This window comes from Shewanella sp. 4_MG-2023, assembly GCF_030548015.1.
GTDB lineage: Bacteria > Pseudomonadota > Gammaproteobacteria > Enterobacterales > Shewanellaceae > Shewanella.
Genome location: NZ_JAUORL010000026.1, coordinates 1 through 57671, shown reverse-complemented (window position 1 = coordinate 57671; position 57671 = coordinate 1). Strand labels below are relative to the sequence as shown.

General features: G+C 41.9%; 41 protein-coding genes (1 of these 41 running past the window's edge). 20 read left to right on the top strand and 21 right to left on the bottom strand.

The features are described 5' to 3' along the window. The 5 genes from eno to rlmD form a co-directional block, all read right to left on the bottom strand. Window positions 1-826 carry the 5' portion of a phosphopyruvate hydratase gene (gene eno, locus Q4546_RS14335; protein ID WP_102438072.1) on the bottom strand. The gene continues 476 nt to the left of window position 1, outside the view, so 826 of the gene's 1302 nt are visible here — the first part of the coding sequence; the start codon lies at window positions 824-826; its stop codon lies off the left edge, out of view. Window positions 827-1078: 252 nt separating this feature from the next. Next, complete coding sequence (locus tag Q4546_RS14330; protein ID WP_102438070.1) at window positions 1079-2716, bottom strand: CTP synthase; 1638 nt, start codon at window positions 2714-2716, stop codon at window positions 1079-1081. A 206-nt stretch (window positions 2717-2922) separates the two neighbouring features. Next, complete coding sequence (mazG, locus tag Q4546_RS14325; RefSeq protein WP_102438068.1) at window positions 2923-3771, bottom strand: nucleoside triphosphate pyrophosphohydrolase; 849 nt, start codon at window positions 3769-3771, stop codon at window positions 2923-2925. A 115-nt stretch (window positions 3772-3886) separates the two neighbouring features. Then, window positions 3887-6094, bottom strand: a complete 2208-nt coding sequence (relA, locus tag Q4546_RS14320) for a GTP diphosphokinase (protein WP_102438066.1) — start codon at window positions 6092-6094, stop codon at window positions 3887-3889. A 215-nt stretch (window positions 6095-6309) separates the two neighbouring features. Continuing rightward, window positions 6310-7653 (bottom strand): 23S rRNA (uracil(1939)-C(5))-methyltransferase RlmD, encoded by a 1344-nt coding sequence (rlmD, locus tag Q4546_RS14315; RefSeq protein ID WP_303446477.1) that lies wholly within the window; start codon window positions 7651-7653, stop codon window positions 6310-6312. A 102-nt stretch (window positions 7654-7755) separates the two neighbouring features. Here rlmD and barA point away from each other — a divergent pair, with 102 nt between their 5' ends. The 4 genes from barA (at window position 7756) to recN (ending at window position 14255) form a co-directional block, all read left to right on the top strand. After that, window positions 7756-10587: a two-component sensor histidine kinase BarA gene (gene barA / locus Q4546_RS14310; RefSeq protein WP_303412208.1), complete on the top strand. Its 2832-nt coding sequence runs from the start codon at window positions 7756-7758 to the stop codon at window positions 10585-10587. After that, the gene (locus Q4546_RS14305) at window positions 10577-11191 is read left to right on the top strand and encodes a YjaG family protein (protein ID WP_076543013.1); all 615 of its coding nucleotides are present in this window, start codon (window positions 10577-10579) and stop codon (window positions 11189-11191) included. The genes barA and Q4546_RS14305 overlap by 11 nt, the downstream gene beginning before the upstream one ends. 325 nt (window positions 11192-11516) lie before the next feature. Then, on the top strand, window positions 11517-12482 hold the full coding sequence (locus Q4546_RS14300; RefSeq protein WP_303446476.1) for an AEC family transporter: 966 nt from the start codon (window positions 11517-11519) through the stop codon (window positions 12480-12482). A gap of 114 nt (window positions 12483-12596) precedes the next feature. Continuing rightward, on the top strand, window positions 12597-14255 hold the full coding sequence (gene recN, locus Q4546_RS14295; RefSeq protein WP_303446475.1) for a DNA repair protein RecN: 1659 nt from the start codon (window positions 12597-12599) through the stop codon (window positions 14253-14255). A gap of 109 nt (window positions 14256-14364) precedes the next feature. On the opposite strand, the gene Q4546_RS14290 is transcribed toward recN, so the two are convergent. The 9 genes from Q4546_RS14290 to glyA form a co-directional block, all read right to left on the bottom strand. After that, window positions 14365-14856, bottom strand: a complete 492-nt coding sequence (locus Q4546_RS14290; RefSeq protein WP_102438056.1) for a phosphatidylglycerophosphatase A — start codon at window positions 14854-14856, stop codon at window positions 14365-14367. Continuing rightward, window positions 14856-15812, bottom strand: a complete 957-nt coding sequence (gene thiL, locus Q4546_RS14285; protein WP_102438054.1) for a thiamine-phosphate kinase — start codon at window positions 15810-15812, stop codon at window positions 14856-14858. The genes Q4546_RS14290 and thiL overlap by 1 nt, the downstream gene beginning before the upstream one ends. A gap of 93 nt (window positions 15813-15905) precedes the next feature. Beyond that, a complete protein-coding gene (gene nusB, locus Q4546_RS14280) occupies window positions 15906-16310 on the bottom strand; it encodes a transcription antitermination factor NusB (protein WP_076543020.1) in 405 nt (134 codons plus the stop codon). Window positions 16311-16324: 14 nt separating this feature from the next. Beyond that, a complete protein-coding gene (gene ribE / locus Q4546_RS14275; protein WP_102438136.1) occupies window positions 16325-16804 on the bottom strand; it encodes a 6,7-dimethyl-8-ribityllumazine synthase in 480 nt (159 codons plus the stop codon). A 121-nt stretch (window positions 16805-16925) separates the two neighbouring features. Further along, window positions 16926-18029 (bottom strand): bifunctional 3,4-dihydroxy-2-butanone-4-phosphate synthase/GTP cyclohydrolase II, encoded by a 1104-nt coding sequence (gene ribBA / locus Q4546_RS14270; protein WP_102477182.1) that lies wholly within the window; start codon window positions 18027-18029, stop codon window positions 16926-16928. 84 nt (window positions 18030-18113) lie between these two features. Then, window positions 18114-18770, bottom strand: a complete 657-nt coding sequence (locus Q4546_RS14265) for a riboflavin synthase (protein ID WP_102438052.1) — start codon at window positions 18768-18770, stop codon at window positions 18114-18116. A gap of 63 nt (window positions 18771-18833) precedes the next feature. Beyond that, window positions 18834-19988, bottom strand: coding sequence for a bifunctional diaminohydroxyphosphoribosylaminopyrimidine deaminase/5-amino-6-(5-phosphoribosylamino)uracil reductase RibD (ribD, locus tag Q4546_RS14260; RefSeq protein ID WP_303446474.1), 1155 nt, complete (start codon window positions 19986-19988; stop codon window positions 18834-18836). Between the two features lie 141 nt (window positions 19989-20129). Next, window positions 20130-20579, bottom strand: a complete 450-nt coding sequence (gene nrdR / locus Q4546_RS14255) for a transcriptional regulator NrdR (RefSeq protein ID WP_076543024.1) — start codon at window positions 20577-20579, stop codon at window positions 20130-20132. 156 nt (window positions 20580-20735) lie between these two features. Next, complete coding sequence (gene glyA, locus Q4546_RS14250; protein ID WP_102438048.1) at window positions 20736-21992, bottom strand: serine hydroxymethyltransferase; 1257 nt, start codon at window positions 21990-21992, stop codon at window positions 20736-20738. A gap of 563 nt (window positions 21993-22555) precedes the next feature. Between glyA and ettA the strand changes: the two genes are divergently transcribed. The 7 genes from ettA (at window position 22556) to Q4546_RS14215 (ending at window position 35653) form a co-directional block, all read left to right on the top strand. After that, window positions 22556-24223, top strand: coding sequence for an energy-dependent translational throttle protein EttA (gene ettA / locus Q4546_RS14245; protein ID WP_102532034.1), 1668 nt, complete (start codon window positions 22556-22558; stop codon window positions 24221-24223). Window positions 24224-24764: 541 nt separating this feature from the next. Further along, the gene (locus Q4546_RS14240; protein WP_102520088.1) at window positions 24765-25919 is read left to right on the top strand and encodes a hypothetical protein; all 1155 of its coding nucleotides are present in this window, start codon (window positions 24765-24767) and stop codon (window positions 25917-25919) included. 379 nt (window positions 25920-26298) lie between these two features. Beyond that, window positions 26299-27423 (top strand): efflux RND transporter periplasmic adaptor subunit, encoded by a 1125-nt coding sequence (locus Q4546_RS14235; RefSeq protein WP_102438040.1) that lies wholly within the window; start codon window positions 26299-26301, stop codon window positions 27421-27423. Then, entirely contained in the window at window positions 27423-30524 is a 3102-nt protein-coding gene (locus Q4546_RS14230) for a multidrug efflux RND transporter permease subunit (protein ID WP_303446473.1), read from the top strand. Before Q4546_RS14235 ends, Q4546_RS14230 begins: the two co-directional genes overlap by 1 nt. A 27-nt stretch (window positions 30525-30551) precedes the next feature. Further along, window positions 30552-31025 carry an NYN domain-containing protein gene (locus Q4546_RS14225; RefSeq protein ID WP_303446472.1) on the top strand — a complete coding sequence of 158 codons (474 nt, stop codon included), beginning with the start codon at window positions 30552-30554 and terminating at the stop codon, window positions 31023-31025. A 231-nt stretch (window positions 31026-31256) separates the two neighbouring features. After that, a complete protein-coding gene (locus Q4546_RS14220; RefSeq protein WP_102477177.1) occupies window positions 31257-35039 on the top strand; it encodes an EAL domain-containing protein in 3783 nt (1260 codons plus the stop codon). Between the two features lie 179 nt (window positions 35040-35218). Beyond that, window positions 35219-35653: a thioesterase family protein gene (locus tag Q4546_RS14215; protein WP_102438032.1), complete on the top strand. Its 435-nt coding sequence runs from the start codon at window positions 35219-35221 to the stop codon at window positions 35651-35653. 15 nt (window positions 35654-35668) lie between these two features. Here the strand turns inward: Q4546_RS14215 and Q4546_RS14210 are convergent, their stop codons facing one another. Further along, window positions 35669-37162: a bifunctional diguanylate cyclase/phosphodiesterase gene (locus tag Q4546_RS14210; protein WP_303412182.1), complete on the bottom strand. Its 1494-nt coding sequence runs from the start codon at window positions 37160-37162 to the stop codon at window positions 35669-35671. A gap of 82 nt (window positions 37163-37244) precedes the next feature. Beyond that, a complete protein-coding gene (locus Q4546_RS14205) occupies window positions 37245-38087 on the bottom strand; it encodes an HDOD domain-containing protein (protein ID WP_102438028.1) in 843 nt (280 codons plus the stop codon). A 226-nt stretch (window positions 38088-38313) separates the two neighbouring features. Between Q4546_RS14205 and yegQ the strand changes: the two genes are divergently transcribed. The 4 genes from yegQ (at window position 38314) to Q4546_RS14185 (ending at window position 44897) form a co-directional block, all read left to right on the top strand. Beyond that, window positions 38314-39714 (top strand): tRNA 5-hydroxyuridine modification protein YegQ, encoded by a 1401-nt coding sequence (gene yegQ / locus Q4546_RS14200; protein WP_102438026.1) that lies wholly within the window; start codon window positions 38314-38316, stop codon window positions 39712-39714. A gap of 673 nt (window positions 39715-40387) precedes the next feature. Beyond that, complete coding sequence (locus Q4546_RS14195; RefSeq protein WP_055023742.1) at window positions 40388-42061, top strand: amidohydrolase family protein; 1674 nt, start codon at window positions 40388-40390, stop codon at window positions 42059-42061. Between the two features lie 77 nt (window positions 42062-42138). Then, window positions 42139-43122 (top strand): GTP-binding protein, encoded by a 984-nt coding sequence (locus Q4546_RS14190; RefSeq protein WP_102436176.1) that lies wholly within the window; start codon window positions 42139-42141, stop codon window positions 43120-43122. Between the two features lie 113 nt (window positions 43123-43235). Beyond that, window positions 43236-44897: an amidohydrolase family protein gene (locus Q4546_RS14185; RefSeq protein WP_198590497.1), complete on the top strand. Its 1662-nt coding sequence runs from the start codon at window positions 43236-43238 to the stop codon at window positions 44895-44897. A gap of 92 nt (window positions 44898-44989) precedes the next feature. Here Q4546_RS14185 and Q4546_RS14180 read toward each other — a convergent pair whose 3' ends face one another. Next, a complete protein-coding gene (locus tag Q4546_RS14180; RefSeq protein ID WP_303446471.1) occupies window positions 44990-46168 on the bottom strand; it encodes a threonine/serine exporter family protein in 1179 nt (392 codons plus the stop codon). A 467-nt stretch (window positions 46169-46635) separates the two neighbouring features. Here Q4546_RS14180 and Q4546_RS14175 point away from each other — a divergent pair, with 467 nt between their 5' ends. Further along, the gene (locus tag Q4546_RS14175; RefSeq protein WP_055023738.1) at window positions 46636-46887 is read left to right on the top strand and encodes a YfhL family 4Fe-4S dicluster ferredoxin; all 252 of its coding nucleotides are present in this window, start codon (window positions 46636-46638) and stop codon (window positions 46885-46887) included. A gap of 102 nt (window positions 46888-46989) precedes the next feature. Here the strand turns inward: Q4546_RS14175 and Q4546_RS14170 are convergent, their stop codons facing one another. Then, complete coding sequence (locus Q4546_RS14170; protein ID WP_102477172.1) at window positions 46990-47511, bottom strand: SCP2 domain-containing protein; 522 nt, start codon at window positions 47509-47511, stop codon at window positions 46990-46992. Window positions 47512-47647: 136 nt separating this feature from the next. On the opposite strand from Q4546_RS14170, the gene Q4546_RS14165 reads away from it, so the two are divergent. Continuing rightward, window positions 47648-48649 (top strand): peptidase U32 family protein, encoded by a 1002-nt coding sequence (locus Q4546_RS14165; RefSeq protein WP_303446470.1) that lies wholly within the window; start codon window positions 47648-47650, stop codon window positions 48647-48649. A gap of 8 nt (window positions 48650-48657) precedes the next feature. Beyond that, window positions 48658-49554 (top strand): U32 family peptidase, encoded by an 897-nt coding sequence (locus tag Q4546_RS14160; protein ID WP_303446479.1) that lies wholly within the window; start codon window positions 48658-48660, stop codon window positions 49552-49554. Between the two features lie 158 nt (window positions 49555-49712). On the opposite strand, the gene Q4546_RS14155 is transcribed toward Q4546_RS14160, so the two are convergent. Next, on the bottom strand, window positions 49713-50474 hold the full coding sequence (locus Q4546_RS14155; protein ID WP_303446469.1) for a hypothetical protein: 762 nt from the start codon (window positions 50472-50474) through the stop codon (window positions 49713-49715). A 467-nt stretch (window positions 50475-50941) separates the two neighbouring features. On the opposite strand from Q4546_RS14155, the gene Q4546_RS14150 reads away from it, so the two are divergent. Continuing rightward, window positions 50942-52219, top strand: a complete 1278-nt coding sequence (locus Q4546_RS14150) for a YjiH family protein (protein WP_102477222.1) — start codon at window positions 50942-50944, stop codon at window positions 52217-52219. A 96-nt stretch (window positions 52220-52315) separates the two neighbouring features. Here the strand turns inward: Q4546_RS14150 and radA are convergent, their stop codons facing one another. Then, window positions 52316-53689 carry a DNA repair protein RadA gene (radA, locus tag Q4546_RS14145; protein ID WP_303446468.1) on the bottom strand — a complete coding sequence of 458 codons (1374 nt, stop codon included), beginning with the start codon at window positions 53687-53689 and terminating at the stop codon, window positions 52316-52318. A 226-nt stretch (window positions 53690-53915) separates the two neighbouring features. Here radA and Q4546_RS14140 point away from each other — a divergent pair, with 226 nt between their 5' ends. Next, complete coding sequence (locus Q4546_RS14140) at window positions 53916-56297, top strand: PilZ domain-containing protein (protein WP_303446467.1); 2382 nt, start codon at window positions 53916-53918, stop codon at window positions 56295-56297. 206 nt (window positions 56298-56503) lie between these two features. On the opposite strand, the gene Q4546_RS14135 is transcribed toward Q4546_RS14140, so the two are convergent. Further along, window positions 56504-57400, bottom strand: coding sequence for an alpha/beta fold hydrolase (locus Q4546_RS14135; protein WP_303446466.1), 897 nt, complete (start codon window positions 57398-57400; stop codon window positions 56504-56506). Window positions 57401-57671 lie beyond the last annotated feature (271 nt).

Here is a 57671-nt window from a genome sequence, read left to right as displayed (position 1 = left end):
AGTTAAACTCTTCAGAGGTGAATTTCTTGCCTTCACCTTTAAGATCGTAGATGTTGGCTTCTTTATCAAAGAACTCAGATGCAGCACAATCCATCGCTAAGGTAATGTCTTTACCTAGCTCGTAACCTGCGTTTGCAACAGCCACTTTGATTGCAGCAAGTGCAGCTTCGTTAGACTCAAGGTTTGGCGCGAAACCACCTTCATCACCAACAGCAGTCGAGTGGCCACCAGCTTTAAGAACTTTAGCAAGGCTATGGAATACTTCAGCGCCCATACGAAGGCCTTCACGGAAGTTAGCTGCGCCAACAGGCTGGATCATGAATTCTTGAATGTCTACTGAGTTATCAGCGTGCTCACCACCATTGATGATGTTCATCATTGGAAGAGGCATAGAGTAAACACCAGAAGTACCGTTTAGATCAGCAATGTGAGCGTATAAAGGTACTTTCTTAGAAACAGCAGCCGCTTTAGCAGCAGCAAGAGAAACAGCTAGGATAGCGTTTGCGCCAAACTTAGCTTTATTTTCTGTGCCATCTAAGTCAATCATGATTTGATCAAGCTCAGCTTGTGCTAGTGCATCTTTACCCTTTAACGCTTCAGCGATTGGGCCATTTACAGCTTCAACAGCTTTAAGAACACCTTTACCTAAGTAACGTGCTTTGTCGCCATCACGTAATTCAAGTGCTTCACGAGAACCTGTTGATGCACCCGATGGTGCAGCAGCCATACCGATAGAACCGTCAGCAAGGTGAACCTCAGCTTCTACCGTTGGGTTACCGCGTGAATCCATGATTTCACGACCAATGACGTTAATAATGTTAGCCATAATTCCCTCAATATATGTAAGTTAAATATTAAAATAGAAAATCAATACCAATAAACACCGACAATTTATTAATAATTGCGCAATTATTGGTATTTCACTTTCAGTTTGGTAATAAAAGGTCAACTGAAGCCATAGCATAGACCGATTATCGTTAAGCGGCAACTACCTAGGTCACATCTATTAATTAGCAGATAAAAAATTGACCAGATAAAAAAAAGCCACTGATATGATTATCAGTGGCTTTATTTTTAATTACTCAGCTTCACCTTTTTGATGAATCGCAGCAGCAGCAACAAAACCTTCAAATAATGGATGACCATCACGAGGTGTTGAAGTGAATTCAGGGTGGAATTGACCTGCTACAAACCAAGGGTGATTAGGAAGCTCAATCATTTCCACTAATTTGCGATCTGATGACAAACCACTAAATACCAGGCCAGCTTTTTCTAAGCGCTCAACATAGTTGTTGTTCACTTCAAAACGGTGACGATGACGTTCAACACAAGTAGTAGAGTTATATGCTGCAGCGGCTTTAGAACCTTCAGCTAAATGACATAACTGTGCGCCTAAACGCATAGTGCCACCTAAATCTGACGCTTCATGGCGCAGCTCAACATTACCTTCTTCATTGATCCATTCTGTGATCAGACCAATGACTGGATGTTCTGTTTCTGGTTTAAACTCAGTTGAATGAGCCCCTTCAAGCTTAGCAACGTGTCGAGCAAACTCGATCAATGCCACTTGCATACCTAAACAAATACCAAAGTATGGAATGTTATTTTCACGGGCATATTGCGCCGCAAAGATTTTACCTTCAACACCACGCTCACCGAAGCCACCAGGAACCAAAATACCGTCTAAACCTTCTAGTACTTCAGCGCCTTTAGCTTCTACTGTTTGTGAATCAACATACTGAATATTCACTGTTAGGCGGTTTTTAAGGCCTGCATGCTTAAGTGCTTCATTCACAGACTTATAAGCATCTGGTAGTTCGATGTATTTACCCACCATACCAATGGTAATTTCACCATTTGGATTAGCTTCTTGATAAATAACATTTTCCCACTCAGACAAATCAGCATCATTACAATCGATACCAAAACGTTTAACCACTAACTCATCAAGACCTTGAGAGCGCAATAACGCTGGGATCTTATAAATACTGTCGACATCTTTTAATGAGATAACGGCTTTTTCTTCTACATTACAAAATAGCGAGATTTTCGCTTTTTCATTAGCAGGAATAGCACGGTCGCCACGACAAACTAATACGTCTGGCGCGATACCAATTGAACGCAATTCTTTAACAGAGTGTTGTGTTGGCTTAGTTTTAATTTCACCTGCAGCACCTAAGAACGGCACTAAGGTTAAATGCATGAATAATGTGCGATCACGTCCTAGCTCAGCACCTAATTGACGAATTGACTCTAAGAAAGGCAATGACTCGATATCGCCTACTGTGCCGCCAATTTCTACGATAGCAACATCGTGACCTTCGCCGCCTTCAAGTACTTTTTCTTTAATTGCATTAGTGATGTGCGGGATCACCTGAATGGTGGCACCTAAATAATCACCACGACGCTCTTTACGTAGCACTTGCTCGTAGATACGACCGGTAGTGAAGTTATTACGACGGTTCATCTTGGTTCGAATGAAACGCTCGTAATGACCTAAGTCTAAATCGGTTTCAGCACCATCTTCAGTAACAAATACTTCACCATGCTGAGTCGGGCTCATGGTGCCAGGGTCAACGTTAATGTATGGGTCAAGTTTCATAATGGTTACATTGAGGCCACGCGCCTCTAAAATTGCTGCTAATGAAGCTGCTGCAATGCCTTTACCTAGTGATGAAACAACGCCACCAGTAACGAAGATATACCTTGTAGTCATGCTGAACCTGAGAATGTGAGATTGAAAATAACGTGCTTGTAAGAAAGCACTAGGACGGGGCGACATTCTACCAAAATAGCGCGCTAACAACAAACAATAAACGCATAAAATTGATATTAAGCCAAAGTTAAATCATGGTCATAATTTAACCCTAATTTTCATAGCGTTGAATTCAATATCATCCTAATGTTTGCCAAGTGCGCAGATTAATCTTTACTAAGCTGCTGACTTTTCTCTGCCATTTTAACTTGATCCCAATAGCTATCGAGCTCTTCAAGTGAGTGCTGTTCAAACGCCTTGCCACTTTGTGCAGCATATTGCTCTACCCCTTTAAAGCGACGTTCAAACTTCTGATTAGCAAGCCTTAATGCCTGCTCTGGCTCAACCCCTAAGTGTCTTGCCATATTGGCAACAGCAAATAATAAGTCGCCCATTTCATCAACCACCTTGGGGTAATATTCGTCTTTATTGGCTTCTAAGTGCTGCGCCTCTGCCATGACCTCATCGATTTCTTCATGAACCTTTGCCACCACAGGGGCTAAATCAGCCCAATCAAAGCCCACCTTTGCAACCCGCTTTTGAATTTTTATCGCTCGGTTCAGTGCTGGCATTGCTACTGGAATGTCATCAAGTATCGAGTGTTGGCTTTTCGCGAGCCTTTCTTGCTGCTTAATTTCATCCCAAACAAGTTTGACTTGTTCAGCGCTAGTGCCAAGGTTGTCGCCGCTAAACACATGGGGATGTCTTCTGGTTAATTTGTCGCAAATTTTATTCACCACAGTGGCAAAATCAAATAAGCCTTGTTCTTTACCGAGCTGACAGTAAAACACCACCTGAAACAACAAATCACCCAGCTCATCTGGCAGCGAATCTAAATCAGCTTGCTCGATGGCATCGGCAACCTCATAAGCTTCTTCAAGGGTAAAAGGAACAATAGTCTCGAAGCTTTGCTGTTTATCCCAAGGGCAACCCGTTTCAGGATCCCGCAGTTTTTCCATAATTGTTAATAAAGGCTGCATAATATCGTTAGCTTGCTTTAGGGTATTTGCTGACATGGTCTATTTCTCAATGATATGGCCTAAACTGGCTGATAAGTTAAAATAAAGGTGACAAACCTTTCGATTTATCACCTTATCTTTTGACACTAAAGTGCGCCGTTGGGATTTAATACTATAATCGTCTGGCTTCGGTCACACCTTCAACTTGGCCTAATTTTGATAATATCCGTGACAAGCCATCGAGGTTATACAGTTCAAGTTCTAGCTCAACGGTAGCGGTTTGGTTTTTTTCATCAGAGGTTGAACTCATTGCCATCACATTGGACTTTTCAGCCGCCAGTACTGTGGTGACATCTCGCAGTAAACCACTGCGATCATGAGCTATCACCCGTACTTTAATCCGATAACCGCCAGAATAGTTTTCTCCCCACACCACTTCGACACTGCGCTCTGGATGGGCGCGCATTAGCTCTTTAACCTGTGAGCAGTCACTGCGGTGCACTGACACGCCGCGGCCCATGGTGATATAACCAAAAATTTCATCACCCGGTACCGGTTTACAGCAGCTGGCAATATGGCTTAATAAATTACCAACACCATTTACTTCTACCTGACCTTTGCCTTTACGGGCTGGTTTCGGATTCGAGCGTTTAATGAGCTCTTCAACAATCTCTTGTTCGGTCACTTCAGTTTTGCGTAAACTGGTTTCAATGTAATTCACCACTTGGTTTAAGCGTAAATCACCGCCACCAATAGCCGCTAACATGTCATCCATGGAGTTCATATTAAAGCGCTCAACCGCAACTTTGGCATCTTTTAAATGAAGTGAGACACGGTTAAGTTCAGCCTCAAGTAATTCTTTCCCTGCCACCATGTTTTTATCGCGGTCTTGCTGCTTGAACCAATGCTGAATTTTCGAGCGAGAGCGAGACGACTTGATGTAGCCTAAATTTGGATTTAACCAATCGCGCTTCGGATTAGGATGCTTTGAGGTAATGATTTCAATACGCTCACCGGTTTCAACTTGATAAGTAAAGGGCACAATACGGCCATCGACTTTGGCGCCAATACATTTATGGCCCACATGGGAATGAATGTAGTAAGCAAAATCGAGCACGGTGGAGCCTAATGGTAAATCAACCACTTCGCCATTAGGGGTAAACACATAGACTCTGTCCTCAAATACTTGGCTGCGGACTTCATCAACCAGGTTTCCGGTTTCAGCAACATCTTCTTGCCACAGCAAAATTTTACGTAGCCAATTAATTTTTTCTTCATAGCCACTTTGCTTGCCACCAGCAGAGCCTTCTTTGTACTTCCAATGGGCTGCGACCCCAAGTTCTGAGTCCTGATGCATCGCTTCAGTACGAATTTGAATCTCTACCGTTTTACCTTCAGGGCCAACGACCACGGTATGAATTGATTGGTAACCATTGGGTTTAGGGTTGGCCACATAATCATCAAACTCACGGGGAATATGATGCCAAAGGGTATGCACGACACCTAAAGCACCATAACAATCTTGGAGACGTTCTGTGACAATACGCACCGCGCGCACATCAAACAGCTCATCAAACTTCAAGTCTTTGCCTTTCATCTTACGCCAGATGCTATAGATGTGTTTCGGGCGGCCATAGACTTTCGCGCGAATTTGGTCATTATCCAGACGCTGTTGCAGCTGGGTAACAAACTTATCGATAAACACTTCTCTGTCGACACGTTTACCATCTAACTGTTTGGCAATATCTTTGTAAACTGTCGGGTGCAGGTAGCGAAACGAGATATCTTCTAATTCCCACTTTAATTGCCCAATTCCTAAACGGTTGGCAAGCGGGCCGTAGATATCGACCACTTCTCTTGCCAACAATACCCGGGTTTCTTCATCGGCATTTTTAACTTCACGAAGTAGCGCTACCCGCTCAGCAAGCTTAACCACTACCGCGCGTACATCTTCGACCATGGCCAATAACATTTTACGAATATTATCGATTTGCGGCTCGGCGGTTCGAGAGTCAGGACTGACTTTTAAGGCGCCAATGGCCTCCATGGTCACCACGCTTGCCACTAGCTTGCTTAAGCTAGCGCCATATTTTTCTTCAATTGTTTCAATTGATAAAATACCGGCATCATGAGCAATAAATAATAATGAAGCTTGTAAGGTCTCGATATCCATATTCAATGGCGCTAGAATTTCCACCATTTCACGGGCGCGCTCAAGCAAGGCCCGATGTACATCGGGAGATTTCGTTGGCAACATATCTAGATACAGGATCAGATCCCGTAACAATAGGGCTTCTTCGGCGTTATCGATATAACGCATAACCCATTCGTCGATATTAAAATCGGCTAGATTAAAATGTGCTTCTCGAACTGAGACCATAATTAACTTCCTTATTGGTACTGACTTTTACGCGTACAAATAACTGAATCTGTGTTGATGTGTTATTTACTCTAATGCTTTCATCTTGAGCATTCAGTTATTTATGTCAAATTAATATTAATCAATTTAAAAAATGTCATCTTCAAACAGTATTTCTGTTTGAGTTGGCAGTAAAAACAGTTGATTTTACTGGTTTGCCACGCCAGCGCAGCAAGTTATTTAATTTCAAACAATGCCATCGCTTCGATATGATGAGTTTGTGGAAACATATCCAACATGGTTAGTTTTTTAAGCTGATAGCCTTGTTCGATTAATACTTGGCTGTCTCTGGCTAAACTTGCCGGATTACATGACACATACACCACTTTTTTAGGCTTCATTTTAGATAACCATTGCAAACTTTCATACGCCCCCGCTCTGGCAGGATCGAGCAATAGTTTATCAATTTTACCCAGCCAAGAGGCTTGAGATAAATCCGCACTTAAATCAGCGTGAAAAAAACTCAGGTTGGTTAAGTTGTTATCAGCAGCATTTTGTTTCGCCTGCGTAACCATTTCAGGTACGCCTTCAACACCAATAACATCAGCGGCTTGGGTAGCAAGGGGCAAACTAAAATTACCTACCCCACAAAATAAATCCAAAATTCGTTCATCTTGTTGTGGATCTAGCCACTCGATGGCCTGTGCGACCATACGCTGGTTAATATCAGCATTGACCTGCACAAAATTTCCCGGGCTAAATCGACATTCGACTTGGCCGTTAGCTAACAAATATTTGGGTAATTCAATATGATCGTCACTGACTAGCGAACGCAGTTCGCCATCATTATCTTGCACTAACAACTGTATTTGATGCTCCAAAGCAAACGCTTTCAGGCGCTGCTCATCATCGGTTTTCAATGCTTTGGTGATTCTAAGTACTGCAAATATGCCATTTTCAGCTTCAGTGAGTTCAAGGTGACCGAGTGTCATTTTAGCTTGTAACTGATTAAGCACGTTTGAGAAGGGTTCAATCAATGCCGACAATGCTACAGCCAATACATCGCACTGCTTAATATCAACGATATTATTGCTATTGGCAGCTCGAAAGCCTAATTGTAAATGCTTCGTCTTTTTATCAAATAACGTAGCTAGCCGTGCGCGACGACGATAATGCCATTGCTCACCGGTTATCATTGAAGTCATGATCTTGTCATCAATATTGACCGCTAACTTACCCATTAAATTTTGTAGTGCATCTTGCTTATATTCGCGCTGCGCATCAATGCTCATATGTTGTAAGTCGCAGCCACCACATTGCTGATAATGAGGGCATTGCGCCACGACTCTTTTATCGGTTGCGATTTGAATTTTAAGCAGCTTAGCTTTAGCGTACTTTTTCTTTTGTTCAATTAATTGCGCGGTTACCGTTTCACCGGGCAGAGCCCCAGGAATAAATACCACTTTGCCGTCATGTTGAGCAATACCTGCACCGAGATGATCAAGTTGTGATACCGTTAAAGTCAACTTGGCCGACAGTTGTTTAGTTTTGTTTGGTTTTGCTTTAAAAAATTGTGCCATTTTGGCCTCAGGTATTGAATAAATGACTAGTCAAGACGGCTCTGTTTCTGGCAGTCTAGTCCTCATCATAGATAAAAAGTCTTTAGGAATAATGTCTTCACGATGAAAAATGCTAACAACATGACCAAATACAGTCTTCGCTCTTGGGTACTGGTACTTGCGTTAGCGCCAACGGTCATGGTGGGTATTCTACTTGGAAGTTACTTCACCATAAACCGTTTTTATGAACTCGAAGAGACCTTAATCAATCAAGGTAGAAGTATTGTCGAGCCTTTGGCCATTGCCAGCGAGTTCGGACTGGTCACTGAAGACAGAGAAGCCAGCAAACGTTTACTGGCAGCATCGCAATTAAACAACTCTGCCCTTATTCACTCAATTGCTATTTTTGATGATGAAAATCAATTGTTTGTAACATCTCACTACCATAAAGATTTTGAGAGTATGCGCTATACAGCAGCGTTAAAGTCTTTAATTTCGACTCAGTATGAAACCATCGACGACACCATGGTGATACGGGTGCCGATTATGTCTTATACCGGCGTTAATCAACAAACTAACCCGCAAGGGGTGACAATTTCGCCCGCCAACGGCCCAAGAAAAATTATCACCAATGCTGAAGGGCAACAAATATTGGGGTATATCTCAATATTACTCAATAAAGAAAATGCCTTACTTGAGCAACACCGTGCCGCCATTGCCGCATTTGTCATTGTATTAATTGGGGTGCAGCTGAATCTGTTTTTCACATTCCGTTTGGTTAAGCATGTTAACTACCCCATTACTGAAATGGTAAGAGTAGTAGCAAAAATTCGTGAAGGTAAGTTAGACACCCGTCTTGATGGACAATTAATCGGCGAGCTAGATTTACTTAAGCGCGGCATTAATGCCATGGCTAGTTCATTGTCAGAATATCACGATGAAATGCAGCAAAACATTGACCAAGCGACCTCTGATTTACGGGAAACCCTTGAACAAATTGAAATCCAAAACGTCGAGCTTGATTTAGCCAAAAAGCGCGCCCTTGAAGCCAGTCGCATTAAATCAGAGTTCTTAGCAAATATGTCCCATGAATTAAGAACACCACTAAACGGTGTGATTGGATTTTCTCGGCAGTTAATTAAAACGCCGCTGCACTCAAGTCAGTTAGATTACATAAAAACCATTGAACGAAGCGCCAGTAACTTACTGGGGATCATTAATGACATTCTGGATTTCTCCAAATTAGAAGCCGGTAAAATGGTCTTAGAGAAAATGCCATTCGCCCTGCGGGAAACCATTTCTGAAACCGTCAGCATTGTGGCCGGCAGCGCTCAAGAAAAAGACATCGAACTGATTATTGATATTGACGACAACGTGCCTGAAAGTGTCAGCGGTGATGCGATGCGGGTTGCACAAATCATGACGAACCTATTGGGCAATGCGATTAAGTTTACCGATCAAGGTAGCGTTATTTTGAAAATTCATCTTGTAGGCCAAAAAGATGAAAATATCACCCTGCGCTGTGAAGTAATTGATACCGGTATTGGTATTGATGAAAGTCAGCAAGAATATCTGTTCCAGGCCTTTGGCCAAGCAGACTCGTCTATTTCACGCCGCTTTGGTGGTACCGGCTTGGGCTTAGTGATCACCAAACGTTTGATTAACCAAATGGGCGGCCAAATTGGCTTTACCTCAATTCCAAATCAAGGCTCAACATTTTGGTTCATGCTGCCATTGGAATTAAGCCAGTTTCATATTGGTGAAGTGCTGCATTTGGACTCTTTACGTAATAAAACCCTGTTGTTATTTGAATCAAGAGAGCTAAGCCGCGATATGCTCAATCGCCGCTTTGAAGCGTGGGGGCTACATTTAACCACTGTTGGCCAAATTAGCCATTTAGAGTCAACGCTTTCATCAAGCAAAGTGCATTACGATTATATTCTGCTTAACTGCCATGGCTTTAGTGATAAAGAGCAGTTATTAAGCTGTTTAAGCATGGCGAGGGAAAAGACCTCATGTTTAGTCTTGCTTCATGATTGCATCGAGCAGCAAAAAATATTAAACCAAGCATTGAGGCCTAATAGCGATATTTTACTCAGTATGCCAGTGAGTGACTACGAGTTGGCTAACCACTTAATTCATCCACCCACTCAAACAGCGCTATTAACCGAGTCACTACCCGCGACTGTGTATGAGCGCAAGAATTTGAGCGTACTTGCTGTTGATGACAACCTTGCTAACTTAAAGCTAATCGATACCCTACTGAAAGAGTTGGTGGTTAATGTCATCTCTGTCAATAACGGTGATGAAGCCGTGAGCTATGCCCAAAAACAAGCCTTCGATGTTATCTTTATGGACATTCAAATGCCCGGCACTGATGGGGTTACAGCAACCAAACTTATCCGCCAAGACTCACTTAACCGCAATACACCTATTATTGCGGTAACAGCCCACGCTATCGCTGAAGAGCGAGAATTAATTTTAGGTAGCGGCATGGACGGTTATCTACCAAAACCCATTGATGAAGCGGCATTAAAAGGGGTGATTGATCGCTGGATAAATAAACCCAAATTTACCCACTTTGATATGCATACCCTTAATTGGGAGCTGTGCTTAGCACAAACCAATCAAAAACCGGATTTAGCATTAGAGATGCTGCAAATGTTGGTGGACTCACTGCCTGAAAGTGTCAGCGACATAGAAACGGCATTAAAAAGCAGCAATAGTTCGCTTATGCTGCAAACCGTGCATAAACTTCATGGAGCGAGTTGTTATTGTGGGGTGCCCAACACCCAAAAACTTTGCCAAGAATTAGAGTCTGCGTTAAAGCACAAAACCAACATCGAAGACTTAGAACCTGAAATACTTGAGTTACTTGACGAGCTAACTAAGGTAGAATCAGCAGCAAATCAAGTGATATCACAGTTATCAGCGGATGTTCCCTATGAGCAATAAACCCGGTTTTTTTAAGCGTTTAAAAGCGCTGTCATTACCTCAAAAGCAACTTTTTGCGACCGCGCTATGTCAGCGCATGCTGCCCAATTACGCCCTTTTCTCCGAAGTGTGTGAGTTTGGCGAGCCTAAAGTATTAAGCACAGTATTGGATTTACTTTGGCAATCACAATACGATAAAAAGCTTAAGTTTAATTACGATATTCACTTACAGCGTTTAGATGAAAATACCCCTGAGCCTGCAGATTTTGAAGCCTACGGTGTTTATCCTGCAATGGATGCTGCTGTAGCGTTATCGACTTTACTCGGTGGCATACAAGCTAAAATCGAAGAAGATATTACCAACGTCAGTAAATTATCATCAAGTACAGTGGCCAACTATATTGAAGCCATTAGCATTGAAGAACTTGAAGACGTCATGAATGAAGATGTTGTAGAAGAGTTCGTATTTAACCATCCTGTAATGCAAGAAGAGAAGCACTTACAAGGAATGTTATTAGATGTGATTGAAGAAACAACAAAAATCACACCTGAATTCATTAAGGAATTACGCAAAGAAATCATTGATGCTGGCGTGTCTAATATCGGCATCAGTCTGCAGCAATGATACTTTTAAAGTAGCAATAGCACTCTTTAAGTAGCAATAGCACTCTTTAATAAGGGCCTGTCATCATGCCCTTATTAAAGATACCGCTAACAGATAGCTTTATACTCTAATGCCAACCTGATGGGCAACATTTACATCCTCCTTGTCGTATCAGATCTATGCAGTTTTTCTTATCTTAGTTTAATTTAAAAACTTAACTTATTTGAATAGCTTAGATTCATCTCATACCTTACCTTTATCTAATATCTTATTGGCGCCATTAAAGTAAGATATCCAACGCCCACATTATTGATATGGCATTCAAGGCCCTAAAAAGGAATCAAGCTTGCCTAGTATCCTAACCCCACTTATCGCTGTTTTTGGCATCATGGTTATTGGCTTTAGTGTCCAGAAACTTAAATTACTCCCCCAAGATAGTGACTCGGCGCTAAATAAATACGTCTACTATATCGCCTTCCCTGCTATTTTATTTATTGCACTGGCCGAAACTGACATTAACGATATTCTGCAATGGGGATTTATATTCGCCTTTGGCCTCGCTATGGCGGGCACATATTGTATTACAGTGATCATCTCAAGCCTTGCAGACAATAAACAGCCCGCGCTAGCTGCAATTAGAGGCCTAAACACCAGTTTTGGTAATACCGCCTTTATTGGGATCCCTTTAATGATGAACTTGTATCCTGATAACAATCAAGCCATCGCCACCGCAGCCATTGCCAGTCTACTGTCCATTATCATGTTCGCATTTGCACTGGTGAGCATGGAACTTGCGGTGAATAAAACCCAACAACGTCATCCTATTATGATTATGCTCAACGCATTAATCACCAACCCCATCGTTATTGGTTGCGCCCTAGGGGTATTGGTATCAGCGCTCAAAATAAACCTACCTGACAGTATCAGCATGATGTTTCGGTTAATCGGAAACACCTCTAGCCCCTGCGCCTTATTTGCCATTGGCATGGTGTTAGCTAAAGCCATGCATCGCGGCGCAAAAGCTGGGCCTAAAAAACATAATATCGCCCTTGAAATGAGCTTGCTGAATAGTTTAAAACTCATTGTCCAGCCGTTACTTGCCTATGTTTTATTAAGCTATTTTAAGGTGGAGTCTGAGCTAGTTTTTATGGGCGTCATTCTGGCGGCACTGCCGACAGCAGCAAGTGTTTACTTACTGGCACAGCGTTACCAAATCTATGCCTTATCAAGTGCCAAGTGCATATTGATCAGCACTACAGCCACCTTTATTAGTTTGCCCATTATTGAAAAAATCTTAAGCGCCTTGGTTTAATCCTCGTATAAAAAATCAGCACCATTTTTTTATACAGCACTTTACTGTATATAAAAACAGTGTAAACTGTATGCAGATACAGTGGTTTGATGGTTATTCACACAAGGATTGATTATGCTGTGCCAATTAAGCATTAATAATTTCGCAATTGTACGTTTTCTAGAACTCGACTTTAAAGCTGGCATGACCAGCATTACTGGTGAGACCGGTGCTGGTAAATCCATTGCTATTGATGCCCTGGGCTTATGCCTTGGTAATCGCTCAGATGCCAATAGCGTTAGACCAGGTGCAACCAAAGCCGAAGTGAGTGCCCGCTTTAGCTTAGATGATGTGCCATTTGCTAAGCGCTGGCTAGAGGACAATGACCTTGATGTCGAAGACGAATGTATCTTAAGAAGAACAATTAATGCCGATGGCCGCTCACGTGCCTATATAAATGGTAATCCAGTTCCGTTAGGCCAGCTTAAATCTCTAGGGCAATTATTTGTCGGTATTCACGGCCAACACGCGCATCATGCAATGTTAAAAAGCGAGCATCAACTGACCCTTCTTGATAGCTACGCCAACCATAAATTATTGCTTGATGGGGTAAGCAAAAGCTATCAACGCTGTAAGTTAATCGAAAATGAACTGAAACAATTACAACAAAATCAGCAAGAGCGTATAGCCAGAAAACAGCTAGTGCAATATCAAGTTGAAGAGCTTGATGAGTTTGATCTTAAAGCCGGTGAATTTATTGAGATTGAGCAAGAGCATAAACGCCTTGCTAACGGCACAGAGTTAATTGATACCTGCCAATCCAGCCTGCAATTACTGTGTGATGACGATGAAGCCAATATTGAATCCTTACTTAATCGGGTCGTGGGCTTAGCTGAGAACCTAACTGAGTTTGACCCACAGCTAAGTAATATTGCTCAAATGCTCAATGAAGCGTTAATTCAAGTGCAGGAAAGCAGCAGCGAAGTTCAGGACTATTTAAGCCGAATAGAACTCGATCCTGAACACTTTGCTTACCTTGAGCAGCGCATTTCAAAGGCGATGCAATTATCAAGAAAACACCATGTGAGCTCTGAGCAACTGTTTGAGCATCACCAAGCTTTAAAAGCTGAACTTAGCGAGCTCAATAACGATGCCACAAGGCTTGATGAAATTCAGCAGCAAGTAGATGAAAGCAAAAAAGCTTACGTAATTAGCGCCCAAAAACTCAGCCATAGCCGTAACCGCTATGCCAAAGAGCTTAATAAGTTAGTCACCCAATCGATTCAAGAGCTGAATATGCCCAAAGGCAGATTCTGCATTGAGGTGAACTTTAACCCAGAACTACAATCAGTTTCTGGTTGTGATCAAGTTGAATTCTTGGTTACCACCAACCCCGGTCAACCGATGCAGCCCATTGCCAAAGTAGCTTCTGGTGGCGAATTGTCACGTATTGGGCTTGGTATTCAGGTTATCACCGCTAAAAAGGTATCAACACCAACCTTGATATTCGATGAAGTGGATGTAGGTATTTCAGGACCTACTGCAGCAGTTGTGGGAAGAATGCTACGCAGCTTAGGTCAATCAACTCAGGTGCTCTGTGTGACGCATTTACCGCAAGTTGCAGGTAATGGTCACCAACATATGCTAGTGAATAAATTCACCAAAAGTGGCGGCACTGAGACGAATATGAAGTCATTGGATAAACAAGAGCGAGTCAATGAGCTAGCAAGACTACTCGCGGGTGATGTGATAACTGAAAATACCTTAGCGAATGCTAGAGAGCTATTGCAATAATCTTGCAGCTTTAAGCATCATCCATTAATCATCGCCCATTAAAAAGCCCACTATGAAGTGGGCTTAACGTTTAATGGGATTAGCTTTAAAGAGATTAAAGTATCATTGGTTAAATATAATAAGCCAACAACTGTAAACAAATTAACGAGAAAATCCCCGCTAATACATCATCAATCATGATCCCAAAACCGCCATGCACTTTAGCGTCGAGCCAACGAATTGGCCACGGTTTTAAAATATCGAAAAAACGAAATAACGCAAAACCAACCACTAACCAAATTACCCCAGCAGGGGCGGCAATCATGGTGATCATTAAGCCTGCGACTTCATCCCACACAATTGCGCCATGATCATGAACGCCCATATCTTTAGCGGCTTTATCACAAATATAAATACCAACAAGGCAGCTAATTAGCGTGATAAAAATAAAAGCCGATAGGCTTAAAAAGCTCATCAAGTACACAATCGGCACTGCGGCAAGGGTACCAAAGGTGCCCGGGGCTTTGGCGGCTAAACCACTGCCAAAACCTAAAGCTAAAAAGTGTACAGGGTTTGTTAAGGTTAATTTCTTAACGGCTGGATCGGTTGAAATAAACTTCATTAGAAATGCTCAAAACTATTTTTTTCTAGCTCAAAAGGTTTGCCATCAGCCACTAAGCGTAACTTTTCGCCGGCACAAATTTGACCTACTTTAATAAATTTAACCCCAGCGTGGATCAGTGCAATATCCAAAGCGCCACGTTGAGATTCTGGTACAGTAAACATCAACTCATAATCTTCGCCACCAGTTAACGCATAACTAGTTGCTTCATTAGGGCTCAATGATGCTTGTAATGATTCCGATAGCGGTAATTCATTCACATCAATAATCGCACCCACATTAGATGCCTTTAAAACGTGCTGAATATCAGAAAATAAACCGTCAGATAAATCAATGGCACTGGTTGCTAAAGAGCGTAGCGCTTGACCCGCTAGTATTCTAGGCGTTGGATGATAGTGACGGTTAATTAAAAATTCTTTATGTTGATGTGCGACTTCTTTTTTGCCCAACAGGATATCAAGCCCAAGGGCAGAGTCACCCAAAGTGCCAGTAACATACACCCAGTCACCAATTTTCGCGCCACTACGGGTTAATGCTTTACCGGTTGGCACTTGACCATGAATAGTAATATTGATGCAGCGAGGCCCGCGGGTGGTATCACCACCGATCAGACTAACACTGTAATATTCAGCCGCTTCAAATAGCCCTTGGCTAAATTGCGCTAACCACTCATTATCAACATCTGGCAAGGTTAGCGCTAACGTCATCCACGCCGGATCTGCGCCCATGGCAGCAAGATCGGATAAATTTACCGCTACAGATTTATAGCCAAGCTCATAAGCTGGCATTGTCGGTAAAAAATGGACATTCTCGACTAGGGTGTCGCAAGATATGGCAATAGATGTGTTTTCCGCCGGTTGGACTAATGCACAGTCATCGCCAATGCCTAAATGCACATCTCGACGTTGCTGACCTTTATCACGGAAAAATTGTTCGATAAGTTGGAATTCTTTCACGATATAATCTGGTGCGGATAACCGCCCACCTATTATTTTGTAGAAAAAAGCGTTACATACAAAAACGGTATCCGAAGATACCGTTTTCATTCATTACTTACGAGTAACAAGCTTATCTAGCATACCATTGACAAACTTATGACTATCGTCAGCACCAAACGCTTTCGCTAATTCGATACCTTCGTTAATGGCCACTTTATATGGCACATCTTTACGATAAGTTAATTCATAAGCTGCTAAACGCACAATGGCTTTCTCAACGGGTGATACATCTTCAATATCACGATCTAAATGAGGCTTTAGCAGATCATCAAGTTGAGTTGCTTTCGTGGCTACACCTGATAGCAATTCACGAAAATAAGCTACATCAACACCGTTAATGTTTTGTTCAGTTAAAAATTCATGTTCAACATCAGCAACATTGTTCTTGCTTAACTGCCATGAATAAATAGCTTGAACAGCTAAACGGCGTGCCTTGCGGCGCTCTGAAGGCTTCATTACTTTTCCTACTACTATACTAACTGTTGTTCTAATTCTTGCAGAACGTTAACCATTTCTAGTAAACCAAGTGCAGCTTCTGTGCCCTTGTTACCAGCTTTAGTACCAGAGCGTTCAATTGCTTGCTCGATGGTATCAGTGGTTAAAACGCCAAATGAAACTGGGATATCATACTCTAAAGCGACTTGAGCAAGACCCTTGTTACATTCACCAGCAACTAAATCAAAATGCGGAGTACCACCACGAATTACTGCACCAAGTGCAACAATACCGTCAAACTTTCCACTAGCAGCAATTCGACGTGCAGCAAGTGGTAATTCAACAGCGCCAGGAACACGAACAACAGTAATGTTGTCGTCATTTACCTGACCTAAACGTTTTAGTGTGTCTAATGCGCCATCAAGCAGACTCTCAACAAGAAAACTATTGAAACGCGATACTACGATCGCCACTTTGGCATTTTTTGCTTCGATATTACCTTCAACTACGATCATTATCTTACCTAAATTAGCTAAAGCACCCGGCTCTGGGCAAAAGTGGCGGTATAATACCACAGCCAAATGCCCTGAGTCCTGTGCAATTATTGATAAATGTTAACTTCACTAAGTTAGTGAATTATTCTGCAATATAATCAGTTACTTCTAAACCGAACCCTGATAGAGAGTGATAACGCTTGGGTGAACTTAATAAACGCATTTTGCTCACACCTAAATTTGAAAGAATTTGCGAGCCAACACCGACTTGGCGCGAGGTTCCTTGCCATTTAGCAGCTGTAGGCGCTTGACCGTTATCTTCCGCTTCAAAGGCTTTGACCTTGGCGAGCATGTCACTTGAATGCTCGTGATTCGCCAACAGTACTAATACACCACCATCTGATGCAATACGCTCCATGGCGTTTTCAAGTGGCCAGCTACGTTTTTGATCGCGTTCAGAGTGGAATAAGTCATTAAAGGTATTTTGTAAATGTACCCGTACTAGGCAGTTTTCTTCAACGTCACCTTTCAATAAGGCATAGTGTAGCTGATTATCGATGGTGTCTCTGAAAGTCACCATATTGAACTCACCAAAACGCGTTGGCAATTTACATTCAGCTTCACGCACAACCGTGGTTTCTTTGGTGTTGCGGTATTCAATTAAATCGGCAATGGTGCCCATTTTAATACCGTGCTTTTCACTAAAGATTTCAAGATCTGGACAACGGGCCATAGTGCCATCATCATTAAGAATTTCAACTATCACGCCAGATGGCTCGCAGCCTGCAAGACGGGCTAAATCACAACCCGCTTCTGTGTGACCGGCGCGAATTAACACCCCGCCATCTTGTGCCATAAGTGGAAAAATATGACCAGGCTGAACTAAATCTGATGCTTTAGCATCTTTAGCAACAGCCGCTTGAACGGTTACAGCGCGATCATGGGCTGAAATGCCCGTTGTGACCCCCGTTGCCGCTTCAATGGAAACGGTAAAATTTGTTGAGAACTGAGCATTATTGTTGGTAACCATTAACGGCAAGTTCAGTTGCTGGCAACGCTCTTTAGTCATGGTTTGGCAAATCAGTCCACGGCCAAAGGTCGCCATAAAATTAATGGCCTCTGGCGTCACCTTATCGGCCGCCATGATAAGATCACCTTCGTTCTCTCTGTCTTCATCGTCCATCAAGATAACCATCTTACCTTGACGAATGTCTTCGATGATCTCTTCTATACTATGTAATGCCATTGCTAAGACCTTTATATTGTTTTGTCTATATCAGCGATATAGAGTAAATATGCTCCGGTAATAATATTTACCAGTAATAATCAGTTATCGCATAAATCCAGCACTTGCCAACAATTCCATTGTGACACCACTTTCAGTGGCTGGCTTTTGTTCTACTTTCATTAAGCGTTCAAGATAACGTGCAATAAGGTCAACTTCGATGTTGACGCTATGACCCGCTTGTAAAGCTAATAAGGTGGTTTCAGCTGCAGTGTGCGGCACTATGGTTAATCTGAATCTGTGCTGATCAACTTCATTTACCGTTAAGCTAACGCCATCAATGGTGATCGAACCTTTATGAGCAATATAACGAGATAACTCAGCGGGAGCTGCCAGCCAAAACTCAATGGCTTGGCCACGCACAAGGCGCTGCTCCACTGTGGCAATACCATCCACATGACCGCTAACCATATGGCCGCCTAATCGGGTCGTTGGGGTCACCGCTTTTTCAAGGTTTACTTTTTGACCGACGTTATATTTAGCAAATCCGGTTAAGGCAACGGTTTCAGCAGAAATATCTGCAACATAACCATCTGCTAAACATTGTACTACGGTTAAACACACCCCATTAGTGGCAATACTGTCACCCAGTTTTACATCGGTTAAGTCGAGCTTGCCACTGGCTACAGTCAAACGAATATCATCGCCTTTACGCTCAACTTTTCTTAATGTACCTAGTGCTTCAATAATCCCAGTAAACATATTTACTCACTTGTTATCTTTTGGGCCACGCTTAGCATCGACCGATAGACAAAATTGCATTAGTTAATTCGCTGGCGAATTAAGCTTTAAAATCAGTCGTTGGTCTGTACCAATTCTGCGACAATCCGTTAATTGTACATCAGGAATCTGATCCATAGTTTGATAGTCGTCTAATTGCATCAAATTGCGTCCATGACTGCCTAATATTTTCATTGCTTGGTACAAATAAAGTGTATCAGCTAATTTACTTTGAATAACACTACCAGCAACGCTGGCACCAGCCTCGACTAATACTGAGTTACAATGCTGGCCTAAGTGTGTAAATAAAGCATGCAAATCAACTCGCCCATCGTTATTAGCCGCTATTGTGATAAAGCTAACATGGGACTTAAAATCTTGTTTTACTTCTGCTGGATAGTCGACACAAGACACCAGCAAAATCGGCGTTTCAATAGTAAACATTTTATAGTCGGCAGTCAGCCTTGCTTTACTATCAAGCACCACTCTTAAAGGCTGTTGAAGGTCAGACTCAGCAAGGCTGTTTTGTACACTAGCCAATTGCTCGTAGCGCACATTCAAAGAGGGGTCGTCAGCTAACACAGTTTCAACGCCAGTCACTAGCGCGCAATGACGGGCGCGCAGCTTTTGCACATCGGCTCTGGCTTCGGGGCCGGTTATCCACTTTGATACCCCATTCGATAGCGCGGTTTTACCATCCAAACTGGCTGCCAGCTTAATGGTGATTTCAGGTAATCCCGTAGTCATGCGTTTCATAAAGCCGATATTAAGTTGGCTTGCCGCAGCTGTTAGCAAACCCACATCAACTTTAATACCTGCCGCTTCAAGCATGCTAACGCCATTACCCGCCACTTGCGGATTCGCATCCATTTGCGCAATCACCACTCGCTTCACTTTGGCTGCAATTAATGCCTTAGCACATGGCGGGGTTTTGCCATAATGACTGCAGGGTTCAAGGGTGACATAGGCTGTAGCTTGAGGGAGTAGCTGTTGTAATTGTCGATTTTCGACATCTTTTAAGGCGTGAATTTCGGCGTGGGGGCCACCCGCTTTAATATGATAGCCTTGACCAATGATCTCGCCATTGGCGACAATCACACAACCCACATTAGGATTTGGACGTGTGGTATAACGGCCTTTTTCAGCTAATGAAATAGCAAGGCTCATCATTTCAATATCACATTTTGACCACTGAGACATAAAGACCTTCTAGAAACTAAAAAGCAGTCATTAAAATTCAGAACTGCTAAATAAGGTTAATCATTGGCAAGAATACAAAGTGCCAATACCAACAAATGTAAGACTGCAATTAATTAAAGACGGCAATAAAAATAAGCTAGATTATTTTTGCAGCTTGGCGATGGCTTCACCGAATTGGGAAACATCTTCAAAGGCGCGATAAACTGAAGCAAAACGGATATAGGCAACTTTATCTAGGATCATCAATTGATCCATCATCAAATTACCAATCATGGCCGAATCAATTTCACGCTCACCTGTTGCTCTAAGAGTGGACTTAATCTTACTTAACGCTTGCTCAATTTGATCGATTGAAACTGGGCGTTTTTCAACAGCCCGAAGCATGCCGCCACGCAGCTTATCTTCATCAAATGGTTGGCGAGTGCCATCTTGCTTGATCACCCGCGGCATGACTAATTCGGCGCCTTCAAAAGTGGTGAAGCGTTCATGACACTCAGTACATTCCCGGCGACGGCGCACTTGATGGCCTTCAGCCACGAGTCTTGAATCAATAACTTTCGTATCTGTCGCGCTACAAAATGGGCAATGCATATCCGCTCCTGAAATAAAAAACAAAATGGCCGTAAGCACTGAGTACTTACGACCATTGAAGTTTATCCTATTTACTTTACAAGGTTAACCTTATCGAAAAGATTATCCGCGTTAGTTAAATAGATCATTGTTTATGTTAATCAATCTCGGTTGACATTAACCGTAAACTGGGAACTTAGCGCATAATTCAAGCACTTGGTTTTTAACGCGCTCAATAGTAGCTTCGTTAGTGATGTCATCTAACACATCACACATCCAGTTAGTTAACTCTACCGATTCAGTTTCAGTGAAACCGCGGCGGGTAATAGCAGGAGAGCCAATACGTAAACCAGACGTCACAAACGGTGAACGTGGATCATTTGGTACTGAGTTTTTGTTAACTGTGATATTTGCATGACCTAGCGCAGCATCTGCGTCTTTACCAGTGATATCCTTGTTGATTAAATCAAGTAAGAATAAGTGGTTATCGGTGCCACCAGAAACAACATTGTAGCCACGCTCAATGAAGGTTTTCGCCATCACTTTCGCATTAGCAACCACTTGCTCTTGATAAGTGGTAAATTCAGGGTCTAATGCTTCTTTAAATGCTACCGCTTTGGCTGCAATAACGTGCATTAATGGGCCACCTTGGCCACCTGGGAATACTGCAGAGTTTAGTTTTTTATAGATAGCTTCATCGTTAATGGCAGATAAAATCAAACCACCACGAGGGCCCGCTAGGGTTTTATGGGTAGTGGTTGTCACAACGTGTGCATGAGGTAGCGGATTCGGGTAGATACCCGCAGCGACAAGACCGGCAACGTGCGCCATATCAACAAATAAGTAAGCACCGACTTTATCAGCGATTTCGCGGAATTTACCCCAATCGATAATGCCAGAATAAGCACTAAAGCCGGCGATAATCATTTTGGGTTTATGCTCAACCGCTAAACGCTCAACTTCTGCGTAATCAATTTTACCTGTTACTTCATCAATGCCGTACTGAACCGCATTGTATAACTTGCCAGAAAAGCTGACATGTGAACCATGAGTTAAGTGACCGCCGTGAGCAAGGCTCATACCTAAAACAGTATCACCGCCTTCTAAAAGCGCCATGAAAACTGCTGAGTTTGCTTGAGAACCAGAGTGAGGCTGAACGTTTGCGTATGTCGCGCCAAATAATTCTTTAGCACGAGAAATAGCTAATTCTTCAGCAATATCCACATGTTCACAACCACCGTAGTAACGCTTACCTGGGTAACCTTCAGCATACTTATTTGTTAGCTGTGAGCCTTGCGCTTCAAGTACACGAGGGCTGGTATAGTTTTCTGATGCGATTAATTCAATGTGCTCTTCTTGGCGACGAGTCTCATCTTCAATTGCTGCAAATAGTTGTGGATCATAATCTGCGATATTCATAGCTTTTTTCAGCATTACTCACTCCAGCTGTTAATTCTTATAGTAGGGTTGCGCGGTATGATACAGCGCAATTGATCACAATCCCAGCATTTGAAACATGAAATTAGTTGCAATTCGTCATGAACTGCACTTGTGTTAGTTGTATTTTCTTGTATGGAGTTGTTCGGCAATTGTATTTCATAGAAAAATCCAAATTAACGCTTAGTTTCATAACCTTGTGACAATTTTAAGAAAACTCTTTTCTAAAAAAATGAATCAACAAAAATAACAACGCGAACAGTGAAAATAGTCACGAATATCACTTTTTAACCCGCAAAATGCGGATTCAATGAAATAATCTTGAGTTAGCAACAAATTAATTAGATTGTCACGGCTCAATAAGCACTCCGCTTAATATTTCACAAAATCATCTTTATTAGCTGACAGAAACCCTGCTTAGTGACCACTAAAGCAACATAAGTCTCCTTCAAAAAAACCGTAAACAGCTAACGGCAAAAAGATCGGTTTTAAGTTGTTGCTCGATTCGAGTAGAATTAGTGCTATTCCTAGTTCGATCCCCCAGTCAAAGAGATATAAAAATGGCTCAGTTTGTATACAGCATGCTTAGAGTGGGCAAAATTGTTCCACCTAAAAAACAAATCCTTAAAGATATTTCCCTTAGTTTTTTCCCTGGCGCCAAGATTGGTGTACTGGGTTTAAACGGCTCAGGTAAATCAACGCTACTTCGTATCATGGCCGGTTTAGATACCGAAATCGAAGGTGAAGCTCGCCCGATGCAAGATTTAAAAATCGGCTACCTACCGCAAGAACCAAAGCTGGATGAATCGCAAACCGTACGTGAAGCGATCGAAGAAGCAGTCAGTGAAGCTAAAAATGCACTAACCCGTCTTGATGAAGTGTATGCACTTTACGCAGAACCTGATGCTGACTTTGATGCGCTTGCAAAAGAGCAAGGTCAACTTGAAGCCATTATTCAATCTCAAGATGCCCATAACCTTGATATGGTATTAGAGCGCGCCGCTAATGCACTGCGCTTGCCGGATTGGGATGAAAAAATCGCAGTGCTTTCGGGTGGTGAACGTCGCCGTGTCGCTATTTGTCGCTTACTGCTTGAAAAGCCAGACATGTTGTTACTCGATGAACCAACCAACCACTTGGATGCTGAATCAGTCGCTTGGCTTGAACGTTTCTTACAAGACTATACTGGCACCGTTGTGGCTATTACCCATGATAGATATTTCTTGGATAATGCTGCAGGTTGGATTTTAGAACTCGACCGTGGTGAAGGTATACCGTGGGAAGGCAACTATTCATCATGGCTTGAGCAAAAAGATGCCCGCCTGCAACAAGAGTCTGCCACTGAAAGCGCCCGCCAAAAAACCATTCAAAAAGAATTAGAATGGGTACGTCAAGGTGCTAAAGGTCGTCAATCAAAAGGCAAAGCCCGTATGGCTCGCTTTGAAGAATTGAACACCAATGATTACCAAAAACGAAATGAAACCAATGAGTTATTCATTCCACCTGGGCCACGTTTAGGTGATAAGGTTATTGAAGTAAATAACCTGACCAAATCATATGGTGACCGAGTATTGATTGATGACTTAACTTTCGCTGTTCCAAAAGGCGCGATTGTCGGTATCATCGGCGCCAACGGTGCAGGTAAATCGACACTATTCAAGATGATTTCAGGTGCAGAGCAACCGGATAGCGGCAGCATTGAAGTCGGCGAATCAGTGCAAATAGCCTCTGTTGAACAGTTCCGAGATTCAATGAATGATAAGAACACAGTTTGGCAAGAGATTTCAGACGGTCAAGATATCATGCGGATCAACAATACTGAGATCCCGAGTCGTGCATACGTAGGCCGCTTTAATTTCCGTGGTGGCGATCAGCAAAAAATCATTGGCACTCTTTCAGGTGGTGAGCGTAACCGGGTTCATTTAGCCAAACTACTGCAAGCTGGCGGCAACGTGTTATTACTCGATGAGCCAACCAATGACTTGGATGTTGAAACGCTGCGAGCACTAGAGGAAGCTTTATTAGAGTTCCCAGGTTGTGCCATGGTTATTTCCCATGACCGTTGGTTCCTAGACAGAATCGCTACCCATATTCTTGATTACCGTGATGAAGGCCAAGTGAACTTCTATGAAGGTAACTACAGTGAATATACCACTTGGCTGAAAGAAAACTTAGGTGCAGAAGCCATTGAGCCGCACCGCTTGAAATACAAACGTATTGCAAAATAACAATCGCGTCACTGCCGATATCTATCAATGGTGATGCAAGTTAATAAATGCTCCTTATGACTATTTACCCATATTTAAGTAAATAGTCTAAAGGAGCATTTTTATATCTCATGACTAAAAAATTCACTAAACAGGTTAAAGCTGCAGTTTTGTTGATTAATGTCATAAAAATGACACCATTAATTCATATCCAAAAACAATTGAAATATTAACAACTCGCCAAACTATATTGCAGCGGCGCCGTTATGTTCATGTTTATCCGCCCCTTGCCAAACTCATCATCCATATGGACTATTTTTACTAATTAACAACAGCTTAAAAATCATTTACAACTTATCCCTTAGTGTATAAAAATGGCCTAGATGAATTAATTTTCGTGAGCTGTGGCGATGTTGTAAAAAATACTCAAAAACAACAATCTATTTGTAAAGACATACCAACTTCAGTAATATAAAATTATTGACGGATTGTTTTACTGTTGACCATTTGTTATGGCGCAATTGCTATACACCAAAAAAATTAAGAAAAAACGGAGAAATCAGTGAGATATAGTCGAATAACATTTATGTTTTTATGCTTTTATGCAAGCAGCTCATTTGGTTTAGAAATTATTACCAGCAGTGAAACTAAAGCACTTGAAGAAATTGAGCAAAAATACAACATTGACAGCTTACTTATTTCTGCCAATGACAAGTTATCGACTCATAAGAAAAAAGAATCTGATTATCATGCTCTCAGTGTTGAAATAAAGAGTAAGAAAACTGAGTATGATCACGTTATCTCAAAACTACCGGCTAAAATTTTATCGCGCTCAAACATTAATGCTTATTACCAAGATATCGAAAAACTGGTGCTTAAAATTGACCAGTTAGAAACCAAATATGATATTGACGGCAAATCACTTCGTAGAGAGTACAAGACTATTATGGCCGAGTACGATGCCATTAATACTAAACGTACCGATAAAGATGAGCAGTTAGCCGCCTTAAAAAGTGATATTACCAAACGTCTAATCGCTGATGTATCAAAACCAGATACTGTCCAAACTGTTGATTTAGACGGTTCGACGTTATGTTCTAAATTCCAATCAATAAACGACTGTCTTAAAGATTCTGAAAATTACATTGTCACTAATACCATTAAAACGGATCCATTCTTAAATGATCGTAGCGTGTTGCTTTCATACGATGTTATTGATGCCAGCATGAACATGAGTGGTAATTTAAACTACAAGATCAAGATGGCCTTCAAGCCTTCTTATAACAGTAAAATTGATTCGCTCATTAATGAAAAGCTAGGGTTAAAATCAGCCATGATCACCTTAGTGAGTAATGTCGCTGCTGATTGGTTTATTGATGGGGTAAAAATCGGTACAGGCCGAGAATTATTTCATGAGGTGCCATTAGGGCAACATGGCATTTTGGCATCATACCAGTCTCAAGATAAATCGAGTGTTGAGTTCATTCAAGGAAACGGCGTTTTTAACTATAACTTCAATAATATGTCTCGACAAAATGACCTAGTCAGCTTGCCAAACAAAGACAGTAAAAAACAAGTTATAAAAATGAAGCCTAAACAGGTTAATACCAATAACCAAGCGAACGCCACCTCCAAAAAAAGCTTAACCGATAAAGGTTATGAATACTTTATGGGTATTGAACCCGCTAATAGTGAGCATGAAAAAAACTTCGACTAATAGCCCTATAAGCTGCGAGTAAAAAAAGCCATTTAGGTATTACCTAAGTGGCTTTTTTATTTAAGTGCATTTAGCTTAATGAGCTATTTTAATGAGAAGAATAACTAAGCCGCAGGTTGTTAATATCATAAGCTAGCAAATTGTCACAGTAACAATGTCGAACACCAAAAGTCACCAACAACATAAGCCAAGCTAATGTTATCTATTCATTACAAAATGATCGGCTAATCGCCTATAGTTGCAACGAACTGTCGATGAGCTTGTTATCGGAATGTTCAGTTACACTCTTATCTTCTTTGCTTTACATTCATTTACGCTTATATGGCTAATTATTTATTAATATAGACCGCAATTCAGCAACGAGTCATCGAGTTCTATTATGAAAAAATTACTTCCCCTTATTGTCATTTGCAGCTTAGTTGCTGCCGCAGTCATCTATAGTGATTTTTCACAAGCCAATAAAGCTACGCCGTCTCAAAAAGGCCCTGCCAAAAAATCTATTCCGGTTGTTACAGGGCTTGTAGAGCAACATGAATTATCTCAATCACTGTCTTTGATTGGTAAGCTCGACGCTGAACAATCAGTGTATATCTCTTCGCAAGTGGCTGGGCAAATCGGTCAAATTAATATTCAGTCCAATCAAGATATTCAAGCTGGGCAAATCATTGTTCAATTAGACGACGCCAAAGCCAAAGCGGCAACAGCAGAAGCCGCGGCTTACCTTGCTGATGAAAAAAGAAAGCTCAAAGAGTTCCAAAAATTAGTTAAAAGTAATGCCATTACCCAAACTGAAATCGATGCCCAACAAGCCAGTGTAGATATAGCTCAGGCGCGTTTAGCCGCTGCCCAAGCAGAACTTGATTACCATTCATTAAATGCGCCTTTTTCTGGCACCGCTGGCTTAGTTGATTTCAGTGTAGGTAAAATGATTGCTGTCGGCACCGAGTTACTGGCATTTGACGACCTTTCTAGTATGAGACTCGACCTGCAAGTGCCTGAGCATTATTTATCTATGTTATCCATTGGTATGCCTGTAGCGGCACAAAGTAAAGCCTGGCCTGAACAAGTCTTTAGCGGCGAGATTACCGCCATTGATTCCCGCATTAATCAAGACACCTTAAATTTACGAGTTAGAGTGCAGTTTGATAACTCCAATAGTCAACTCAAGCCGGGAATGATGATGGCGGCGACACTTAACTTTCCTGCGATTGCTGAGCCAGTCATTCCTGTACAGGCTATTGAATACTCAGGTACTAAACGCTTTGTCTATTTGATTGGAAAGAACAACATTGCTAAACGTACTGAAGTCATTCTTGGTGCCCGTATTGATAATGAAGTGTTGATCTCAAATGGCCTTAAAATTGGCGACAATGTGGTGGTTCAGGGACTTGTCAATATGCGTGATGGTGTCAGTGTCGATATTTTACAAACCAACTCAACCACTGAGAAAATCGCTAAAGAAGATGACAGCGCAATGCTAACCACTGAATTGGAGAAAAGTTAATGTGGCTTTCTGACGTTTCGGTAAAACGCCCTGTTGTCGCCATCGTACTGAGCCTGCTTTTAGGGGTATTTGGACTGGTATCACTGTCTAAGCTTTCAATCAGAGAAATGCCAGATGTAGAAAGCCCTGTGGTAACTGTAATGACCACCTATGATGGCGCCTCGGCAACCATTATGGAAAGCCAGATCACCACCACCATTGAAGATGAATTAACCGGTATCAGTGGTGTTGATGAAATTACCTCAGTAACCCGCAATGGCATGTCGCGCATTACTGTAACCTTCTTATTAGGCTGGAATTTAACCGAAGGGGTAAGTGATGTTCGCGATGCTGTCGCTCGCGCGCAAAGACGCTTACCTGATGAAGCTAACGATCCTGTGGTCTCTAAAGACAATGGCTCTGGCGAGCCGGCAATCTATGTCAATTTAAGCTCATCGACGATGGATAGGACCCAGTTAACTGATTACTCCCAACGGGTGCTAGAGGACAGATTTAACTTAATTTCCGGAGTGAGTTCTATTTCAATCACTGGTGGATTATATAAAGTCATGTACGTTCAGTTAAAGCCTGAACTTATGGCCGGGCGTAACGTGTCAGCCAATGATATCGTCTCTGCTTTAAATACTGAAAATGTTGAAACCCCAGGTGGTGAGGTCCGTAATGACACCACTGTTATGACTGTGAGAACGGCCAGACTTTATAATAATCCAGATGATTTTGATTATTTGGTTGTACGTACTGCGGAAGATGGCAGTCCGATTTATCTAAAAGACGTCGCTGATGTATTTATCGGTGCAGAGAATGAAAACTCAACCTTTAAAAGTAATGGTGTTCCTAACCTTAGTTTAGGCATTATTGCCCAATCAGATGCTAACCCTTTAGATGTCGCTAAATTGGTTCATCAAGAGGTTGATAACATTCAACAGTTTCTTCCTGATGGCACAGCCCTCGCGGTGGATTATGACTCTACCGTGTTTATATCTCGTTCTATTGATGAGGTGTATAACACTATTATTATCACTGCTATTTTAGTGATACTGGTGCTATACATTTTTATTGGCCAAGTGAGAGCCACATTGATCCCTGCGGTGACGGTTCCGGTATCATTAATTTCTGCTTTTATTGCGGCCAATAGCTTTGGCTTTTCAATCAACTTGTTAACCTTAATGGCACTGATCCTCGCCATTGGTTTAGTGGTCGATGACGCCATTGTAGTAGTAGAAAATATTTTTCATCACCTCGAAAAAGGTGAGCCACCGATACTTGCCGCGTACAAAGGTGCCCGTGAGGTTGGTTTTGCTGTAATGGCAACCACAGCGGTACTGGTCATGGTATTTTTACCTATCTCCTTTATGGAGGGCATGGTGGGGCTGCTATTTACTGAATTCTCAGTCATGTTGGCTGTATCAGTGCTGTTTTCATCACTCATTGCCCTAACCTTAACCCCAGTACTTGGTAGTAAATTACTTAAGGCTAACATCAAACCTAATCGATTTAATCTGTGGGTTGATGACCTTTTTGAGCGCCTAGAGCAGCAATACCGTAAGCTGGTTTCAAAAGCGGTGAAATACCGCTATATCGCGCCTATTATCATTATTGCTTGTGTGATTGGTAGTGGCTGGTTACTCAACCAAGTACCAGCACAGCTAGCACCACAAGAAGATCGCGGTGTCGTGTTTGCTTTTGTTAAAGGCGCTGAAGGCACCAGCTATAACCGCATGGCGGCCAACATGGATATTGTCGAGCAGCGACTACTGCCCATGTTAGGCGATGGTGTTATTAAGTCATTTAGTATTCAAGCGCCTGCTTTTGGTGGCCGCGCAGGCGACCAGACCGGCTTTGTGATTATCCAATTAGAAGAGTGGCAAGACCGTGATATTAATGCCCAGCAATCTTTAGGCATTATCGCTAAAGCACTTGATGGCATTGCTGACGTTATGGTTCGGCCAATGTTGCCTGGCTTTAGAGGCCAATCCAGTGAGCCGGTACAATTTGTGTTAGGTGGTTCTAATTATCAGGAGCTATTTAAATGGGCACAGGCACTGCAACTTGAAGCGGATCATAGCCCACTTCTAGAAGGCGCTGATCTTGATTATGCAGAAACCACCCCCGAATTACTGGTGAGTGTTGATAGGCAACGCGCTGCAGAGCTGGGCGTCAGTGTCTCAGAAGTAGCCGACACCTTAGAAATTATGCTGGGCGGCAAAAGTGAAACCACCTTCATCGAACGCGGTGAAGAATACGATGTTTACTTACGTGGTGATGAAAATAGTTTTAATAGCGTGGCTGATTTGAGTCAGATATATATGCGCACTAAAACAGGTGAACTTATCACCCTTGATACCATTACCAAGATTGATGAAGTGGCTTCAGCGCAAAAACTAAGCCATTTAAATAAACAAAAATCGATAACCTTAAAGGCGAATTTAGGCGCGGGTTATACACTCGGTGAAGCATTAGATTTTCTGGACCAAAAAGCCATTGAGATGCTCCCCAGTGATATAAATGTGTCCTATACCGGCGAGTCAAAAGATTTCAAAGAAAACCAGAGCAGCGTATTTATCGTATTTGGTTTAGCGCTATTGGTTGCCTATTTAGTTCTGGCGGCGCAGTTCGAGAGTTTCATTAACCCATTAGTGGTGATGTTTACCGTACCAATGGGGATTTTTGGTGGCTTCTTAGGGCTTTATTTAACCGGTCAGGGGTTAAATATTTATAGCCAGATAGGCATGATAATGCTCATTGGTATGGTGACTAAGAATGGTATTTTGATTGTTGAGTTTGCCAACCAGCTGCGAGATAAAGGCCTTGAAATAGAGCAAGCCATTATCGACGCCTCAGCTCGTCGATTAAGACCGATTTTAATGACTGCTTTTACCACTCTAATCGGCGCAATTCCACTCATTATGTCAACAGGTGCAGGCTCAGAAAGTCGAATAGCTGTGGGTACAGTAGTGTTCTTTGGGATGGCATTTGCTACTCTAGTGACCTTATTAGTTATTCCTGCCATGTATCGACTCATTTCAGGGGCAACGCATTCACCCGGGTATGTTGAACAACAACTCAATGATGCTATTGAGGCGCAAAAACAACGACCTTAACTTAATGACTTTAATACAGGTGTAAAAATGGAAAAAGTGGCTATTTTTGTTGATGTACAAAACATTTATTACACCTGTAAACAAGCTTTTGGGCGCTCATTCAATTACCGCGCTTTATATAAATTACTGAGCCAGCAATATCACATTGAACATGCTATTGCTTATGCCATTGCCCCTGCAGACGACGGTCAGAGAAAGTTTCAAGATGCATTAAAACACATAGGTTTTGAAGTCAAACTCAAACCTTATATTCAGCGCAGTGATGGCAGCGCCAAAGGCGACTGGGATGTAGGAATCACCATAGATATTCTTGATATTGCCGAGGATGTTGATAAGGTGATTTTATTGTCTGGCGATGGTGACTTTGATTTATTGCTTGCCAAAGTAGCACAAAAATATGGCTGTAATACCCAAGTGATCAGCGTTGCGCCTTTAACAGCAAAGTCACTGCTTGATGTCACTGGCAGCCATATCGCGATTAACCATGACTTGCTACTTTAACTGTCACATTTTTCATCACTCTTCGGCTTAGTGTAAACAAATATACACACATATATAAGCTGGCTAGTATGTTTTAAAATACCAATATAAACAACTAACTAGGCTTTCCTATATGGTCACAGTGCTCACTTCCCATATTGTGCTGTTTATCCGCATTACATCACTTCTAAATTTATGTAGAATTACTAGCGAACTTCATTAATAAAAAATAATAATAATTGAGGCTAGTCGATGTTTGGAGCGTTAAAGCAGTTTGTATTGTTAATCACTTGCGCCTGCGTCACTGTTTTTTTTACGCCTCAAAGCTATGGCGAACAATTTCGATTAGAAACCCTGACCATCAGTGACGGTCTACCTTCTTCGAGTATTACTACCCTTTATCAACAAAAAAATGGCTTTATCTGGTTTGGTACCGATGCGGGTGCCAGTCGCTATGATGGGGTTAACTTCACCAATTTCCAATTTTCATTAAATGATAAACACCATATATCAAACAATTACGTCACTAAAATCCACGAGGATACAAATGGTGATATATGGATAGCAACCGAAGATGGTCTAAATCAGTTAACCACAGATAATCAGATTATTATTCATGATATGAAATCATCAAGTAATGGCTTAGGTTCCAGTTGGATAATAGATATATTTGAAGATGATAATAACGATCTATGGTTTGGCACCGGCTCTGGTGTCAGTCACTATAATATAGACACTCAAACCTTTACCCCCTACTTCCTCTATGAAGTTGAAACGGATAAAGCATATGATACCTCTATCGCAGGCTTTTTTTACGATAGTAACCATAACATTTGGGTAACCTCAGACTTTGGCTTGGCCAAGGTAAATCGGCTGAAGCAGAAACTGGAATTAGTCAATTTTAACGATAAGCGCACCCAAGAGATCTTTGACGGAAGCTTATCGACCGTGTTTCAGGCTGAAGATGGCCTTGTGTGGATTGGCACTTATCAAACAGGCTTAATCAAGTTTAACCCTGAAACACTGGCTACTGAGGTATTTCAACATCAAGGGGATAATCCCTCCTCCCAGCAGCTCGCTTCAAATCAAATTTTTTACATTACCGCAGAAGATAACAATACCCTGTGGATTGCGCACGATCATGGTGCCACAAGATTACAACTCGATACCATGACCTTCAGCCATATCAAACATCAAGATTATAATGATAATTCACTTGCTGATGATTACGTTGCAAGCATCTTAATCGATTATTCAAACGGTATTTGGTTCGGCACTGGCAATGGTGTATCGCGCTACTCAAGCTTTAAACAAGGCTCTCGATTATATCGCCCTCACCCTTTTAAACCCGAGTTATCAGGTAATTTCGTTTATTGGTTTGATACCGATAAACAAAATAATATATGGATAGCCACTGATAAAGGTATCGATAAGATTAACGCTGGCACAGAAACAATTACCATAGCGCCAATAACAGATGCTGTGATCAATGAACCCTATAGCACCATTGTTGATGAACAAAACAATTTATGGATAGCGGGTGCCAATGGCTTATCACAGTATAATATTGATAATGATACTTTAAGGCATTTTAGTAATAGCTCTGACAACCCCCATGGATTCCCCAGTAATGAGTTTTACCTCGCCATACCTGACAACAAAGGCAATGTTTGGATAAGCGGTTATTTAGACGTGGGTTTAATACTGTTCAATCCTGATAAAGGCATTTTAAAGCGCTATTTCGAGCACTACGATAATGCATATCGCTCTGGAGGTAACTTTGCCTTTGATAAGAAAATCATTCATAACGGCGAATTATGGATGGCCACAACCAATGCTATTTTCCGAATTAACCCTGAAACTGATGAAGTGAAACACTTGCCTCTAGGCAGTGAGGTTGAAAATATTCGCACCGTCAAAATTTACCAAGATGAAGATAATATTATTTGGGTTGCCACTCAAGGGTTAGGGCTGGCTAAAATTGAGATTGGCGAGAAATGGAGTGATGAATTAAACATCCAGTACTTCACCAAAGAGCATGGGTTTACCAGCAATACCCTCAAGGGCGTGGTGGGTGATGGTAAAGGAAATTTATGGATCACCTCGCAAGCTAAATTTGCGCACATGGATACAAAAACCAATAAAATCACCCAATACCCCAGTGCCATCACTCAAAAAGACAGTTCATTTTCAGATGGTGCAATAGCAATAAGAAACCACGAGTTACTTATTGGCACTAATCATGGTGCCTTTAAAATTGACACCCAGCAGCTAACAAGAAATGACTTTCAGCCTCAAGTGCATATTACTTCGGCACTTGTTGCTAACCAAGAATATATTGGCCCTAATAGTAATAATCAGCTCGCTAAGTTAAGCCTAGATTATCAAAAAAATATGGTCCAGTTTACCTTTGCCTCATTAGACTTCAGTGCCCCCACTAAAAACCAGTATCGCTATATGCTGCAAGGGTTTGATAAAGAGTGGACCTATGTCGGTAACACCAACACTGCCACATATACTAACCTCAGTGCCGGTGAATATAACTTCATCGTACAAGGGAGTAATAGCGACGGCCTATGGAGCCCTCATCAAGCCATATTTGCTTTTAAAATAAACCAAGCTTGGTGGCATTACGCCATTATTAGCTTGCTGATAATATGTGCCTTATTACTGTTTTTATACCTATTAACTCGCCATCAAAAAATTACTGAACTTAGAAAAAGAGCGAACTTTGATGCGTTAACGGGGTTATCGAATCGCTTCCAATTTAATAGCAAACTTGAAGCGTCCATTAGCATTAAAAATACTCACGCAGCCATTGTTTTTATCGACCTTGATTATTTCAAAGAAGTGAATGACACCATGGGCCATGACATTGGTGATGAGCTTATTATTCAGGTCAGTCAGCGTTTAAAAGCCAATATAAAAAGGGATGACTTATTAGCTCGATTAGGTGGCGATGAATTTGCCATTATCATTCGAAATCCTGGTGAGTTGGCTCAATTAGTGACTATTGTTGAACGGATAAGAGCAACCATTAATTGCGGTTACCAGGTACAACAGCATTGGATCAGTACTTCAGCGAGTATTGGGGTCGCCTGTTACCCTGAAGATGGCCAAGATGCTAAGACCTTGCTAAAGCACGCCGACACGGCAATGTATGCCGCCAAGCATGCAGGCCGTAATAGTGCATACTTTTTTAATGAGGCGCTCTCCATCGCCCTGCAAGAAAAAATCACTATCAAACAGCAACTGCAACTGGCATTAGAGAATGGTGAATTTGAGTTATTTTATCAACCGAAAGTCTGTTTAGTCAGCGGTGAGATCAGCTCCTTTGAAGCATTACTGCGTTGGTTTCACCCTAAAGAAGGCATGATCCCGCCTAATCGCTTTATTCCAGAAGCTGAAAGTAACGGTCAAATTATTGAGATCGGCTACTGGGTATTAAGACAAGCCTGCATAACCGGCAATCAATGGCATCAGCAAGGGCTATTAAGTGGCAATATTTCAGTCAATATTTCGCCAGTGCAACTATCACAGCCGGATATTTGCCAGCAAATTGAAGCGATTTTAGTTGAAACAGGTTTTCCTGCCGAGAAACTGGAGCTCGAGATTACCGAATCATTATTAATTGAAAACGTGGAAGTCGCTGAAAAAGTACTTAACCAGCTGCATCAACTGCATATCAGGATTAGTTTAGATGACTTTGGCAAAGGCTATTCTTCATTGAATTACCTGACCCATTTCCCGCTAGATACCTTAAAGATTGATAAAGGCTTTATCGATAACTTTATCGATAACAAAGCGGCTGGTAATGTACTTAAAAACATTATTAATCTCGGTAAGGACTTGAATATGCAAATTGTTGCCGAAGGTATTGAAACCGAGCTGCAATTATTAAAGTTAATTCAGTATCAATGTCATGTAGGCCAAGGTTATATCTTCAGCCCAGCGGTCAACGCGCAAAGCGCTTACCAAATGCTTACTGGGGAAACACAATTACTGCCATTGTCTATGCAGCAAAAGGTCAGCTAAAAATTAAGCATCAGTTTGACTGTGATGCTTAAAGCTACTCACAATGCAATATCGTTGCAGGTCTGAGCAGTATGTAACTTAGGTATATCAACAGCAAGAGTCTGTTTAAAGTGGTTTAAATAGGTGACAATAAGCATCCGTTTTACCTTAATAACCAAATCAGCCTAACTGAGTAGCGAATGAGCACAAAAACAATAGCATATAGCCCAATATTTCACTTTCCGGTGCAAATCTATTATGAAGACACCGACTTTTCTGGGGTTGTGTATCATCCTAACTTTTTAAAGTATTTCGAAAGAGCCAGAGAGCATGTTATTGGGGCCGATGTACTAAATAGCTTATGGCAGCTACAACAATTGGGATTTGCAGTGTATCGCACCGATATGCTTTGTCATGATGGGGTTGAGTTTGCAGATATTGTTGATGTTCGCACTCGATATTATTTTGAAAGTAAATATCGTACTGTGTGGCAACAGGAAATTTGGCGACCTAATGCTAACAAGCCTGCTGTGACAGCGACCATAGAAATGGTTTGTATGAATCAACAACGACAAATGGCGCCGATGCCAGTTGAGCTGATCGCACAGTTACGATCACAATTTGGTCAAGATTAGCTATTTAGCAATAAATTACGTCGCGCTAACCGGATAAGTTAACTGAGCTAAACAATGCTCTAACTCACTAGGCCGAAGGGGTTTACTAAAATAATCCCCTTGGATGGTATTGGCGCCAAATCCAATCAAGGTATCAAATACCGCCTTTGTTTCGACCCCTTCAACCGTGACATTAAACCCTAAGCTACTAGCTAAATCTATGCTGGTTTTGACAATTTTGTTAGCTTGTAAATCACAATTAAAATCGTCCAAAAATGCTTTATCAATCTTTACCTCATCCACTGGAAGATGGCGCAGGTAAGCAAGAGAAGAGTGGCCGGTGCCAAAATCATCAATGGCGATGGAGACGCCGATGTCTCTGAGGGTATTTAGCGTTTCTATGGTGCTGTTCAAATCAATCATCAAGGCGCTTTCAGTAATTTCTATGGTCAAGTTTTGCGCAGGCACTTTATATTGCAGCAACTTACTGCTTATGATGATCGGAAGCTGTTTATTCTCTAAATCTTTGGTGGACAAATTCACTGCCACTTTGATATTTAAACCTTTGTTAATCCACTTAACCTGTTGTTTTAACACTTCATCCAGCGCCCAATGGCTAACTAAATCGATAATGCCAGTATGCTCAGCTAATGGAATAAACTCCGAAGGAGAAATGTCACCAAGACCAGCATGTTTCCAACGAATGAGTGCTTCAACTTGATGACAAGCACCTGAGTTCATGTCCAGCTTTGGTTGATATACCATGTACAATTGATTCTGCTTTAAACCTTTTGGTAAGCTATTGATAATTAATAATTCACGATATTGGGCTTTATCATCATCTTGATTATAAAAAGCAACAGAGCCACTGCTGCGCTTAGCTTTTTTAAGGGCTAAATCCAGCCTTCTTAGCATTAAACTGACATCAGCATGGTGTTTATTTAACTCCAATACACCTAGTTGAACTTTAATACAGATTGGCGTTTGAGCAATTTCAAATGGTCGTTGTAAATGCTGCTTCATATCCTGTAAATCCTGGCTCAATAATGAATTTGGATAAAAAAGCAAAAACTCATTACCATTCATTCGCGATACAAACGCAGGGGGGGTAGTTAAGCCTTTAATCCTCACTGCAAATGCTTGCAATAATTGATCGCCAAAAACAAAGCCAAATAAGTCATTCACAAATCTAAACTGTTGAATATCGACCAAAATCAACATACCTTCGGTCGCTGGCATTTTGGCAAACATTTTGCGTTTAAAGCCCACTCGATTGGACAGTCCTGTTAGTTTGTCACGATCAAGATTAACAGGATTATTTTTGTGTAGTTGATTTAGATTGCGAATAAGGGGTTTAAAAGCCCGAGGGGTATGTTTGAAACTTAACGGTAGTTTATTGCTACTATTGACATCAAGGGTTTGGGTTAACTCATTAATAAAGCGCCCTTGCTGAAAATAGCCACCCAGTACAATACCGAGCAGCAAAACTAAGCCAATAAACACAATGATCATTATTTCAACAGTTAACACAACCGAGTGCCTCTAATATCTTGCTTTATTAGCGTTAGCCTTATTAGCGTTAACTCAATAGCCATCGGGCTTGAATTTATGCTTATTGATAACTCTGTTTTATCGAATGATAAACATCTAAAAACTCATCACTCTCTAAATCTTCAGGGGTAACTGGTAAGCCTCTTGTGGCAAATAATGCTAACCGCTGCTCAAGCTCGGGACCTGCTCTTAACTCACCAGAGTAATAGGCCGCTGAGCGAATAAAGTCTAAATAAGTGACCTGCTCAGAGATGTAATGCAAATCAGCCCAGCGCTCAACCACTTCCATCACTTCAGGGGCAAAGTCCCACGTTTTTAAAATAGCTCGACCTATTGGCCCTTGCATTTTACGTACGAGACCGCGTAATTGTTCAATACTGGTAAAGGTATCAGGCCTTGTTTCAGCTTCTGATAACACAGGTAGCGCGCCAATATTGTGCACTAAGCCAGCCAAGGTCAATGTTTCAGCATCTAACCTTTTACTGGGGTTGCGCTTATTATAAATTGCAAGTAATGCCCCTGCCGCTGCTGTCACTTCAATGGAGGTTTGCCATACTTCATCCATCACCTCCCATACCATTTCATTGGTTGAGATAAAAAGTTGCTCTAACGCCACTGAAGTGACAATGGTTTTAATCTGCACTAAGCCAATTCGATTAACCGCAGCACTGATATTTTCAGCTTTTTTACCACGGCTATACAATGCACTATTTGCCACCTTAATAATGCGCGCCGAAATCGCCGCATCTTGGCCAATAATATCACCCACTTGCTTCAAGCTGCTATTAGGGTTTGATACCACCTCTTGCACTCTCATGGCAACTTCAGGAAGCGTTGGCAGTACCAATGCGTCATCTTTAAGCTTTTTCAGTAAACCCACTAGGAGTTGGTGTTCAGTCGTCATCAATTCAGCCCGTTGTATTATTATTATCGCTTTGTAAGCAATTGTACCAGTTATGTGGCTTATTTGAATAAAGAAAAAGAACGACTATGGGGATTTTATTCCATTAAAGATGATCAAATTTGACTGTAACCGCAATCACAGAGGAAAAATTTGCATTCAGCAGCCATACTTCAGTAAAATGCCGCCCCCGCGCTGTGTGCGAGTTTTCATCAAATTGAGAGTTATTATGTTTAGACCAGAGCTATTGTCTCCAGCTGGAACCCTTAAAAATATGCGCTACGCATTTGCCTACGGTGCAGATGCTGTATATGCCGGTCAGCCTCGTTATAGCCTTCGAGTTCGTAATAATGACTTCAAAATGGAAAACCTCGCCATGGGGATCCAGGAAGCCCATGCGCTCAATAAAAAATTATATGTGGTCAGCAACATTGCTCCCCACAATGCCAAGCTAAAAACCTACATTCGTGATATGGAACCTGTCGTGGCGATGAAACCTGACGCCATAATCATGTCAGATCCAGGCCTTATCATGATGGTGAGAGAAGCCTTTCCCGATCAAGTAGTGCATTTATCAGTACAAGCCAATGCCATTAACTGGGCTTCGGTGAAGTTTTGGCAGCAACAAGGTATTAAACGCGTTATTTTATCTCGAGAATTGTCGTTAGATGAAATTGAAGAAATTCGTCAGCAATGCCCTGATATTGAATTAGAAGTATTTGTCCATGGCGCATTATGTATGGCTTACTCAGGCCGTTGCTTACTCTCTGGTTACATCAATAAGCGCGACCCTAACCAAGGCACTTGCACCAATGCTTGTCGTTGGAAGTACGATGTCCATGAAGCCAAGCAAACTGAAACCGGTGACATTATTGCGGTAAACCCACAAGGGCTTGTTGACCAACATGGTGTGCAATTAGAGACACCGCCAACATTGGGCGCAGGTCAGCCATCAAGTGAAGTGGTGTTATTGCAAGAACCAGGACGCCCAGGCGAATATATGCCTGCTTATGAAGATGAGCATGGTACTTATATTATGAACTCAAAAGATTTACGTGCCATTCAACACGTTGAGCGTTTAACCAAAATGGGTGTCGACTCATTAAAAATTGAAGGCCGTACTAAATCTTTTTATTACGTAGCGAGAACCGCACAGTTATATCGTCAAGCCATTGAGGATGCTGTGGCAGGTAAAGATTTTGACCGCACGCTAATGCATAACCTTGAAGGCTTGGCGCATCGTGGTTATACCGAAGGCTTCTTACGTCGTCACGTTCATGACGAATACCAGAACTATGATTACGGCTACTCAATCAGTGATACCCAACAATTTGTTGGTGAATTTACCGGTAAACGCAATGATGCCGGCGCAGCTGAAATTGACGTTAAGAACAAGTTCTCTGTCGGTGACAGTGTTGAATTGATGACCCCGCAAGGCAATATCACCTTAACCATTTCAGAATTAGTTAATCGCAAAGGTGAATCAGTAGAAGCCGGGTTAGGTTCAGGGCACTTTGTATTCTTAGCTGTGCCGGCAGAAGTCGAGCTGGATAAAGCAATTTTAATGCGCAATCTGCCTCAAGGGCAAGATAGCCGCAATCCACATCAAGCGATTGAACCCGTTACCTAGACCTGCTACATAAGTCAGTCTAACCAGGGGATGGTTATCCGTTTTCAGCTGTTGCAGTTATTGCCTTTTAGGCCATAACTGTGACTGTTGAGAAAGTGTTTACCCGCCAATGCAATACAAGCCACCACTTTGACTCAATCTCTACCTTTGACTCAATCTCTACCTTTCACTCAACTTCTATCACCTACTCAACTTCTATCACCTACTCAACTCTATCACCTACCCAACTCTATCGCCCACTCAAGATCCAGCCTACTACATATAAAAACTCATGACCTATCATTTAGTCAGTTATCACCTATCATTTATTTATTATTGGCCAAGGTTGGTCAAAACTTGAAGGGTTAGACCCTTCAAATGTGAGTTCCTCTAATCTATGCTATTAATTAATATCAGTAATAAGTTTTACAGCGGCAAAATTTTATCATTAACGCAATATCAGTAACAAACTCAAAGCGATACGAGCAACCGAAGCTAACAAAGCTGTAACCCTAAGCCCTGAAATATTTATTATTCGCCCCCAAAGACACGATTGCGCAACAAAAGTATCAAAGTGTGCTTTACATTATCCAAATTTAGAGCAAAGCTGTTTAAAGTAGCTTTTATGGTGCTTGCCGTTTCACATGTTGCCAGTTTTTACTATTTTTATTGCATGAATAAATGAGGATAAAAAATGAAAGACGATACCAAGCTAAATGATTTAACCACTAACAATGTCGACCAGTCAAAGCGTACTACGCTAACTAAGCTTGCAGCGGGTGCTGTTGGTACTGCAGCGCTTCCATTTGCCTCAGTTTTGCAAGCCGCATCAGACAAACTCACTGAGCAGCAAATTAAGCTAATGGCCAATGAAAAGGGCCCATTTGATATTGTTATTGAAAATGGCCGGGTCATTGACCCTGAAACTAAATTAGATGCCATTCGTAACGTCGGCCTTAAAGGCAATCGTATTGCCGCCATTTCAACAGATAAATTACAAGGCAAAAAAGTCATTGATGCCACAGGCTTAGTGGTTGCGCCGGGCTTTATTGATATGCACGCGCATGGTCAACAGCTTCCGGCTGCACGAGCACAAGCATTTGATGGTGTAACCACCGCTCTTGAAATGGAGTCGGGGTTGCTACCTATTGCTAAATTCTATGATGACACAGCCAAAGAGGGCCGCCCTATTAACTACGGCGCCTCTGTTGCATGGACTTATGCTCGTATCACGGCAAAAGAGCCCACAATGCCACCAGCAGACGGTACGATTGTTTGGTTTCAACAAGCATTTTCTAAAAATAACTGGCAAAACACCCTTGCGACAAAAGATGAGCTTAAATCCATTTTAAACTATGTTGAGCAAGGCCTTAAAGAGGGAGGTTTGGGCATTGGTATTAACGCTGGCTATGCACCAGGTTATGGCCATAAAGAGTACTACGAATTAGCAAAGCTAGCTAAACGCTATGAAATGCCTACTTATACCCACGTGCGTTACTTAAATAGCGCAGAGCCTAAATCAAGCTTTGAAGCCTACCAAGAACTGATCAGTTTATCGGCAACCACCGGTGCACACATGCATATTTGTCACCTTAACAGTACCTCAGTGCAAGATATCGAAGATTGTGCTGATTTAGTTCAAGATGCGGTTGATGCAGGCTTATCGGTGACAACAGAAGCTTATCCTTACGGTGCTGGTTCATCAGTGATCGGCGCAGAAGTTTTCCGCGGTGATGATTGGCTAGAGCGCTGGGGAGTGCCAAGTGCAAGCTACATGGAAGCAAATGGTAAAGCCTTAACACAAGAAAAAGTCACTGAGCTTCAAGCAAATGCGCCAGGTACAGTGGTAGTAATGCACTTTTTAAAACCTGATGAAAGTAAATCCGATCGCCATAAAATGGACCGCTCAGTATTATTTCCAGGCGCAGCCATTGCATCCGATGCAATGCCATGGATGAATCCTAAGGGGCAATTAATCGAAGGTAATGTATGGCCATTACCAAGTGATGCTATTGCTCATCCAAGATCGCTTGCTTGTTTTACTCGCTTTATCAGTAAATACCTCAATGAATACAAAGCAGTTACACTACTCGAAGCGATGGAGCGTACGAGCTTAAATGCGTGTCGAATATTAGAAAACAGTGTTCCTCAAATGAAAAACAAAGGCCGTATTCAAGTGGGTAAAGATGCTGATTTAGTCTTATTTAAACTTGACGAAATCAAAGTGCTAGCGACCTTTGATGCGCCTAATGCACTCTCAGAAGGGATGCATCATGTGATCGTAAATGGTACACCTATTATCGAAAATGGTGAATTGCATTTAGATGTAAATCCTGGCTTAGCAGTTCGTAATCCAGTGGTTGCATAACCATTATGCCTAAAATCATAAAGCTCGGGTAATACCGAGCTTTTTCGTTAAAAAGTAAATCATATAGAGAAACGTCAATGAATAAAAAACCTATTCCAGTGACCATTTTAGCGGGTTTTTTAGGTGCCGGGAAAACCACCCTGTTAAACCATATCCTAACCAATGCCGATGGCATGCGTATGGCCGTTATCGTAAATGACTTTGGTTCAATTAATGTCGATGCAGAGCTAGTAAAATCCCAAAGCGACAATATGATTAGCCTCGAAAATGGCTGTGTGTGTTGCAATCTTGCCGAAGGTTTAGTGGTCTCAGTGATGCGCATACTGGCACTTGAAGAGCGCCCTGATCATATTATTGTTGAAACCTCAGGTATTGCCGAACCTAAAGAAGTGGCATTGCAATTTGAAGATCCTGAACTACAAGCACACGCGCCATTGAACGCGATTATCACCACTATCGATGCTGAGAATATTTTAAGTTTAGAAGGTTCAATGGCCAGCTTGTCAGAGCAACAAATACAAGTCGCCGATATCGTGTTAGTTAATAAAGTTGATTTAGTGGCAACTGAGCAGCTGGAAAAAGTTAAAGCATGGTGCCAAACCCAAGCCCCTTTTGCCAAACTGGTTGAAATGGAGTTTGGAAACGTCGCACTACCGATTTTATTTGATGTACCTGAGCGGTTAGTAAAACTTAGCCATGAGCATACTTGTCAGCACCAAGGTGCAGACCATGACCACAGCCAATGCAACCATCATGACCATGTAAACCACAGCTTTGATACTTTTAGCTTCGAAACCGACAAGCCGCTGTCTTTGCAAAGCCTCTATCCGCTATTACAGCAGTTTTCAGTCGATGCCTACCGCATGAAAGGTATTTTAAATTTATCTGATCGACCTGATCATCGCTGTATATTTCAATGTACTGGCCAACGCGCCAATGTCACTGTTGGCGAGCCGTGGGAACACGATGAAGCAAGAGCAACCCGTTTAGTCTTTATTGCCCCCAAAGGTGGCATGGACGAAAAAATAATGCGTGAAAAGTTAGCTAGCTTAGTGGTTTAAATATAAAACGACTATGCAGTAAACGGCCCACTAAAGCTGTTAATGACAAGCTGTAAATGCTTGGCTGATAATTAATAGCATGATAATCAAGGATACTGGCGAGAAAGGAGTAAATGATGTCCGAGTTAAATCAAGATGACAAATTAACCGCTGAAGTTGATCAAACCAAGCGCGATACCATGAAAAAACTGGCTATTGGCGCCGCTGCAATAACACTTTCATCGACTGCCACAGCAGAAACTAACAAGGGTCCACAAAAGCCACAGTTAATGCCAAATCAAACAGGCCCGTTTGATGTAGTGATTACTAATGGCCGTGTCATTGATGCCGAAACGGGTTTAGATGCCGTACGCAATGTAGGCATTAAAGACGACAAAATTGCCGCTATATCGACAGAAAAGCTCACAGGTAAAAAAGTCATTGATGCCAGCGGGCTTGTGGTTGCCCCTGGCTTTATCGACCTTCACGCCCATGGACAACAATTACCCGCAGCCAGAGCTCAAGCCTTCGATGGTGTCACCACCGCCCTTGAGTTGGAATCAGGCCTATTACCCATTGGTAAGTATTATGATGACACAGCTAAAGAAGGTCGCCCAATTAACTACGGCGCCTCAGTAGCTTGGACCTATGCCCGCATTATGGCAATTGAAAGTGAAATTTCGCCCGCAGATGGCACCATTACTTGGTTTCAGAATGCCTTTAGTTTAAAAAATTGGCAAAATGATCTCGCCACCGACGCACAGCTAAATACGATATTGTCTGATGTTGAACAAGGCTTAAAAGAAGGTGGTTTAGGGATTGGTATTAATGGCGGTTATGCTCCCGCCTATGGCCATAAAGAGTATTACGGCTTAGCTAAACTGGCCAAAAGTTTTGATGTACCGACCTTCACCCATGTACGTTATGCCAACGGCATGGAGCCCAGATCAAGCTTTGAAGCCTATCAAGAGTTAATCAGTTTAGCCGCCACCACTGGGGCACATATGCATATTTGTCACCTCAACAGTACCTCGGTGCGAGACATTGATGATTGCGCCGACCTAGTGCAAGAAGCTGTTGATTCTGGTTTGCCGATTACCACTGAAGCTTACCCCTATGGCGCAGGCTCAACACCTGTGGGCGCGGCCTTATTTGCTGGCCCAGAATGGATTGACCGCTTTGGCGTTCCCGATGCAAGTTACATGGAAGCCAATGGCGTACCTATGACCCAAACCAAAATCGATGAACTACGAAAAACCAACCCTGGTGAAGTAATCGTTATTCACTTCTTAAAGCCTGACGACAGTAAAGAAGACTTACGCATGATGAAGCGTTCGGTGTTGTTTCCTAACGCCGCTATTGCCTCTGATGCCATGCCGTGGATGGACAGCAAAGGTAAATTGATTGAAGGTGATGTATGGCCATTGCCTAACGATGCTTTTGCTCACCCCCGCTCGGTCGGGTGTTTTGCCCGCTTTGTAAATAAATACGTGGTTGAGTATAAAGAAGTCAATTTAGTCGAGGCAATGAAGCGCACCAGCCTCAATGCGTGTCATATCATCGAAGATGCTGTGCCGCAAATGCGTAACAAAGGCCGTATGCAAGTGGGTAAAGATGCTGACATAGTGGTATTTGATCTCAATAGCTTTAAAGATATGGCCTCATTTACTGAGCCCAATAAGCTTTCAGTGGGTATGCAGCATGTACTAGTCAATGGCCAATCGATTATTGATAAGGGACAATTGCTTATGGATGCTAAGCCTGGCAGAGCAATTCGTCGCGATGTGACAGTCTAATCGATAATCAAAAAACGTCGATAAAACATGACAACGAAAAAGCGCCATTAGGCGCTTTTTTCATGTGTTTAGTTTTTCTCAATTAATATCGATTAGTTGCGTTTATGGTTAAACAAAAAGCGGTCATTGAAAATAGAATAAACCATGATCTGCCCTGCCATAATCGAACAAAACATCAATAATGCTGACATACCAATACTGGGGATAGGCAATATTGCAGTGGCAAAGAATGACTCACTGGCACCAACGATGATCCGGCTTCCTGGCACTAAAATGATCACCCCTTGGATAATATACACTAACGCAGGCACTTTACGTGCTTTACCGGCTAACAGCCCATAAAGAGTGATAATCATGGTGCTAATCCAAGTGCCGATAACCCAATCAGAGGTAAACCAATGTGGCCCCCACATGCCTACTGCAGCAGCGGGCAGGCCAATAATAATGTCTTGCCAACTGGCATTAAAAATCAGTCCAATCGCAACCGATATGCCAATTAACGCCAGAATATGCAAACCTAAAGGGATTTCATTAATAAATGGCGCAGCGGCTACATGACCCACAAGCAAGCTTGATAAGCCTAAGCCCATCACCACGCCAATGAATATTTTTATTACCACCAAACTACTTTGGGCCAATAACTCTATGCCTGAGCGAAAGTCATTTAAGGCAAGACTGGCTAAACCATTGGTGACAGTGAGTCCTGGAATAAACAGTACAATGGATGAGATGCATAAAGCTAACACCGGTAACTCAGGAAATTGAGCGGCTAATATCCCCACCACAAAACTGGCAATAAACGCCACAATGAACTCAACCAGCATTACTCGCTGCCCGGTGCACATTAGTTGGGCTAACCAGGCGATTAACCCTAAAAAAACCGAAATCATTGCCGCAAGATACGTGCTCCCCACCAGCATCAAATAGCAAGGCGGCAGTAATAGGTTGGCAATGCCTAAAGTAAAATTCGAGTAACTCGGCACCCCTTGATAGTTTTCTTTTGAGTGTATTGCCTTTAGGGTTGCCACCAAATTGCGTAAATTGACTGACGGTGGATTTTTAGTTTGCATCACCATTTTTTGAGTGGGTTGCTCGAAAATGGTCACAATTTTAGTTGGGGTAACATCAATGGCGATATCTATCTGATGATGAGCCGCATAAGACTGAGTATATTTCGCCACTGAGTATGGTGCGCACCCTGATTGATGTAATCGATCTGAAAATGATAAAACATCATCATACTGTTGCTGGGTTGGGCTTTTATCTTCCATTTTTTATTCTCGATAAGTCAGCAAAAAGTGGTTCTGAGGGCTTAGTTAAATCATAGTAGCTAAATGATAATTGCTACATAATAGTAGCCAACTCATTCACTTCATAATCTGAAATAGAGGGTCAAACCCTTCAAAAATGAATCCTTTCATTGAATTAGCAGTGGTCGCGATAATCTCCACTGCAAAACATGCGCTAGCCGGTGAATTTCTCGCTTAACCCTAGGCGGGCTATCTCTGTGTGATATAATCATCGATTGAAAGATTTATAGCGTGTTAAAACGCATTAGATCAGCGCAGTCATTCAACGCTTATTAAGTCTTTGTCTTCATTCAGGTCATTATTCATGGTTAAGTGCATGAAAATCCGCTGTATGAATCATTGAACGTCGGGACAGGGTAATTTTTACCATTATATGGAATATACATAAGCAATTGTTACAGATGAATTTTATAAGGTATATGAACTAGATGGCATTACTAATCGACGATAGCTGCATTAACTGCGACATGTGTGAGCCTGAGTGCCCTAATGAGGCCATCACCATGGGTGAAGAGATCTATGAAATTGATCCTGCGCTATGTACCGAATGCGTAGGCCACTATGCTAAACCGACCTGTGTTTCGGTTTGCCCTATTGATTGCATTGATCCTGATCCCAGCCACGCAGAAACCCCAGCTGAGCTGCAATATAAATATGAAGTCATTACAGGTAAGGTTTAACCCTTAAACTACATGACAAAAAAGGCGCTAATTAGCGCCTTTTTTGATGTTTATATTCATCCCATGTCTAACGCTCATCATCTGAGTCATTATGACTGAATATTACGCCGTTGCGGCTGCCTGCTCATTAGCATAGCCTTGTAACGTTTGTAGCGTAATAGCTAACTTTTCAATGCTAAGCTTTACCGCTGCTGGTAACGTATCAAGCTCAATACCGAGCAATAAGTTTTTCACTTCAAGGCCGAGTTCGGTATCGCCTTCAATACGCAGCTTACGTTGAAAAAATAACGTGTCAGGATCTTCTTTGGCCGCAGCAACCAGTAATAACTCAGGCACATTGGCAGTAAAAGTTACATCGGCTTGCGTCAAAGGACGTAATAATAACTGTTGATCGTAACTAATTTCAAAGTTGAGCGCGATGTCTTGCACACAAATAGCAACCCACTTACCTTGCAGAAAATCTAACTCACCAAATTTAATTTGTTCACTTAACGAAAGTGACAACATCTTAGCCAGAATATCCAACTTTACCTTTTCAGGGACAACAGCAAGAGACTGGGTGGCGACTTTAGGGGCGATATTAAGCAAATTTTTAGCAACCTTTCCTGAAAAACCGAAAGACATTCATACTCCTACACTGACAAGATTCCAATTTAAGCTAGTTTACTCACATTTTATCAATTGAAACCTGTTTCAAATCAAATCATGTGATGTCATTCAACTTTACACTCACTTTCAATCGAAATTTGAGAGAGAGAATATGGAACTCTTGTGCCCTGCAGGAAATTTAGCCTCATTAAAAGCCGCTTTTAGAGCGGGCGCTGACGCCGTTTATCTAGGTTTAAAGGATGATACTAATGCCCGTTCATTTGCAGGTTTAAACTTCACCCCAGAACAACTAAAACAAGCCACCAAGCTTGCCCATGCCCAAGGCAGAAAAGTATTTTTAACCTTAAATACTTATCCAAAACCTGGAGAGGAAAGCCGCTGGTATCAGGCAATAGATTTAGCCGCCCAGCTGCAAATGGATGCACTTATTACCGCTGATATATCCCTGCTTCATTATGCCAGCAACCGTTATCCACATTTGCCATTGCACCTTTCAGTGCAAGCTTCGGCCACCAATCAAGCCGCACTCGATTTCTATCAGCAAAATTTTAATATTGAACGCGCGGTATTACCTAGAGTGTTATCAATGAAGCAAGTGCGTGACCTAGCCAAATGCAGCTCGGTAGAGTTAGAAGTATTTGCCTTTGGTAGCTTGTGTATTATGGCTGAAGGACGTTGTCATTTATCGTCTTATGTCACTGGCCAATCACCTAATACAGGCGGGTCTTGCTCGCCAGCAAAAGATGTGAGATGGCAAGAGCAAGGCAACCAATGCCTAACTAGGCTAAATGACGTGCTGATTGATACCACAGGTATTGACCAACAACTTGGCTACCCCGTGGTCTGTAAAGGCCGCTACATTGCCGAAGCGGATACCAAAGCCGATTACCTGTTAGAGTCGCCCACCAGCTTAAATACCTTAAGCCTATTACCTCAACTTGCCCAAGCTGGGATCAAATCGCTAAAAATAGAAGGCCGTCAACGCAGCCCTGCATATGTAGAGCAAGTAACGCGGGTTTGGCGAGAAGCGATTGATAGCTATCAAAACAATCCTAGCGCTTTTAAAGAGCAAGCCAGATGGAATCATACCTTAACCAAGGTATCTGAAGGACAAGTCACCACATTAGGAGCGTACGAGCGGCAATGGCAGTAAATAACAATATGAAAATCTCACTGGGCGCCATTAGCTATTGCTGGGACAAAGACACCACGGAACAATTTTATCATCGGGCAGCACAAAGCCAGGTTGATACTATTTATTTAGGTGAAACCGTCTGCAGCAGGCGTCGATTAATGAAATTTAAAGATTACTTCGACATTGCCACTATGCTCAAGCAGTCTGGCAAAAATGTGGTACTTTCAACCATGGCATTAATCGAGGCACAATCTGAGCTTGGCGAACTTAAAAAGTATATCGATAATGGCGAGTTTATTATTGAAGCCAATGATATGGCAGGCGTGCAATTGGCCTCTGAGGCCAAACTGCCGTTCATTTGTGGCCCAACCATTAATAACTACAATAGAGCCAGCTTAGATATTTTGCATAAAATGGGTATGCAACGCTTTGCTATGCCATTTGAATTATCAAAGTCATGGCTTAAAACCGTGATTGGTGAGGGCGAAAACACGCCGCAATTTGAAGTGGAAGTCATGGGCCATGGTTATATGCCACTGGCGCATTCAGCGCGCTGCTTTACTGCCAAACACTTTAATTTGAGTAAAGACAATTGTGAGACCATTTGTCAGCAACACCCAAAGGGGATTTTGGTGCAAACTCAAGAGCATCAGGATTTACTGAGATTAAATGGCATCCAAACTCAATCGGCTTCATTTGTTGATTTAACCGCTGAAATGATGCAAATGCAGCAAATGGGAGTGAACTACTTTAGAGTATCACCTAGCCAATTAGCCTGTATTGAGCTTGCAGATGAACTCACAAAGCGCTTAGCAAACAGTGATGAGACTCAAGATGATATGGCGATGGAAACTCGCGAGTTTGCTAACACAAAATCCTGTAATGGCTATTGGTTCGGCGGCGCTGGTTTACAAAAAATCTAGTTAACACCTTAGTAATCGGGGCTAATGCAAGGCAGTGAATAACGCTGTAAGCTTTAGCCTCTTTGCTTACAAGTCTTTTTACTTACAAGGCTCTTATAACAAGTCTCCTACTGACAAGGCTCTTACTTACAAGGCTCTTACTTACAATTGCCCAAGAGTCATACCTTTGGCTTAGGCTTATCTGCTTTACTTTGCCCCTGGGGCAGAAAATAGCAGCGGCAAATGCTCAAAACCCACAGCCATGTAGTTATGATGCTTAGCCAAAATAAGATGGATAACCACCAAGTTTGTGGCTTAGGAGACTGCGACACAATGGCTTGAAATAGTAGTCCTTCAGAGAGCGGGTTCTCACCTAAACTCCCACCCCAATATGGCCAAGTTAAAATCGCGCCGTGGATCACCGCAATCAAACCAGCAAACACCAATGGCAGCATATATTGGGCTTGGCGCATAATGATCCCGTTAACCAGTCCCAGTAGCGCACTGATTAAGCCAAAGTAAATAAAAATAGACACGGCTTGAATATGTAAATGATAAACATTAAGGGGAAACAGCCCTGTGGCAGCTAGGGCAAGAAAAGTCACGATAAGAGCCAGCCAAAATAACCGACCAGTAATGGTACGGTTTATTTGTAGGCCAAATAAAGCACTCATCGTCAGGCTTAAGCTACCAAAAAATAGCCCGCCATTAATCAATAAGGCAGAAGAAGAGCGGTTGTAAGTCCCCAGTTCACTGATTGAAAATTGCAGTAAACTATACTTATCACCATGCTGCATATGCTCAATAAACACAGATAAACCTATGCCGATAAAAAGCCCTATCAAGCCTAATAAACCAAACAGGTAAGCTAATCGAGCAATTTTTTCCGTTTTACTTATTATCACAGCGTATCTTGTTCCTTGTAAATTAGGCTCTATCATACTTAATCGCCTTTGATAAAAACGCTATCGACATCTAATGTTTAGTATTCAGTCAATTAACCACGTCAATATAGAGGGCACGACCCAAACAACCTTACAACGTTCTACTCACCCATTGTAATAACAAAACACCACAGCAACAACAACCGCATAACACTATGATTACAAACAAAATAATCCGTGCAATTCGGTTGAGAAACGATACAATATAGATAAGCATAAAAAGCCCATAACTATTCGTTTTAGTGAATAGTTTTACTTAGAATAGATAAGCAGGTAACCTTGCCTCGCTTAGATATCCTATGAATGGACATACAGCATTTCCCATAAGACGGTTTGATTAACTCAACCATGATTATTTAGTTAATTGGTAAGGCATAGACAAAGTGACTCAAGAAAAACCAAAATATAATCTCAAAACAATACTTACCTTTATCATTCCGTCACTTATCGGATTGTTATTGTTTATGACACCTATTAGCTACGACGGCTCAATCACCATTCCGATTGCTATCGTATCAAAATTTGTACAAAACCAATTCGCCGATATATTACCTTTAATCGTAACCTGTATCGTAGTCTTTATGGCAATCGTGTCGGTGCTTACTAAACTAATAAACCCAAAGTTAGTTCGTAAGAGCCCGTTTTTGCATTCGCTGCTGAATGTTTCACCATTTTGGTTATTAGTACGCGTCTTAGGGGCAATATTCATTGTATTAACCTACTTAGAGATCGGTTCAGAAGTGATTTACTCAGCTGATACCGGAGCCTTGGTACTCAATGACCTATTACCAGTACTACTGTCAGTGTTCATTTTTGCAGGCATGCTGCTGCCGTTACTGCTTAACTTCGGTCTATTAGAATTTTTCGGTACCATGCTGACCAAATTAATGCGTCCAATCTTCAACCTTCCAGGAAGAAGTGCCATTGACTGTATGGCATCATGGTTAGGTGATGGCAGTGTTGGTATTTTAATGACCAACAAGCAGTATGAAACCCGTCTTTATACCGAGCGTGAGGCGGCCGTAATTGGTACTACCTTCTCAGCAGTATCTATTACTTTTAGTTTAGTGGTTATTTCTCAAGTCAAACTTGAGCATTTATTTGTGCCATTTTACTTAACCGTTTGTCTCGCTGGTTTTGTTGCCGCTATCATAGTGCCTAAATTACCACCGCTATCATGGAAAAAAGATTTATATATCGACAACACCCCACGTCACCCAGATGATGAAATGATCCCACAAGGTCATGGCGTAATGTCTTGGGGCTTTGAGCAAGCGATGAATAAAGCTTCGCGCGCTGGTGGGGTTAAACAGCTATTAACTGAAGGCGTTAAGAACGTGGTTGATATGGTGTTTGGTATTATTCCTGTGGTTATGGCCATTGGTACCATCGCATTGGTATTAGCTGAAAATACGCCGATTTTTAATTATCTAGGTATGCCATTTATTCCACTGCTCGAATTACTGCAAATACCAGAAGCCGATGTTGCATCGACAACGATTGTGGTTGGCTTTGCTGATATGTTCTTGCCTTCAATTTTAGCCAGCTCAATTGAGTCAGACTTAACTCGCTTTGTGATTGCAGCCCTATCAGTAACCCAATTAATTTATATGAGTGAAGTCGGCGCATTACTTATTGGCAGTAAAATCCCAGTTAACTTCTTCGAGTTGTTTGTGATTTTCATTTTGCGTACCTTAGTGACATTACCGGTTATCGCCCTTTGCGGACACTTACTGATTTAGTCGCTTGATTCGAGTCATAAAGTAAATACAAAAAAGGAGCCACTGGCTCCTTTTTTAATGCTTAACAAGTTTTGTTAATCCATTTAGTTAATCAATTTAGTTAATCAGTTCTAATAACTCATGAATGGTTTTAATCGGATGGATTTTAGCGCCTAGCCCTTCCATTGATTTATGGTAGTTACGATGGGGAATATACACCTCGGTAAAACCATGTTGCACCGCTTCTTTTACTCTCGGCACACCACTATCAATCGGCCTAACATCACCATTTAAACTTAGCTCTCCCATAATGCAGGTGGTTCTGGGCACCACAAAGTCATTTAAACTGCTGAGTAATGCCGTCACCAAGGCTAAATCAATACAGGTTTCTGATTCATCAATCTTCAAACCACCCACCAAATTAAAATAAGTATCATGATAAATCTTGGTACGAGTATGTTTGCGTAATACCCCTGTGAGCATTTTAATCCGGTTCATGTTCAAGCCAACACAAACTCGCTGCGGAAACTCGCCTTCAGTCTCAGTGGTTAGACATTGAATTTCTAGCAATAAGTTACGGTTGCCTTTACGGATACAGGTAATGGCCGCGCCAGGTGATTCAGTGGTGGAGCCAGAGAGAAATATCTCACTGGGATTATCAACACTCATCATACCGCGCTCGGTCATCTTAAAAATGCCCACGGTATCCACATCACCAAAACGGTTTTTATTGGCTCTTAGAGTTCTAATTTGGCCGTCATTGCATTCAATATGGGTCAGACAATCGACAATGTGAATAAGCGTTTGCGGGCCGGCAGTTTCATTGTTTTTATTAACGTGCGCCACTAAAAACATGGTGACATTATTTTGCTTACAATACTGGGTTAATGCCTGCGCGCAGCTTTTGACTTGTGAAGGCGAGCCAGGGCTGCCATTGGCGCTTTCAGACACCACCGCTTGGATTGAGTCGATAACAGCAAACTTTACCTGTTTAGCGTCCAGCTCAGCAATAATCGCCTCAACGCTGGTTTCAGCCATTAAATATAGGTTCTCTTCGTTATAACTGAGCTTTAAGCGGTTAACACGATTTTTGAACTGCGATAGTGACTCTTCAGCAGTACAATATAATGAAGGCATAACTTGTGACATGCGGGCAATTAAATCGGACAGTAAAGTAGTTTTACCTGCACCAGGATCGCCTGAAATAATATTCACTGAGCCTGTGGTTAAGCCACCGCATAAGACCCTATCAAGTTCACCAATGCCGGTAAGCATTTTTTGGGCTTCAAACTCTTCCACTTCATGAAGTTTTTTTGAGCCGCCGCCGACAGAGCCTGCATAACCAGCTACCGAATTGGTCGACGATTTAACCGCAGAAATGCGCACTTCTGATATGGTATTCCACTCTTGGCAGGCATTGCACTGTCCTTGCCAGCGAGGAAAATCTTGTCCGCACTCATTACACACATACGCTGTTTTATTTTTTGCCATAGATCACTTTTGTCAGATTGCTGCTTATGGGATTTAAGCACTTATTAATTTATTAAATTTACACAGCTCAATTGTTAAGCTAATGGCGCCAAAATCGCATTATTACCTTAGCTTTAACAGACACCTAGACTAATTTTGTATAAAGTAAGCCTGATGCTAGCCGATAAGATTACCAGTCGAGCCTGCAATTATCACCTTTATCTGAGCCCTCAATAGAAAAGAAGCCATGAGTTTAGAAGAGCACAGTCAGCTTATAGAGCAATTAAAGCCACTTTTAATGGAACCTGATTTTAAGGATGCCTTTGAAATGTTTACGGCTGACGAATCAAACTCGACTCGATTTTTATTGAAAATGGAATTAAATCGCATTGCGGTGATTTGTACTCGGATCATTGATTTACGTGATAAAAGCGATCTTGAATGTGAAGAGGTTCAGGTTGGAAAACTACGTCATTTTCTCGATGAGCCAGCAAAGCTTTCCTTGCTAGAGGCACTGCAGCTGTATCGCAATAAGTATATCGTTGGCGTTTATGAGCATGTACTCAACCAGCACAAATTACGCAAAGAAAAAGCCCGCCAAAACAATCAGCAACCCGTAGCACAAACCTCCCAGTTAACTGTGCCTGGGGTGGTTTTAGGCAGCTATTTTAATCGTAGCGAAGAGCGAATGAATTACAGTATTCGTATTTCAGCCTCACAAACAGGTGGCCCCGAAGTTAATGGCGCCAGCTTAGATTTATCTGTCAGTGGCGCGAGAGTTCGCTTACCTGCTGACATTCGCTTTGATCAAGATAAGCCGCTGCGTATTAAATTACTTGAATTAAACGAAGAGTATTTTTTTGACGATCTCCAAAAAGGCATCGACTATAAAATCGTCGATATACAACACAAAGATGATAGTGCCATATTGCGCCTATGCCGTATTGGAGAAAGTAACGAGCTCGATAACTTATTAACCCAGCTGATCCGCAGTTACCGCTTTCGCTATAAAGTGGATGTCAACGATGTGATTGTCAATGCAACCGGGCTTGGGTTTGAACGCCATTATTTACCACTATTAGCTCACCTCCCCATTTATATCAGTTTAAATGACGGTAAACCGACCATTAGCCATTTGCTATTAAGTCAAGGCAACCAAGCTTCATTACAATATTTTCAAGATGAGCAAGAGATTAATCAGCTACCCGGTTTACTGACCAATAATCGCTTAGTCAATCTCATTAAGCACCCACAAGACAGTGACCATAGTTTATTTTTTTGCTTCACCTACCAAGCAAACGACACAATCCAATACTTTTCAGCCTCGCTTTATGAGTTAAAGCAACATGATGCCTTAGGGTTATTCCTTGGCTTTGGCGCAAGCAAAACTAGTTGGCGAGTGTTCAAAGTAAGCCAACAAAGCATTGACCATAAACTGAATTATAAAACCTCGACGCTACCAGGGGATGAAACCCACTACTCAGCGCTAGTAGAGCAACAACTGGCAGGCTTTAGCTACGTGCTGCAGTTAATCGATTTAACCAATGAGCAGGTTCAATCCGATTATCAAACCTGGTTTAACCCAAGTGATAACGTCAATAAGCTTAAAAAGTTTAACCAAACTAAGCTCAAACAAAACAGCATAAAACGTCTATCAATGCCCTTTAGCGAGCGACGACGAGAAGCGCGCTATGCCTTTAAAACCTTGGTAGATATTGAGCACAACAACCATAAAACCCGTGGGATAAGCCATGATATATCCACCCGTGGGCTGCAGCTTGCTTTAGAAGATAATCTTAACCTCAAGAAGCCTACAGATGTGTTACTTAGTTTCCCTAAACTGCAGCAAATTGCAGGCAAGACATCACTGTCAAACTTGCCATATCGATTGATCCGCAGCCGTAATCATGACCAAACCCTGCATTTGTCGGCCAACATTGGTCACGAACCCCATGCTGGAGTTGAGTTTATCAATAAACTCATTAATCATAATCGGGATAAACTTGAGCAATTATCAGATAGTGAAGGCGAGTTAAAAGAGCTAGCCGATGGCATGAAAAACTTACTCCTAAGACAGCTGGCTAATGTGCCCTTTTTTGTAGAAAAAACGCAAAAATCGGCGCAACTATCATGCTTAGGGATCGGCGTTAAAACTGATGCTATTAGCCATCTATTTGCCGCTGGCTCCACTAAACCATTAAATTATAATTTGACACCATTATTTAATGAAAGCCAGTTTAAGCAGCTAATTATTAATCCAGTTCGAGCAATGAAGCCCATTGATGGCCTGAAATATATAGAGATATTCCTGCAGGTGTCTCGTCAAGGTAGAGGAGCAATTAACATTCAATCTCAGTTAGTCAACGACTTCGCTAGCCGAGATGCTCAAATTGCCTTTGTGCGCCACGCTAAAACTGTTGGCCGCTTTGTGGCATTACGAGTTTATTATGGCGCAACTGAAAAGCCAGACATGAGCTATATTCGCCGCGAAATGGAATATATTGCCACCCATGCTTCCCACAGAGCAAAACAGCTTGAAGCCCAGTTATGGCGGGTTTTAGGAGCCGGAGAACTGTTAGAGATTAGTGCTGAAGTTGAAATGAGATATCCAGAGTTACACCAAGTCTAAATACCCCAAATCTGAATGACTCAAAACCTGAGTTGCTCAAAACTTGAAAGCTCCTAGCCTAAGTGCGCTAATGCTAAACCAAAAGTGCGCTAATGCTAAACCAAATTGATACACTAATCTCGACAGCGCTAATAGAGTATATATTGCAATCACTTGGTTTGTATTACTTCAGCTAGCGCTTATCGCTGCAGTTTATTTTTAAGTTGCTACTTAGCCAAACTGTCATACCAGCTTTTCACTAACGGGAAATGATCATCTACTGCGGATTTGTCGGTTAACATGCCTGCATGGGTGTAGTCCCGCTTAAAGCCGCGATGTTTAGCCAGTAAAGTATACTCAGCTGCCACCATCTGACACTCACCCATCATATCTTGCACATCTGAAGGGTTACCTAACACGCGGTCCTTTTTAGCGGCTAAAAACCAACAAGGCGGCCAAGTCACCTGCCTAGCTGCAGCGGCATAATCAAAGTTATCATGGCAATCTACCCAATCACCTTTTACCCAATCTATGGTTTGCCTTAATGATTGCCGGCTTTCATTGTCCATACCCATTCGATATTTATCTGCCGCTAAATAGCCATCCACTTTTGACAAAAATGGCGCCAACCGATTCCAAAATAAATCCACCATCATGGTTTTACGCAGAGATTTAATTTTGATGGTTCTTTTACTACCAAAGGTGACAAATGAAGCCACTTGAGTACGCACCTTAGCTAAGCGAACATAACAGCTCGCCATTAACACCCCGCCCCATGAGTGCGCGCACCAATGCACTTTACTTGCTGATGAATGCGATAAAATAAACTCATTGGCAAGGGGCAGCTGCTCTAAAATCACTTCGGTTTGACCTAAGGAATAGGCCGCGCTGATTTTAGGCTCACTTAAGCCTCTGCCTGCCGTATCGAGTATATACACATCAAAACCTTGCCTAGCAAGATAGCAACCTAAGCCTTTGCCCGAGGCACTGTAAAATACCCGTCCATTTGACATTGCGCCATGTAACATCAAAATTGGCATGCCTTTAGCCAAGCTAGGGTTTGCTTTGACATGCCGAATATGAAGGCGACCATTTCGATAGGGAATAAAATGTGACTGCTGCATGGGAATGAATATGACTATTTTGAGTGTATGAACTTAATACGGTAATCAGTGTAAATGTTAATTACAAGTTAATTAGAGTAATGAGCCTAATCAAGATAAAAAATGGCTCACTTAAAGTGAACCATTTAAAAGTGCTCTCAGCCAATATCTAAACAGCTAAGAGTCGATGCCATTGATGCTTGCAGCTCTTTACCCTTGCAGTGTTTTTAGGCTTGCAAGTAATACACAAAGTAATAAACAAAGCAGCGTAAATCCAAGTTATTGATACTGG

Bases quoted from the DNA above. Each gene is read 5' to 3' on its own strand.
- Q4546_RS14330 (WP_102438070.1), bottom strand. From the start codon at position 2,716: ATGACTACAAGGTATATCTTCGTTACTGGTGGCGTTGTTTCATCACTA.
- mazG (WP_102438068.1), bottom strand. From the start codon at position 3,771: ATGTCAGCAAATACCCTAAAGCAAGCTAACGATATTATGCAGCCTTTA.
- relA (WP_102438066.1), bottom strand. From the start codon at position 6,094: ATGGTCTCAGTTCGAGAAGCACATTTTAATCTAGCCGATTTTAATATC.
- rlmD (WP_303446477.1), bottom strand. From the start codon at position 7,653: ATGGCACAATTTTTTAAAGCAAAACCAAACAAAACTAAACAACTGTCG.
- barA (WP_303412208.1), top strand. From the start codon at position 7,756: ATGAAAAATGCTAACAACATGACCAAATACAGTCTTCGCTCTTGGGTA.
- Q4546_RS14305 (WP_076543013.1), top strand. From the start codon at position 10,577: ATGAGCAATAAACCCGGTTTTTTTAAGCGTTTAAAAGCGCTGTCATTA.
- recN (WP_303446475.1), top strand. From the start codon at position 12,597: ATGCTGTGCCAATTAAGCATTAATAATTTCGCAATTGTACGTTTTCTA.
- Q4546_RS14290 (WP_102438056.1), bottom strand. From the start codon at position 14,856: ATGAAGTTTATTTCAACCGATCCAGCCGTTAAGAAATTAACCTTAACA.
- nusB (WP_076543020.1), bottom strand. From the start codon at position 16,310: ATGAAGCCTTCAGAGCGCCGCAAGGCACGCCGTTTAGCTGTTCAAGCT.
- ribE (WP_102438136.1), bottom strand. From the start codon at position 16,804: ATGATCGTAGTTGAAGGTAATATCGAAGCAAAAAATGCCAAAGTGGCG.
- ribBA (WP_102477182.1), bottom strand. From the start codon at position 18,029: ATGGCATTACATAGTATAGAAGAGATCATCGAAGACATTCGTCAAGGT.
- Q4546_RS14265 (WP_102438052.1), bottom strand. From the start codon at position 18,770: ATGTTTACTGGGATTATTGAAGCACTAGGTACATTAAGAAAAGTTGAG.
- ribD (WP_303446474.1), bottom strand. From the start codon at position 19,988: ATGTCTCAGTGGTCAAAATGTGATATTGAAATGATGAGCCTTGCTATT.
- nrdR (WP_076543024.1), bottom strand. From the start codon at position 20,579: ATGCATTGCCCATTTTGTAGCGCGACAGATACGAAAGTTATTGATTCA.
- glyA (WP_102438048.1), bottom strand. From the start codon at position 21,992: ATGCTGAAAAAAGCTATGAATATCGCAGATTATGATCCACAACTATTT.
- ettA (WP_102532034.1), top strand. From the start codon at position 22,556: ATGGCTCAGTTTGTATACAGCATGCTTAGAGTGGGCAAAATTGTTCCA.
- Q4546_RS14235 (WP_102438040.1), top strand. From the start codon at position 26,299: ATGAAAAAATTACTTCCCCTTATTGTCATTTGCAGCTTAGTTGCTGCC.
- Q4546_RS14230 (WP_303446473.1), top strand. From the start codon at position 27,423: ATGTGGCTTTCTGACGTTTCGGTAAAACGCCCTGTTGTCGCCATCGTA.
- Q4546_RS14225 (WP_303446472.1), top strand. From the start codon at position 30,552: ATGGAAAAAGTGGCTATTTTTGTTGATGTACAAAACATTTATTACACC.
- Q4546_RS14220 (WP_102477177.1), top strand. From the start codon at position 31,257: ATGTTTGGAGCGTTAAAGCAGTTTGTATTGTTAATCACTTGCGCCTGC.
- Q4546_RS14215 (WP_102438032.1), top strand. From the start codon at position 35,219: ATGAGCACAAAAACAATAGCATATAGCCCAATATTTCACTTTCCGGTG.
- Q4546_RS14205 (WP_102438028.1), bottom strand. From the start codon at position 38,087: ATGACGACTGAACACCAACTCCTAGTGGGTTTACTGAAAAAGCTTAAA.
- yegQ (WP_102438026.1), top strand. From the start codon at position 38,314: ATGTTTAGACCAGAGCTATTGTCTCCAGCTGGAACCCTTAAAAATATG.
- Q4546_RS14195 (WP_055023742.1), top strand. From the start codon at position 40,388: ATGAAAGACGATACCAAGCTAAATGATTTAACCACTAACAATGTCGAC.
- Q4546_RS14190 (WP_102436176.1), top strand. From the start codon at position 42,139: ATGAATAAAAAACCTATTCCAGTGACCATTTTAGCGGGTTTTTTAGGT.
- Q4546_RS14185 (WP_198590497.1), top strand. From the start codon at position 43,236: ATGATGTCCGAGTTAAATCAAGATGACAAATTAACCGCTGAAGTTGAT.
- Q4546_RS14180 (WP_303446471.1), bottom strand. From the start codon at position 46,168: ATGGAAGATAAAAGCCCAACCCAGCAACAGTATGATGATGTTTTATCA.
- Q4546_RS14175 (WP_055023738.1), top strand. From the start codon at position 46,636: ATGGCATTACTAATCGACGATAGCTGCATTAACTGCGACATGTGTGAG.
- Q4546_RS14170 (WP_102477172.1), bottom strand. From the start codon at position 47,511: ATGTCTTTCGGTTTTTCAGGAAAGGTTGCTAAAAATTTGCTTAATATC.
- Q4546_RS14165 (WP_303446470.1), top strand. From the start codon at position 47,648: ATGGAACTCTTGTGCCCTGCAGGAAATTTAGCCTCATTAAAAGCCGCT.
- Q4546_RS14160 (WP_303446479.1), top strand. From the start codon at position 48,658: ATGAAAATCTCACTGGGCGCCATTAGCTATTGCTGGGACAAAGACACC.
- Q4546_RS14155 (WP_303446469.1), bottom strand. From the start codon at position 50,474: ATGATAGAGCCTAATTTACAAGGAACAAGATACGCTGTGATAATAAGT.
- Q4546_RS14150 (WP_102477222.1), top strand. From the start codon at position 50,942: ATGACACCTATTAGCTACGACGGCTCAATCACCATTCCGATTGCTATC.
- radA (WP_303446468.1), bottom strand. From the start codon at position 53,689: ATGGCAAAAAATAAAACAGCGTATGTGTGTAATGAGTGCGGACAAGAT.
- Q4546_RS14140 (WP_303446467.1), top strand. From the start codon at position 53,916: ATGAGTTTAGAAGAGCACAGTCAGCTTATAGAGCAATTAAAGCCACTT.
- Q4546_RS14135 (WP_303446466.1), bottom strand. From the start codon at position 57,400: ATGCAGCAGTCACATTTTATTCCCTATCGAAATGGTCGCCTTCATATT.